Raw genomic sequence first — 55,521 nt, forward strand, 5'->3', positions numbered from 1 at the left:
GCCTTTCAGCGAGGCCACTTTGCCGCGCCATTTCGGATGGCGTAGTTGATTGGCGTGACAAATGTCGAGTACGTCGTCGCATACTTGCTGCAGCCGCAGTCTGCGCCTGAATTTGATTATATTCGCTTTGATGCTGCGCACGTAGGAGAGCGACGCCAGCGAAACGGCTAAGCCGATGATCGATGCCTAGCCGGAAAAGTAGGCCAGCTGATCTGGTGACATGGGTGCCTCCGGCCAGAGGTAAATCGCAAGTTTACGCCGGCTGGGGCGGGAGCGCGTTGAGGCGCGTCAGGTGTTGAGCGTGAACTCGGTGAAGGAGGTTTCAGCCACCGGCGCCTTCTGCTCCGGCTCCTCGTGCTTGCTGTCCGGGCCGTTGTTCAGCAGCCAGAGCAGGTTGGTGGCCGAGTCGGCGTTGGCCAGGGCTTCTTCCTGGCTGATCAGGCCCTGCTGCACCAGCTGGAACAGCGCCATCTCGAACGACTGCGAGCCGGCTGACAGGCTTTTCTCCAGCGCTTCCTTGATCTGGCTGATTTCGCCTTTTTCGATCAGGTCCGAGATGTGGCGGGTGTTGAGCATCACTTCCACCGCCGCCGTGCGCGTGCCGCCGTTGATCGAACGGATCAGGCGCTGCGAGACGATGGCTTTCACGGTGGACGACAAGTCCTGCAGCAGCGCTGCGCGGTTCTCGATCGGGTAGAAGCTGATGATGCGGTTCAGCGCGTTGTAGCTGTTATTGGCGTGCAGCGTGGCCAGCACCAGGTGGCCCGACTGCGCATAGGCCAGCGCGGCGGCCATGGTTTCGCGGTCGCGAATCTCGCCGATCAGGATGCAGTCCGGCGCCTGGCGCATGGAGTTGCGCAGCGCGGTGTGGAAATCCTTGGCGTCGCTGCCGATCTCGCGCTGGTTGACGATGGATTTCTTGTTCTTGAACAGGTACTCGATGGGATCTTCGAGCGTGAGGATGTGGCCCGAGCGCAGCTCGTTGCGGTGGTCCAGCATCGAGGCGATGGTGGTGGACTTGCCGGAACCGGTGGCGCCCACCAGCAGCAGCAGGCCGCGCTTTTCCATGATCAGCTCCGCCAGGATGGGCGGCAGCGCCAGATCGGCCAGCACCGGGATGTTGGCCGGCACGAAGCGGAACACGGCCGAGATGCTGCCGCGCTGGCGGAAGGCCGACAGGCGGAAGCGTCCCAGGTTGGGCACCGAGACGCCCATGTTCAGCTCATTTTCGCGCTCCAGTTCCGCCATCTGCCCGGGCGAGCAGATTTCGGCCAGCAGCGTGTGGATGTTTTCCGGTTCCAGCTTCTGCTGGTTGATCGGGATCAGGTTGCCGTTGATCTTGATGTGCACTGGCGAATTGACCGCGAAGAACATGTCCGACGCGTTCTTTTCCTTCATCAGCTGGAACAGGCGGTCCATTGCCATCGTGCTCTCCTCAAGATCCCCGGGATGGAAAACCGTCTTAGATACCGCGCAGCAGTTCGTTGATGCCGGTCTTCGAGCGGGTCTGTGCATCGACGCGCTTGACGATCACCGCGCAGTACAGGCTGTACTTGCCGTCGTCCGACGGCAGCGAGCCCGATACCACCACCGAACCTGATGGGATGCGGCCGTAGCTCACTTCGCCGGTGGCGCGGTCGTAGATCTTGGTCGACTGGCCGATGTACACGCCCATCGAGATCACCGAGTTCTCCTCCACGATCACGCCTTCCACGATCTCCGAACGCGCGCCGATGAAGCAGTTGTCTTCGATGATGGTCGGATTGGCCTGCATCGGCTCCAGCACGCCGCCGATGCCCACGCCGCCCGACAGGTGCACGTTCTTGCCGATCTGCGCGCAGGAACCCACGGTGGCCCAGGTGTCGACCATGGCGCCTTCATCGACGTAGGCGCCGATGTTGACGTAGGAAGGCATCAGTACCACGTTCTTGGCGATGAAGGAGCCGCGGCGCGCAACGGCCGGCGGCACCACGCGGAAGCCGCCAGCCTGGAAGTCGGCTTCGGTGTAATTGGCGAACTTGGTCGGTACCTTGTCGTAGAACTGCATGGTGCCGTCGGACGGCAGCACCACGTTGTTCTCCAGGCGGAACGACAGCAGCACGGCTTTCTTGATCCACTGGTTCACCACCCAGGTGCCGGTGTCCTTCTGCGCCACGCGCAGGGAGCCATTGTCCAGGCCGGCCAGCACGTGCGATACCGCGTCGCGCAGTTCGGCGCTGCCGTTGGCAGGGTTGATCTCGGCGCGGTTGTCCCAGGCTTGTTCGATGATGTTTTGCAGTTGTTGGGTCATGATGCTTCTCTTTTATTTAGACAGGTTTTTGCAGAATTGGACGATGCGGTGCGCAGCTTCCAGGCCTTCCTCGGCCTCGGCCACCAGCGCCATGCGGATGCGGTTGCGGCCCGGGTTCACGCCGTGCGCTTCGCGCGCCAGGTAGCTGCCGGGCAGTACGGTCACATTATATTCGGCGTACAGGCGCTGGGCGAACTCGGTGTCCGACAGGCCAGTGCGGCTGACGTCGGCCCACAGGTAGAAGCCGGCGTCCGGCAGCGCCACGTCCATCACCTGCTGCAGCAGCGGGGTGATGGCGGCGAACTTGGCGCGGTACTGGGCGCGGTTGGCTTCGACGTGGGTTTCGTCGTTCCAGGCCGCCACCGACGCAGCCTGCACGGAAGGGCTCATGGCCCCGCCGTGGTAGGTGCGGTACAACAGGAATTTTTTCAGCACGTCGGCGTCGCCGGCCACGAAGCCGGAGCGCATGCCCGGCACGTTGGAGCGCTTGGAGAGGCTGGAGAACACCACCAGGCGCGCGTACGGGCGCTCCACGGTGGACAGGCCCAGCATGTGGGCCGCCTGCAGCGCGCCCAAAGGCGGCTCGTCGCCGTGGTAGATCTCGGAGTAGCACTCGTCGGCGGCGATGATGAAGTTGTAGCGCTCGGACAGCGCGAACAGGTTTTCCCAGTCCGTCAGCGACAGCACGGCGCCGGTCGGATTGCCCGGGGAGCACAGGAACAGCAACTGCACGCGCTCCCACACCGAGGCGGGGATGCTGTCGTAGTCGCAGCCGAAGTTGCGGGCCGGGTCGGAGTTGACGAAGTATGGCTCGGCGCCGGCCAGGTAGGCCGCGCCTTCATAAATCTGGTAGAACGGATTGGGCGACACCACCAGCGCCTTGGCGGCCGGATCGACCACGGTCTGCGCCAGCGCGAACAGCGCCTCGCGCGAGCCATTCACCGGCAATACCTGGGTGGCCGGATTCAGCGCCGGAATGCCGTAGCGGCGTTCCAGCCAGCCGCAGATGGCGCCGCGCAGCGCTTCCGAGCCGATGGTGGTCGGGTAGCTGGCCAGGCCGTTGATATTGTCGATCAGCGCCTGCTGGATGAAGGGCGGCGTCGGATGCTTCGGCTCGCCCATGCCCAGGCTGATGGCGGAATAGTCGGCGTTCGGCGCCGCCTTGGCGAACAACTGGCGCAGTTTTTCGAACGGATATGGTTGCAGCTTATCGAGATGTGGATTCACAGGCGGACCAAAGGGCGGAAATCGGAACCAGCCATTATAGCGCCAGCGCGCCGTGGTTGTGCGCCGCAGCGGAGATGGCTGGTATTGCAAATCCGATGGCGCATGCAATAATGCCAACATTGACAAACTTACGCCAGTGAAAGACCGCATGCAGGCAGATTCCGCCCAGACCGTACTCGAAGCCACCACCACCCGCAGCAACGGCTATCTGCGCCTGGCCGCCGGCCTGCTGCAGGGCTGCCTGCTGTATCTGCTGCACCGGGCCAACAGCGGCAACGCCTGGCCGGCCACCGATCCCTTGCTGTTCGTGCCGCTGCTGATGGCAAGCGTGCTGCTGCCCATCCTGCTGATCTCCAGCCTGGGCCACATCGGCGGGCGCAAGCTGGCACTGTGGATGGCGGTCGCGGCCGCGGTAATCGTCACACTGGCCTGGCACGACGCCTGGCGCCGCAGCGGGGTGCAGCACCCGGCCGGAGCGGGCAGGGAGGACCGCTTGCCGTCCGCGCTGGTGACCGTGTTCAGCGCGGCCTTCTTTTTCATCGCGCATTCGCTGGTGATGGCGGGCGTGCAGGAGGGCCGGCGCCTGGCCGGCTACGCGACGTATTTCGAGACCGCGTGGAAGCTTTTCATCCAGGCCGCGTTCTCGGTGCTGTTCGTCGCGGCGCTGTGGGCCATGCTCAGCCTGGGCAGTGGGCTGTTCATGCTGGTCAAGCTGGACTTCCTCAAGCTGCTGCTGCGCGAGGCCTGGTTCAACGCGCCGGTGCTGTGCTTCGCCTTCGCTTGCGCCATGCACATCACCGACGTGCGGCCAGCGATCGTGCGCGGCATCCGCACGCTGCTGCTGGTGCTCATGTCCTGGCTGCTGCCCGTCACGGTGCTGCTGCTGGCGGGCTTCCTCGGCAGCCTGCCGTTCACGGGGCTGGAAACGCTGTGGAAGACCGGCCACGCCACCATTGTGCTGCTGGGCGCGGCCGGCACGCTGGTGGTGCTGATCAACGCCGCCTACCAGAACGGCGAAGTGGAGGCCACGGTGGCGCGCGCGGTGCGCTGGAGCGCGCGTATCGGCGCGCTGATGCTGTTGCCGCTGGTGGCAATTGCCATCCATGCGCTCAGCCTGCGCGTGGGCGACTACGGCTGGAGTGCGGACCGCCTGATCGCCGCCGCCTGCCTGCTGGTGGCCGTTTGCTATGCGCTGGGCTACGCCTGCACTGCGGTTCAGCGCGGCAGCTGGCTGCGCACGCTGTCGCTGACCAATGTGGGGGCGGCATGGCTGGTGCTGGCGGTGCTGCTGGCGCTGTTTACGCCCATCGCCGACCCGGCCCGCATCTCGGTCGACAGCCAGATGGCGCGGCTGGAACGCGGCGCGGTGAAAGCCGACAAGTTCGACTACGAATACCTGAAATTCGAAGGCGCCCGCTACGGGCGCGCCGCGCTGGAGCGCTTGAAGGCGGCCACTGGCCCGGACGCGGCAATCAGGCGCGCGGGCGCGGCCGCCGCGCTGCGCAAGCAATATCGCGGCCAGCAGGGGGAGAAGGCGGCACTGAGCAGCGCGGATATCGGCGCCAATCTCGCGGTGTGGCCGAAAGGCGCCAGCCTGCCGGAGAGCTTCCCTTCGGCTGCCTGGGCCGGGCAGCGCAGCAATGGCGTCGACGTGCCGCTCTGCCTGTATCAGCAGGGCGTGCATTGCGACGCCTTTGTGCTGGACCTGACTGGCGATGGCCAGGCCGACGTGCTGCTGGTGGGGGAAGCGCCGCATGTTGGCGCAGCGCTGCTGGCGCTGCGGGACGGCAAGTGGGAACTGGCCGGCCGCCTGCCGTACTTCTTGTCCGGTTGCGGGGAGCTGGTCGCCAAGCTCAAGGCAGGCCAGGTGAAAACCGTGCCCAAGCCCTTGCCTGACCTGGAAGTCGATGGCACGCGCATTCCAGTGGAAGCGCCGGAGCGCTTGCAGATGAAAGCCTGCAAATAAATGGCGCCCCCAGCCGCCTGCTAGCGCAACGGGCAGTCCGCCATCGGCTCGCCGAGCCGGCGCGCCAGTTCGCCGCGCAGGGCGGTGAGGCCGGCAATGCGCTGGTCGATCTCCGCCATCTTGGCTTGCAGCGCCTCGCGCAGCTGTTCGGCCGACGCGTCCGGGGCGGCCAGCAGCGGCAGGTCGGCCTCGATCTCCTTCAGGCTGAAGCCGAGCTGCTGCGCGGTGCGGATGTAGCACAGCCAGTCCACCGCCTCCGGCGGATAGTCGCGGTAGCCGTTGGCGCTGCGGCGTGCGCGCAGCAGGCCGCGCTTTTCGTAAAAGCGCAGCGTGTCGCGGCTGATGCCGGTGGCGCTGGAAATTTCCCCTATCTGCATATTTTCTCCTTGACCCTGGAGTGTACTCCAGGCTTTAGCATTGGACTCTCATCTTTCAGGAGTCTATATGCTCAATTTCATACCCAGTCTCGCCACTTTCCGCCGCATCGTCCGCGCCAGCGCCATCTACGACCTGGCGCTGGCCGCGCCGTTCGCCACCCCGTGGACCTTCGCGCTGGTGCTTGCCCAGCTATCCGCCGTCAACCAGCGCCTGGGCGGCGCGCCGCTGCCGGCATTTTCGACTTTCCATGTGCTGATCGCCTGCCTGATGGGAAGCATCGTCCTGGTGTGGTCGGTGCTGCGCATCGCCGATCCGCAGCCGCGCTTCGGCCGATACGACGCGGCCGGGCGTTTTTTGTTCTCCACCTGGATGGCCTGGGCGCTGGCCGTCACGGGCGAACCGCTGATCTGGCTGTTCCTGGTGCCGGAAGCGGCATGGTGCGTTGTCCAGTGCCTGCCCGTGCGCGCCCAGTCCGCGCAGCGGAGTAATATTGGCAGCCTTGCCACCTGAGACAATTAGGAGATCGTTCATGGCCAGCATCCAGCAAATCGTTCCTTGCCTGTGGTTCGAGTCCCAGGCCGAAGAAGCCGCCAACTATTATGTCGGTATCTTCGACAACGCGAAAATCAATCTGATCACGCACTATTCCGAAGCCGGCAAGGAGATCCACTGCCGCGAGCCCGGCTCCGTGCTGACGGTGGAGTTTGAACTGAACGGTACGGCGTTTACCGCCATGAACGGCGGGCCGCAGGTCAAGTTCAACCAGGCGGTTTCGTTCCAGGTGATGTGCGAAAGCCAGCAGGAAGTGGACCGCTACTGGCTGCGCCTGTCCGAAGGCGGCGACCCGGCTGAGCAGCAGTGCGGCTGGCTGAAGGACAAGTTCGGCGTGTCCTGGCAGGTGGTGCCGCGCGTGCTGATCGAGATGATCAAGGAGTCCGGTTCGGCCAAGGCGGAACGCGTCATGGCTGCGCTGATGCCGATGAAGAAACTCGATATCGCCGAACTACAGCGCGCCTACGCCGGCTAGCACCGCGCGCATGCGCTGCCAGTGCGAACCTTGCCAGAACACGCCGCCGCACACATCGCAGGTGACGAACAGTTCATGCCTGGCGCGCACGGCGGGCGGCAGCTTGCGCTGCACGTCCTGTTTGGCCACGGTGCGCAGCGGCGCGTTGCACTGCAGGCAGAGCGTGAAGGGGCGCACGCTGCCGGCCAGGTCCAGCCGGCCGACGATCTCGCGCAACTGCAGTTCAGGCTTGAGCGCGCGCACGTAGCAGCCGTGCGTAACGCCGCGCCGCTTCAGCAGGTCGCGGTCGCGCGTGAGCACGATGCGCTGCTGCTCGGCGGAGATGACTTCGATTTCGCGGTCGTCTATGGCGTTGTCGTATAGCGTGTCGAAGCCGGCCATGCGCAGCAGGCGTGCCAGGCCGCCCAGGTGGGCGTCGGCGATGAAGCGCAGGCCTTGGCCGAGCACCCGCAGAGGCTGTTCGCGCACCCGCAGCAGGGGGCTGACGTCGAAGGTTTCGAACTTGGGATAGACAGCCACCCGGTCGCCGTCCTCCAGCAGGCGTTCGAAGCCGCAGGACTCGCCGTTCACCAGCACCAGCTCCACTTCGGTGTGCGGCACGCCGAGCGCCTCGATCATGTGCTTGGCGGTGGCGGCGCGCGCGCAGGGCGCGTCGAACTCGCGCCGGCGCCGCGCCGGTGGCAGGAAATCGTTGAGTTCTTCGTAGAAGCGAAATGTCGCGGTCACCATGATGCGAGTATCATCTACCCATCCCTGAAAGGAGGCAAGCCATGCAAGCGCAACCCCTTATTGCAGTGAGCGACGTTGAAGCCAGCAGCCGCTGGTATCAAGTGGTGCTGGGGGCCCGCAGCGGCCACGGCGGCAAGGAGTACGAACAGCTGATGTTCGGCGAGCACATGATATTGCAGCTGCACCGCTGGGACGCCCACGGCCACGCGCACCTGGGCGATCCGGAGCAGCGCCCTTACGGCAACGGTGCGCTGCTGTGGTTCCATACCGAAGATTTCGACGAGGCGGTGGAGCGCGCCGCCTCCATCTCGGCCGTGGTGCTGGACGGCCCGCGCGAAAACACCAATGCATCGCATCGCGAGATCTGGCTGCGCGACCCGGACGGCTACGTGGTCGTTATCGCCGGGCCGTATGGCGACACGGGCATGTAGTCAGCGCGCGAACTGCGCCGCCAGGAAGTCGATGAAGGCGCGCAGCTTGGCCGGCTGGTGCTGGCGGCTGGGGTAGTAGGCGTACAGGTCGGCCGAGGGCAGGGCGTAGTCGGGCAGCACCTTCTGCAGCCGGCCGCTGTCGAGGTATCTGGCCAGGTCCCATTCCGAGCGCAGCAGGATGCCGTGGCCGTCCAGCGCCCAGCCCAGCACCACGTCGCCGTCGTTGCTGGACAGGCTGCCGCGTACCTTGACCGATTCCGATTTGCGGCCCTTGCTCAGGCGCCAGGTGGCGTAGGCGTCGTCGTTCTGGCGGTGCAGGATACAGCGGTGCCGCGCCAGGTCTTCCGGCGTGGCGGGCGTGCCGGCGCGTTTCAGGTAGGCCGGCGAGGCGCACAGGAAGCGCCGGTTGGACATGATCTTGCGCGCGCTTAGCCGCGTGTCCGGCAGCTCGCCGAAACGGATGCCCAGGTCGTAGGCTTCCTCCACCAGGTTGATGGCGCGGTCCGTCAGTTGCAGCTGCACGTCGACTTCCGGATATTGTTGGACGAATGCGGACACCAGCGGCGCGATGCCGGTGCGGCCGAAGCCCAGCGTGGCGTTGACCCGCAGCAGGCCTTTCGGCGCCGCGCGGCTGCTAGACACGGATTCCTCCATGGCGCGGATGTCGGCCAGGATCTGCGCCGCCTGCGCCAGGTAAGTCTCGCCCTCGCTGGTAAGGCTGACGCGGCGCGTGGTGCGGTTCACTAGCCGTACGCCGAGGCGCTGCTCCATCTGCATCAGGCGCTTGGTGGCGGCAGGCGGCGTGATGGCGAGTTCGCGCGCCGTGGCGGCCAGGCTGCCCAGCTTGGCCAGCAGCACGAAGAAACCCAGCTCGGAGGTGTCGTTTTTCATCTATTCTTCACTTCAAGTAAATAATAAAGTAAATACCGATGAATTATAGCGCTCTTGTTTAAGGCTATGCTGGTCCCATTCCAACCAAGGAGACCCAGCATGAAAATCGTCAGCATCCTCGAAAAGACCCTGCCCATCAGTTCGCCGATCCGCAACGCCTACATCGACTTCAGCAAGATGACGCTGAGCCTGGTGGCCGTGGTGACGGACGTGATCCGCGACGGCAAGCCGGTAATCGGCTACGGCTTCAACTCCAACGGCCGCTACGGCCAGGGCATGCTGATGCGCGAGCGCTTCATTCCGCGCATCCTGGAAGCCGATCCCGCCACGCTGGTGAGCGACGACGGCGCCAACCTCGATGCGCACAAGATCTGGAACTGCATGTACACCAACGAAAAGCCTGGCGGCCACGGCGAACGCTCGGTGGCCATCGGCACCATCGACATGGCGGTGTGGGACGCGGTGGCCAAGATCGCCAACAAGCCGCTGTACCAGCTGCTGGCCGAGCGCTATGGCAATGGGACAGCGGACAAGAAGGTGTTCGTGTACGCGGCCGGCGGCTATTACTACCCCGGCCAGAGCCACGACGCGCTGAAGGACGAAATGCGCAGCTATATCGACCGGGGCTACACGGTAGTGAAGAAAAAGATCGGCGGCGCGTCGTTGGATGAGGACCTGCGCCGCATCGACTCCATCCTCAGCGTGCTGGGCGACGGCCAGAAGCTGGCGGTGGACGCCAACGGCCGCTTCGACCTGGACACCGCCATCGCCTACGCCAAGGCGCTCAGGCAGTACGACCTGTTCTGGTACGAGGAGGCCGGCGACCCGCTGGACTTCGAGCTGCAAGCCACGCTGCGCAGCTACTACGACAAGCCCATGGCCACCGGCGAGAATCTGTTCTCCATGCAGGATGCGCGCAACCTGATCCGCTACGGCGGCATGCGGCCCGACCGCGACTGGCTGCAATTCGATTGCGCGCTAAGCTACGGCCTGGTGGAGTACCTGCGCACGCTGGACATGCTGCATGAACATGGCTGGTCGCGCACCCGCTGCATCCCGCACGGCGGGCACCAGATGTCGCTGAATATCGCGGCGGGCCTGGGCCTGGGCGGCAACGAGTCCTACCCGGACCTGTTCCAGCCCTTCGGCGGCTTCCCGGACGGCGTGCGCGTGGACCAGGGCTACATCGCCATGCCGGACCTGCCGGGCATCGGTTTTGAAGGCAAGTCCAACCTGTATGCCGAGATGCGCGCGCTCAGCGGGCAGTAAGGCATTACTGCGCCGCGTCCTGCGCCGGGCTGCTCCACACCTGCTGTGCCACGCGCATCATGTTGCGGCCCATGACCATTTCGATTTCGCTCACCGACATGCCCAGCTTGCGCAGTTCCGGCGCAATGGCGCGCCACATGCCCGGCGGCGTGAAGGTGGGCGGCGAGCCGGCGCGGTAGCCGGCGGAGGCTGGCCACCAGTGCGCCGGATCGAACTCGCCGGGCGGCGTGTCGTCGAGGTCCTTCTGCTGGAAGCAGATGTCGGTGCCGATGCCCACGTGCGCCACGCCCGCCAGTTCGGCGATGTAGGCCACGTGGCGCGCCACGTCGGCCGCGGCCGGGTTCTCGCTGCCGAGGAACCAGGACAGGCCGGACACGCACACCACGCCGCCGGTGCCGGCGCAAGCCAGGATCTGCTCGTCGGTCGCGTTGCGGCCGTGCTGGACCAGCCCGTAGGCGTTGGCGTGGCTGAAGATCACCGGCTGCGACGACGCTGCCATGATGTCGAGCGTGCTGCGCACGCTGGTGTGGGCGCAGTCCATCAGCACGCCAGCGTCGTTCACCGCCTGCACCATGCGGTGGCCCAGCGGCGTCAGGCCGTACGGCGTGTCATGGCAGCCGCCCGCCACGCTGTTGTTGCGGTTGTAGGCGAAATGGATCTGGCGCACGCCCAGCTGGGCGTACAGCGCCACCATGTCCGGCTGGTCCATCAGCGGCATCGAACCTTCCAGGTCGAAGGTGATGGCCATCTTGCCGTCGGCGGCGGCCTGGATGATGTCGTCCACGCTGGACACCAGCGCGTAGCGGTCCGATTCGGCCGCGATGGTGGCGCGGTAGCCGGCAATCACCGACATCACCTGCGAGACCGGGTTCATGTCGGCGCCCACGTTCAGGGAAACGTAGTTGACGCCTGCGGCGCGCAGCTGCTCCACCGGCGTGAAGTCGGCCTGCGGATGCTGCGGCAGGCAAATGTGGGCGTCCCAGTTGATCATCGGAGGTGCTTTAAAATGTTTTTAACTTGGTAATATTCCCACGAATATAAGCCGGGAGCAACATGCAATTCACATGCGGCATGCTGCGGTGGCGTATACTGTCGGGTTCTCCACGCGCTACATAACAAGGCATCCATGTCCTTTTCCTCGCTGGGCCTCGCGCCTTCGCTGATCAACGCCGTCACTGAAATCGGCTACACCGAACCGACTGCCATCCAGTCCGCCGCCATTCCCGCCGCCTTGCGCGGGGACGATGTGCTGGGCGCCGCGCAGACCGGCTCCGGCAAGACCGCCGCTTTCGCGCTGCCGATGCTCAACGCCCTGCTGGCCAAGCGCGGCGCGCGCGCGGCGGGCCAGGGCGTGCACGGCCTGGTGCTGGTGCCGACGCGCGAACTGGCGGCCCAGGTGGGCGAGGCGATCCGCGCGCTGGTGCAGCACCTGCCGGTGCCGGTGAAAGTGTCCATCGTGTTTGGCGGCGTGTCGATCAACCCGCAGATGATGGCCTTGCGCGGCGGCGCGGATATCGTGGTGGCCACGCCGGGCCGGCTGCTGGACCTGGTCGACCACAATGCGCTGGATATTTCGTCGGCCGCCACGCTGGTGCTGGATGAGGCGGACCGCCTGCTGGACATGGGCTTTACCGAGGAAATCGGACGCATCCTGGCGCTGCTGCCGGCGCGCCGCCAGAACCTGTTCTTCTCGGCGACCTTCCCGAGCGCGGTGCAGACGCTGGCGCACCATCTGCTGCGCAACCCGGTTCGGGTGGAGGCGGCGTCGGCGCCGGAGCATGAGCCGGACATCGCGCAGCGCGCCATCGCGGTGGACGCGGTGCGCCGCCAGGTGCTGCTGAAGCACCTGATCAAGGAGAACAAGTGGAGCAGGGTGCTGGTGTTCGTGGCCACCAAGTACGCGTCCGAGCACGTGGCGGAGAAACTGCGCCGCAACGGCATCCGCGCCGAGGCCTTCCACGGCGATTTCAGCCAGGGCGCGCGTACCGAGGTGCTGGCGGACTTCAAGAATTCGCGCCTGCAGGTGCTGGTGGCGACCGACGTGGCCGCGCGCGGGATCGATATCGTCCAGCTGCCGGTGGTGGTCAATTTCGACTTGCCGCGCGCGCCGGCGGAGTACACGCACCGCATCGGCCGCACCGGGCGCGCCGGCGCCAGCGGGATGGCGGTGAGTTTTGTCAGTGCGGAGACGGAGGCGCATTTCCGCCTGATCGAGAAGCGGCTGGGCATCCGCGTGCCGCGCGAGCAGGTGGCCGGGTTTGAGCCTGTCGAAACTGCGCCGGTGGCGCATCCGGCCACCGATATTGTCAATGGCGGCATCAAGGGCGCGCGCAAGAGCAAGAAGGACAAGTTGCGTGAAGCGGCCGCAGCCGCTGCCACGCGCGCAGCCGCCTCGGAATAGGCGGCGGGCGGAACACGGCGGGCCGCGCGCAGCTAACCCGTCTTACGGCAGCGGCGCCGGCGACGGGTAGGGCGGATCGGGCGTTCACGCCGTAAGCCGCCGGGCTCCGGCGCGGCTTATTCCGCAGCCAGCGCGATGCGCCGCCGCAGGCGCGCGGCTTCGGCCGTGTCGCCAGCGTTCTCGGCGCGCAGGGCCTGGACGTTGAGCCAGGCCAGCAGCGGCCGGCGCCAGCCTTGCTCGGACGCGGTTTCGACCGCCGCCGCGATCACCTGCGGCGTGGCGCGGTTGGCGCGGAACACGGCGCCAGCCGCCACCAGCCGCGACAGCGGGTCCTTGATCGCCGCCACTGCGGCACCGGCCGCTACGTCGTTGGCGGCGCCTGCCACCGCGCGATGCTGTTCGGGCAAGCGTCCCGCGTCGGACGGAGGCAGGGTGCCGGCCAGATAGGCCGCATACTCGATATCCGCGCCGGACGCGTCATGCGCATACTTGTGGAATCCGCGGCAATCGTCCAGCACCAGCGAGGCCACCTGCGTGGCGCAGCGCGCCAGCTCCACGCGGATGGCCAGCTCGATGTTGCCGGTGCTGCCGACCTGGCTGCGCGCCCGCGCGAATTCGCTGTCGGCCACGCTGTCCTTGCCGGCCAGGTAGGCCGACTGGGCGCGCTCCAGCGAACTGTGCGCATTCATTTTCCAGTCCGGCACGGGCGGGTTGTTGCCGCAGCCGGACAGCAGCAGCAGCGCGCCGAGCATGGCGGCCAGCGCGGCGCCGGCAGCCGGGTTCATCATCTTCTTCATGGCACCTTGATCTCCGTATCGCGTTTGAACGGCCATTTGCGGTTGATCTCGTTGATCAGCTGCTCGATCTTGCGCAGGTTGGCGTCCACGTCGCCGCGCAGCGCGCCCAGGTCCTGCGTGGCCACGCGGGCGTTCGCGCCGACGGCCTGCGCCTCGGCCAGCACCGCGTCCAGTTTCTTCAGGCTGGTGCGCGCGTCCGACAGCAGGCCATTCATCTGCACCACGGCCGCTTGCGTGTCGGTCATCACGCCATCCTTGCCGAACACGCGGCTGTCCGCATTGCCCACCAGCTTGTCGGCCTTGACGATCAGCGAATTGGCGTTGCGCAGCAGCTCCTGCGCCTTCTTGTCCTCGCCGGCGATAAAGCCCATGGCGCCCCCGGGGCCGTTCAGGCGTTCGGTCACGCCGCGCACGTTCTCCAGGCTGGCGCCCAGTGCGGAGTCGGCGGCGGTGAGGTTGGTCACGTTCTGCAGCAGTTCCTTGGCCGCGTTCAGCAGGCGCGGGATCTCGGCCGCCACGTCGCCCACCAGCATCTCGCGCACCGCGCCGTCGGGCAAGGGCGGATCGTTCGGGATGCCGCTGAAGGCGCGCAGCTTGGCGCCGCCCACCAGGCCGCGTTCCAGGGTGAAGATGCTGCTGGTGCGCAGCCAGTGCGCGTCCTTGGTCGGCACGTCGATCAGCACGCGCGCCTTGGCATCCTTGCCCAGTTCAATGCGCTGCACGCGGCCGATGGGGAAGCCGGCGAAGGTCACGTCCATGCCCACGCTCACGCCTTCCGAGTCGTCGGCCGTCAGCACCAGCCTTTGCGTGGCCTCGAACGCGCCGCGCGCATACAGCAGGTAGATGGCGGTGCCGGCCACCAGCACGAACATCAGCAGCAGCAGCAGGGCGGCTTTGAGTTCGGCATTGCGGACGGGGGAGGCTTCGGGAGCCAGGGTCGGTTCGGTCATATCGGTTCCGGGTTCAATAATAGTTGCCCACCAGGGAGGCGGCTTCGATCAGCAGCAGCACGGAGAACATGCGCACCATGTCGGACAGGCCATGCACATGGCGCAGCCGCCACGAGCCGGCATGGAAGGACGATGCCAGCGGGATCAGGCCCACGGCCAGGCTGAAGAAGAAAATCTTGAGCACCAGGATCAGTGCCACCGGCGGCGTGAAAATCTGCCCCACCACGCGCGTGTAGCCTTGCAGCGCGTACGGCGTAAAGCCGTAGATGGTGAGGTAGGCCAGGATCAGCGTGAGCACGCAGCTCACCGCGCCCAGCAGCCACACCGAGAACATGCCGGCCACGGCGCGCGGGAAGAACTCGTCGCGCAAGCCTATCATGCCCGTCACCGCGTTCTTGCCCTTGGATGCGGCGCGCATCTGCGCGAACTCCACGCCGGCCGGCAAGGTGCTGCGCAGGGCCACGAACAGCGCGGTGATGAGCGGGATCAGCTCCAGCACCAGCACCCGTACCACCATCTCCAGCGCATAGCGCGACAGGCCATAGCTCTGCGAAGTGACGACGACGATGCGGATGATGACGATGCTGATCAGCGCGGACACCAGCGTGAACCACGGCAGGTGCGGCGCGCTGCCCAGCACCAGCTGGCGCGCCAGCGCGGGACGGTGGCGGGCATTGTAGCTGGACGGGGCAAGGGCGAGCGTGGCAACCAGCACGCTGAAGTGCAGCAACTGCCACCAGCTGGCGATCCAGTCCATGGCCCAGCGCTGCAACTCGCGCAGCGGGGAGAAAAACGATGCCTGTGTACTCATCTTGGCATCTTAGCATTCTGTGCTATCGGGATGGGAACGATTCAATGATGGCGTCCGCCGCCGCGCGCACCCGGGCGGTGCGATTCAGGTCGCTGTGCATCACCAGGTACACCTCATAGCTCTGTTCGCGCTCGGGCCAGATGCGCACGAGCTCGGGCGTGGTGGCGGCAATATGGGTGGCCAGCTCGCCTATGCCCAGGCCGGCTTTCACGGCTTCGTGCAATATCAGGCCGGTGTTGACTTCCATCGCCACGCGCGCGTTGGCCACCGGCTCGCCACACAGCTTTTCCGCATGGCGCGGCGCCACGCTGTGCTGGTAGATCACGATGTCGTGCCCGGCCAGCGCGTTGCCCGGCGTGGGCATGCCGTGCTGCTTGAGGTAGGCCTTGGACGCGTACAGGCCCAGCGTGCGGCGGGTGAGGTGGCGCGAGATCAGGTCCGGGCTGTCCGGCCGCACGGTGCGGATGGCCAGGTCGGCTTCGCGCCGGGTGAGGCTGGAGAGCTGGGTCGAGGCGCTTAGCACGATGCGGATGTCCGGATGGCGCACGTGCAGGCGCTGCATGGCGTCGATGACGAAGTGGGCCGCCATGGTGTCGGAGGTGGCCACGCGGATGGTGCCGGACAGGCGGTGGTCGATGCCCTGCATTTCGCGCTGCAGCCGGTCGGCGGCGGTTTCCATCTGTTCGGCGGCGCTGGCGGCCAGGTCGCCGGCCGGCGTGGCCACGTAGCCGCCGGGCGTGCGCAGGAACAGCTTGGCGTTGAGCGACTGCTCCATGGCCGCCAGTCGCCGGCCCACCGTGGCCTGGTCGATGTCGAGTTGCGCCGCCGCGCCGCGCAGCGTGCCGGCGCGGTGGATGGCGAGGAAGATGCGGGCGTTGTCCCAGTCCATGGCGGCTCCGTGAAATGCATTTTTGCATCAGGGTGCCGATGTTATGCGTGTTTACTGCATTGCGCAAGCGGCCTACGATGCGGGCAATAGGTAGAGGAGCTTCTTATGGCAAATGATTCATGTGCTGGTATTGCCGCCCCGGCTGGCGGCGCGGCGGTACAAAGCGCCCCGCAGGCGGGCAACCTGACCCTGCTGACCCTGGCCATCGGTTTCGTGATGGCGATGGTGGACTTGACGGCCGTCAACACCGCGCTGTCGGACATCGCGCGCGACCTGTCGGTGCCGGTGTCGGGCCTGGTGTGGGTGGTGGACGGCTACACGCTGACCTTCGCGGCCCTGCTGCTGGCCGGCGGCGCGCTGGGCGACCGCATGGGCGCGCGCAGCGCCTACATTGCCGGCCTGGGCGTGTTCCTGGCCGGCTCGGTCCTGTGCGCCATCGCTCCCGGCGGCGGCGCGCTGACGGCGGCGCGCCTGCTGCAGGGCGCCGGCGCCGCGCTGTTTCTGCCCAACTCGCTCAGCCTGCTCAGCCACACCTTCGAGGACGACAAGGTACGCGCCCGCATGGTGGGCACCTGGTCGGCCATGGTGGGCGCCTCGTCGGCCATCGGCCCGCTGGCGGGCGGCATCCTGGTGCACGAATTCGGCTGGCGCAGCGTGTTCTGGGTGAATGTGCCGCTGGGCTTGCTTGGCATGGCGCTGGCGTACCGGCTGATCCCGGCGGTGCGGCCGCAGCCAAGGCCGCTGTCGCTGCTCAGCCATGGCCTGGGCGTGCTGGCGCTGGCCGGATTGAGTTTCGTGCTGATCGAAGGCCCGGTGCTGGGCTGGACGTCGGCGCCGCTGCTGGCGGGGCTGGCGGCCACCGTGGTGTTTGCGGCGGTACTGGTGCGGCGCGAGCGGCGTATCGCCCATCCCATCTTGCCGCGCGCCCTGCTGGGCAACGGCAGCTTCGCGGCCGCCAATGCCACCGGCTTGCTGATCAATTTCGCGGTGTTCGGGCAGCTGTTCCTGCTCAGCCTGTACATTCAGGCGCGCGGCGCCGATGCGCTGCACACCGGCTACACGCTGCTGCCGATGATGGCCGCCTTCACGATAGGCAATTTCTCGTCCGGCCGCCTCTCCGCGCGGACCGGCCTGCGCCTGCCGTTGCTAGGCGGGCTGGCCGTGGGCGCCGCCATGGCGGCGGTGCTGCTGGCGCTGGCGTGGCGCATGCCGTCCATGCCGCTGGCGCTGATGCTCACGGTGATCGTGCTGATGAATGTGGCGGTAGGGATTGCGATTCCGGCCATGACCGCCACGGTGATGCAGGTGGCCGGCAAGGCATATTCGAACAGCGCCGCCGCGGCGCTGAACGCCAACCGCCAGATCGGTGCACTGGTGGGCGTGGCGCTGATGGGCACCGTGATCCACGCGCTGCCCGAGTGGGGCGCGCGGCTGCCGGTAGCCTTCGGCGTGGCGGCCGTGGCGTTTGCGCTGGCAGGCACGCTGGTGCACCGCCACGTCCACTTGCCTCGTTGAAACTCCGCACAAGCGAACTGTGCCGCATTTTTGCACCTTCGGGGTCAGACCCCGAAGTTGGCGGAATGCGGCTCAGGCTGCTTCGGTTTTAGTGCGCCATTCGATCATCTCGGCGATGGTCAGGATGGGCATGCCGTGCAGTTCGGCGAACCGTTCGATGTCCTCGCCGCGCATCATGGTGCCGTCCGGGTTCATCAGCTCGCACAGCACGGCCGATGGCTTCAGGCCCGCCATGATGGCCAGGTCCACCGAGCCTTCGGTGTGGCCTTTGCGCGCCAGCACGCCGCCCGGCGTGGCGCGCAGCGGGAACACGTGGCCGGGCCGCACCACGTCTTCCGGCCTGGCGCCGGTGGCGGTGGCGGCGCGGATGGTGCTTACGCGGTCGGCCGCCGACACCCCGGTGGTGACGCCGTGCCGCGCTTCGATCGACACCGTAAACGGCGTGCCATAGCGGCTGCCGTTGTCCGGCGCCATGGGCGGCAATTCCAGTTCGCGCACCTTGTCGGCCGTCAGGCACAGGCAGACGATGCCGCTGCATTCGCGGATCATCAGCGCCATGGTTTCCACGGTGAGCCTGTCGGCGGCCACGATCAGGTCCGCTTCGTTCTCGCGGTCGAAATCGTCGAGCAGGATGACGGGCACGCCGGCGCGCATGGCCGCCAGCGCAGACTGGATGCGGCCTTCCAGATCGGGACTGAAGAGGGAGAACTGGTTTGCTTCTTGAGTTACTGACATGTGAAACGCTCCTCGCATAAGTTGGGCGAAAAACGCATCAGGGCAAGCGACGACGCGCGGCTGCCCGTCTCGATCGCTCGAGCGGGAAGCCGCGTTGCAGCGCACATCTTCTTTCATCCGGACTATGACCGTCGGCCCTGGAATTGCACCAGATCTGCTGACCTTGCGTGAGCAAGCGCTCGCGGGCTTGACCGTTGCCGGTTTTACCGCCGGTGGGGAATTTCACCCCGCCCCGAAGACGTATTGGTTGTTGCCTCTAAAATGAGGCCTGAGGATTGTAGCGGAAATTGTCAAACTTCGTGTATTGTGGCAACATATTCAATGGCATCCTGACAAGCATGAGACTTTTGAAACTGCGTACCGCGACGGTTGTTGTCCTGCTCAGCTGCTCGCTGCTGGCGCATGCCGCCCCCAATCTGAACGCGCCGTTGCCGGTGGCGGCCGACGTCAAGGTGGGCAGGCTGCCCAATGGCCTCACGTATTACATCAAGCAGAACGCCAGGCCGGCACAGCGGCTGGAACTGCGCCTGGTGGTCAAGGCCGGCTCCATGCTGGAGGATGACGACCAGCGCGGCCTGGCGCACTTCACCGAGCACATGGCCTTCAACGGTTCCACCAATTTCAAGCGCCACGCGCTGGTCTCCTACCTGCAGTCGATCGGCGTGAAGTTCGGCGCCGACCTCAACGCGTACACCAGCTTCGACGAGACGGTCTACACGCTGCCGCTGCCGATCGACAAGAAGGAAAACCTGGAGCAGGGCTTCCTGGTGCTGGAGGACTGGGCGCACGGGGTGGCGTTCAATGACGCCGACATCGAGCGCGAGCGCGACATCGTGCTGGAGGAACTGCGCCTGCGCGGCGGCACCGGCGCCATGCAGGCCTTGTACGCCAAGCAGTACAACGGCGCCCGCTACGCCGAGCGCATGCCCATCGGCACCGAAGAGTCGCTGAAAAAATTCACGCCGGACGCCGTCAGGCGCTTCTACCGGGACTGGTACCGGCCCGACCTGATGGCCGTGGTGGTGGTCGGCGACATCGAGCCGGCCGAGGCCGAGCAGCTGGTGCACAAGCACTTCGGCAAACTCAAGGGGCCGGCTGCTCCCCGCGCCCGCAACTACGTGGACCTGCCGCCGTACACGGCTTCCGAGGCGCTGGTGCAGCGTTTCAGGGAGATCGCGTCGGACACGGTGACGATTTTCTATCCGGCCGAGCAGCGCCGCCCGGACAGCACGGTGGCCGACTACCGGGCCCACCTCATTGAACGGCTGTATACCGCCATGCTGGCGCTGCGCCTGGCGGAGCTGTCGCAGGGCGCCAATCCGCCCTTCGTCCGGGCCGCCAGCGTCAAGGCCGCTTCGGCGCCCGGCTACCGGGCCTTCCAGTCGACGGCGGTGCTGGGCAAGGGCGGCGCCGAGCCGGCGGTGACCGCGCTGGTGCAGGAAAGCGAGCGCGCGCGCCGCCACGGCTTCACTGCGGCCGAACTGGATCGCGCCAAAAAGAGCGTCCTGAACGCCGCCGAGAGCCGCTACCAGGAGCGCGCCACGGGCGACTCGTCCACCCTGGTCGGCGCTCTGGTGCGCAACTTCCTGCTGGGCGAACCGATCCCGGGCCCGGTCTATGAGGTCGAGCTCCAGAGGGAGTTGCTGCCAGCCATTGCGCTGGACGAAGTGAACCAGGCCGTGCGCGAGGCGGTGCCGTCCGGCCAGCACAAGCTGCTGGTCTACCGTGGCGGCGCCCGCGCGGATGTGCGCGCGCCCTCGCGCTCCGCGCTGCTGGCCGCCGCCGCCGCGGCCGAAGCGGCGCCGCTGCAGCCGCTGGTGGAGAAAGTGTATGGCGCCAGCCTGATGGAGGCGCCGCCCAAGCCGGGCGCCATCGTCAAGGAACGCGTCGACGCGGCGCTGGGCACCACCGAGCTGACGCTGGAAAACGGCGTGCGGGTGGTGCTCAGGCCGACCGCCTTCAAGAACAACCAGGTCCTGCTGGGCGGCTTCCGGCAAGGCGGGCAATCGCTGTACGACGCAGCCGACCTGAACAGTGCGCGGCTGGCCAGCGGCCTCGTGTCGCAGATGGGCTTGCTGGATTACGCGCCGATCGAACTGGCCAAGGTGCTCGCCGGAAAAACCGTGCAGGCCAACGTCGAGATCAACGAGCTGTACGAGAACGTCAACGCCAGCGCCGCCACGGCGGAGGTGGAAACCATGCTGCAGCTGGTGCATCTGCGCTTCACGCGCCCGCGCAAGGATGACAAGCTGTTCGCTTCCTTGATCGCGAAACAGCGCGAAGGGGCGCGCGCCCGGGCCGCCAGTTCCGATGCCGTGTTCGGCGACAGGGTGGCCGGCGCCATCTACAACGACCATCCGCTGCTGCCGCGCCTGATGCTGCCGGCCGACTACGACAAGCTCAAGCTGGAGCGGGTGGCGGAGATTTACCAGGAGCGGTTTTCCAGCGCCAAGGACTTCACTTTTGTGCTGGTGGGCAGCTTCGAGGTGGCCAAGCTCAAGCCGCTGCTGGCGGCCTACCTGGGCAGCCTGCCGGTGCCCGACATCGCCACCGCCATGCGCGACCGGGGCATGCGCCCGGCTGCAGGCGTGATCAAGACCGATATGTACCGCGGCGCCGAGCTGAAAAGCCGGGTCAGCCTGCGCTTTGCCAGCGAGGCGCCGTACTCGGAGGACGAAGCCCTGCGCGTGCGTGCGCTGGGGGAATTGCTCAACATTAAGCTGGTGGAAGTGCTGCGCGAGGACAAGGGCTTGCTCTATTCGGGCAGCTTCAGCGGCCGCATGAACAAGCTGCCTTACGGCCGCGTGCTGTTTAGCGCCAACCTGCCGTGCGCATCCGGCAGCGTGCCCCAGGTCATTGCGGCCACCATGGACGTGCTCAAGAAGATGCAGGCGCAGGGGCCGGACCCGGCCGACCTGGCCAAGGTGAAGGCCAACTGGAGCAACACCTACCGCCGGGCGCTGCAGGAAAACAGCTACTGGCTGGCGGGCTTGCAGGCTGCCTATGCCGACGGCGGCGACCCCGGGCTGCTGCTGCGCGAGGAGCAGCGCATTGCGGCGCTCACGCCGGCCGAGCTGCAGGAGGCGGCCCGGCGCTACATCAAGTTCGACAACTATGTGCAGGCAGTGCTGCACCCGGAACCGAAGTGAAGAAGAGGAACCAGACACCATGACAGCTGTAAAAATACGCATCCTGTGCGCCACCGTGTTGCTCGGCTACGCGCTGCTGGCGCAGGCCGAGATCCATCCGTCGGCCCAGCTGCCGATGGCGCCGGACGTGAAGGTGGGCAAACTGCCCAACGGCCTCACTTACTACATCAAGAAAAACGCCAAGCCGGAACAGAAGCTGGAACTGCGCCTGGTGGTCAAGGCCGGCTCCATCCTGGAAGACGACGACCAGCGCGGCCTGGCGCACTTCACCGAGCACATGGCCTTCAACGGTTCCACCAATTTCAAGCGCCACGAGCTGGTTTCCTACCTGCAGTCGATCGGCGTGAAATTCGGCGCCGACCTGAACGCCTACACCAGCTTCGACGAAACCGTCTACATGCTGCCCATCCCCACGGCGAAGAAGGAGAACATCCATACCGGCTTCAAGGTGCTGCAGGACTGGGCCGGCGGCCTGTCGCTGAACGACGCCGACATCGACAGCGAACGCGGCATCGTGCTGGAGGAAATGCGCATCGGCAAAGGCTTCGGCGACCGCATGAACAAGGTGCTGATGCCCAAGCTGTTCAACGGCTCGCGCTATGCCGACCGCCTGCCTATCGGCCAGGAAGAGACGCTGAAGAACTTCAAGCCGGAAGCCATCAAGCGCTTCTACAAGGACTGGTACCGCCCGGACCTGATGGCGGTGATCGTGGTGGGCGACATCGACCCGGCGGAGGCGGAGAAACTGGTGCACAGCCACTTCGGCGGCCTGAAAAACCCCGAGCAGCCGCGCCCGCGCAGCTATGCGCCGATTCCTTCGCGCGCCTATTCCGAGTCGCTGGTGTTCCTGGACAAGGAGTCGCCGGCCAATATGCTGTACATCCGCTACGCCATCGAGCCGTACCAGGAGGAAACCGACTTTGCCGGCTACCGCCGCAAGCTGGTCGAGGGCATGGTCATGGCCATGCTGGGCCAGCGCATGAACGAGCTCACGCAGCAGGCCGAGCCGCCCTTCATCCAGGGCGGCGGCACAGTGGGCAAGGTGGCGCACGGCTACAAGTCCTTCAGCGCGCTGGCCGTGCTGGGCAAGGGCGGCCCGCAGCCGGCCATCAGCGCGCTGGTGCAGGAGAGCGAGCGCGCGCGCCAGTTCGGCTTTACCGCGTCGGAGCTGGAGCGCATCAAGAAGGGCATGCTGCGCCAGGTCGAGCGCCTGTACAACGAACGCGACAAGTCCGAATCGGCGGCTTTCGCGGCCGAGTTCATGCGCAACTTCCTGGTCAACGAATCGATGCCGGGCATCGTCAACGAGTACGCCTACACCAACGAGCTGGTGCCGGGCGTGACCTTGGAGGAGGTCAACGCCGCCGCGCGCAAGCTGCTGCCCGCCGACCAGCACAAGCTGGTGGTCTACTTGGGCAACGACAAGGCCGAGCAGCCGGCGCCGAAAGGCGAGCAGTTGCTGGCGGCGGTGAACGCGGCCGAGATGGTGGCGGTGAAGGCGCAGGACGAGAAGGTGTACGCCACCAGCCTGATGGACAAGCCGCCCAGGGCAGGCAGCATCGTCAAGGAGACCGTCAACAAGGCGCTGGGCCTGACCGAACTGACGCTGAGCAACGGCGTGAAGGTGGTGCTGAAACCGACCGACTTCAAGAACGACCAGGTGCTGATGAGCGCGCACCGCTTCGGCGGCCAGTCGCTGTATGACGCCAAGGACATGTTCAACGCGCGCTACGCCAGCACCATCGTCGGCCAGATGGGCTTGCTGAATTACTCGCCCACCGACATGCAGAAGATCCTGGCCGGCAAGACCGCCTCGTCGGGCGCGTCGATCAGCACGCTGACCGAAGGCTTGCGCGGCGGCTCCGGCAGCAACGACGTGGAAACCATGTTGCAGCTGGCGCACCTGGAATTCACCCAGCCGCGCAAGGACGAGGCGCTGTTCGCGTCCTTCATCGGCAAGCAGCGCGAAATGGCGCGCAATGCCTTGCTGATGCCCGAAGCGGTGTTCGGCGATACGCTCACGGCGACCCTGTACAACAACCATCCGCTGGCGCCGCGCGCGCCGCGCGTGGAGGACTTCGACCAGATCCGGCTGGACCGCGTGATGGAAATCTACAAGGAGCGCTTCGCCAGTGCCAGGGGCTTCACCTTCTACCTGGTGGGCAGCTTCGAGGTGGCGAAGATCAAGCCGCTGCTGGCCACCTACCTGGCCAGCCTGCCCACGCCGTCCATTCCGGTCGATTACCGGGACCAGGGCATCCGCCCGGTGAAGGGCGTGGTGAAGAAGGAGGTGTACAAGGGGTCCGAGCCGAAGAGCCGGGTGGCGCTGGTGTTTACCGGCGAGGCGAAGTACTCGGAAGAGGCGCAGATGCACATGCAGGCCATGCTGGAAGTGCTGAACATCAAGCTGATCGAAACACTGCGCGAGAAGATGGCGGTGATCTACGGCGGCCAGATCAGCGGCGGCCTGAGCAAGCGTCCCTACGGCGCCTACCAGATCCAGACCGCGCTGCCGTGCGCGCCGGAGAACGTGGACAAGGTGATCGCCGCCACCATGGAACTGATCCGCAAGATGCAGGACGAAGGACCGGATGCGGCGGACCTGGACAAGGTCAAGCAGAACTGGAACACCAGCCACCGCAAGGCGTTGCGCGAGAATGGCTACTGGCTGAGCCGCCTGCAGGGTGCCGCGCTGAACGGCACCGACCCGGCCGCCGCTTTCCTGAAGTACGAGCAGCGCGTGGCGGGCATCAAGCCGGCCGACCTGCAGGCAGCGGCCAGGCGCTACTTCGACAAGGAGAACTACCTGCAGCTGGTGCTGTACCCGGAGCCGAAGGAGCAAGTGGCGGCGAAGCAAGCGCAGTAGGGCAGGTCCGTGCTGCTACACTGTACACTGTGGGCTGGACGATTAATGACACAGTGAAGGCGTAGCAAGCATGGCAAAGAAAAAAGAAGAGCTGGACGAAGAAACCCTGGCGCTGATCCACTGGTGCATCGAAGTGGAAGGTTTCCTGGTGCAGGGCGGCGCCACCGTGGAGCAGGCCCAGGAGCACATCGAGGAGCAGATCGAGTGGTTCACCGACCAGTTCTATGACGGCCTGACGCCGGAGGAAGCGGCCAAGGAAGCGCTGGCCTGATTTACTCCTCGTGGTGGCAGCAAACGCCCAGTTTGTTGCCGTCCAGGTCGCGGAAGTAGGCGCCGTAGTAATTCGGATGGTAGTGCGGCCGCAAGCCGGGCTGCCCGGCGCAGCTGCCGCCATGCGCCAGCGCACTGGCGTAGGCGCGGTCCACCGCCGCGCGCGACGGCGCCAGCAGCGCCACCATCTGGCCGTTGCCGCAACTGGCCTCGCCCTCGTAGGGTTTGCCGATCACGAACAGCGGCCGCGGCGCATCCGCCGCCATCCAGCCCGCCCAGGGCCGGCTGTCATCCCTGAATTTGCGCACCAGTCCCAGCTCATCCATCAGCGCGGCATAGAACGCGTGGGCGCGCTCGAACTCCGTCACCCCGATAAACACATGCGACAACATAGGCGTTCCTTTTTTTAAAATGTGGCGTAAAATATAACAGATTAACCGCCAATCGGGACGAGACATGGCCGACAAGAGCAGCATGGCGCTGGACCAAGCGGGACGCGGCGACGCGCCGCGCAGCATAGCGGAACTGCCCGGACCGCAAGGCGCGCCGCTGCTGGGCAATCTGCGCCAGATCCAGCCCGGCCGCTTCCATCGCAACATGGAAGACTGGGCGCGCGAGTTCGGCCCCATCTTTCGTTTCACCATGATGAAACGCAGCTTCGTTGTGGTGTCGGACCGCGACGCCATCGCCGCCATCCTGCGCGACCGTCCTGACACCTACCGCCGCTCCTCGCGCACCGCGCGCATGCTGGAAGACGCCGGCACGCGCGGCTTGTTTACCGCCGAGGGCGAGGAATGGCGCCGCCAGCGCAAGCTGGCCATGCGCGCGCTGACGCCGGAAGTGGTGCACCGCTTCTTCCCCACGCTGGCCATGATGACCGAGCGCCTGTGCCTGCGCTGGAGGGCCGCGCTGGCCGCCGGGCGCGAAGTGGACGTGCTGCGCGACCTGAAGGCTTACACGCTGGACGTGACCGTCGGCCTGGCCATGGGACAGGACATCAATACGCTGGAGCACGAGGACAACCCGCTGCAGCGCGATATCGAATTCTGCTTCAAGCGCGTGGCGCGCCGCCTCACCACGCCGGTTGAATACTGGAAGGTGTTCAAGCTGCCGGTGGACCGGGAGGCCGACGCCGCCGCGGCGCGTATCCACGCGGCCATCGGAGGGTTCATCGCCCAGGCCCGCGCCCGCATGGCAGCCGATCCGTGCTTGCGCAGCAAGCCGTCCAATATGCTCGAAGCGCTGGTGGCTGCGCGCGACGAGGCCGATTCCGGCTTCAGCGACAGCGTGGTGATCGGCAACGCCATCACCATGGTGTTCGCGGGCGAGGACACCACCTCGAACACGGTGGCCTGGCTGCTCAACCTGCTGCCGCAGTCGCCCGCCGCCGTGGCGCTGGCGGCCGAAGAGGCGGACCGCCTGCTGGGAGGGGAGGCGGTGGCGCGCGACCCGCAACTGCTGGAGCGGATGGACTACCTGGATGCGGCCACGCGCGAAGCCATGCGCCTGAAGCCGGTGGCGCCGTTTATGGCGGCCGAGGCCAACGTGCCGACGCAGGTGGGCGGCGTCCAGATCCCTGCCGGCACGGTGATCTTCCTGATGCTGCGGCAGGCGGCCCAGCGCGCCGGCGGCTTTGCGCAGCCGGAGGCCTTCTTGCCCGGGCGCTGGCTGGCAGGCGCGGAGCACGGGGCGGACGCCGCTTCCGACCCGGCGCGCAAGCTGATGCCCTTCGGCGGCGGGCCGCGTTTCTGTCCGGGCCGCTACCTGGCCATGGCCGAGATCAAGATGGCGATGTCGATGATCCTGCATAACTTCGATTTCACGCTGCGGCCGGGCGCACCGCCGGTGGAAGAGTGCTTCACGTTCACGATGACGCCGAGCGCCTTGCCACTGTTGTTGCGCGTACGCGGCGCTTGACGGGACGCTTGGGGAGCGGATCATGTTTTTTGGCAACGTAGCCAAAAAATCATGCTAGGCTTGCGTCTTCGGCAACAGCCGGACCTAAAAAAACCATTGCAGCAGGAGACCCCATGCTTAAAAAAATCGCTATCGGCATCACTGCCATCATCGTCATCATTCTAGGCCTGGCGCTGGCCCAGCCCAACACCTTCACCGTCACGCGCAGCACCACCATCAAGGCGGCGCCGGAGAAGATCTATCCCTTGATCAGCGACTTCCACAACTGGAGCGCCTGGTCGCCGTGGGAGCACCTGGACCCGAAAATGGTGCGTACCTTCAGCGGACCGCAAAGCGGCGTGGGCGCCGTCTACGGCTGGGAAGGCAACGACCAGGTGGGCGCGGGCCGCATGGAGATTACCGGCGCCACACCGCCCGGCAAGATCGACATCAAGCTCGACTTCCTGAAACCGTTCGAGTCGCACAACACCACCGTGTTCACGCTGGCGCCGCAGGGCGACAGCACCACGGTGACGTGGAGCATGTCCGGCCCGAGCGCCTTCATCACCAAGCTGATGGGCGTGTTCGTCAGCATGGACAAGATGGTGGGCCCGGACTTCGAGAAGGGCCTGGCCAGCATGAAGGCGGCGGCGGAGAAGTAAAACGCGGTTCGCCCGGCCGGGATATACTGGACGCATCCAACGCCCAATGCGGAGGTTCGCCATGCGGAAGTTCCCGATGTGTATCCCGAGCCGGGTGTTGCAGCTGATGTTCGCCGCCTGCATCCTGTGCTGCGCGGCAGCCGGCAAGGCCGCTCCGGTGCGGGCCGACCATCCCATCGTGGGCGTCTGGCGCTTCGTGCTGCCGGACGGCTCCTGCCAGGAAATGTACCGCATGCGCGCCGACGGCACGGCGCTGATCACCAGCGCGGCCGAAGTGGCCGAGACCGAATTCGTCATCGACGACCAGCCCGACAAGAACGGCTTCTACAAGACCTCCGACAAGATCGTCAAAGACAACGGCAAGCTCGATTGTTCCGGCCAGGTCACGGAAGTGGGGCGCACGGTGGCCAGCTTCATCCTGTTCCACCATACCGGCAATATGTTCCTGATGTGCCTGGAGGCCAGCATGGACGCCTGCCTCGGCCCGTTCGTGCGCGTGCGCGGCGAAGAAACCTAGCGCTGCCCGCGCCAGGCGCCCGGATTCACGCCGGCCCACTCCCGGAACGCGTGGTTGAACGCGCTCTGCTCCTGATAGCCGAGCAGGAAGGCGATATCGACCAGGCTCAAGCCCGGCTGCCGCAAATAGTCCCTGGCCAGCGCGAAGCGCGTCTGGTCCAGCACCTGCTGGAAATTCACGCCGGCCTCGCTCAGCTTGCGCTGCAAGGTGCGCGGCGACAGCCCCAGTTCTTCCGCAATCGACGCCAGCCGCACCTGCCCCCGCGACAGCCCGCGCACAATGGCCGCCCGCACCTGCGCAGCGATGCCGGCGTCCGCCTGCGCGCGCTGCTTGAGCAGCTGCTCCGCGTGCTGCTGCAGCACCGGATACATGCTCACGTCCGCGTTCGGCACCGGCCACACCAGCAGCTGCGCGTCGAACGTGGCGCGGTTGGCGTCCGCGCCGAATTGCGGCATGTCGCCGAACACGCGCAGGTACTCTGCCTGCAGCGCAGGCTCGCAACCATGCACCAGCTCGAGCCGGGCCGGCGGCAGCGGCGCGCCCGCCAGCCAGTTGCCGAACACGCGGATGCCGGCGAACACGCTGTCGGCCAGGTGCCGCGTGGCGCCGGGAAAGCGGCTGTGCCAGGTGTAGCGCGCCAGTCCGTCTTCAACCTGCAGGCTGGAACGTCCCAGGTCGTGCGCCAGCTGCTCGTAGCGTATGGTCTGCTCGAAGGCGTGGCCGAAATCGCGGCAGCTGAGCAGGATCAGGCCATACACGCTGTAGGTGCCCAGCTTCACCCGCTCGCCCACGTGCAGGCCGAAGTGCGGATCGTGCGCCAGCGCGGCGGCCAGGTCCAGCAGGCGCACGTAGTCCGCCGCCTGCAGGGATTCCGGCAGCGGCGCCAGCGCGCCGGGCGCCAGGCCGGCGGCCTGCTCGAGCGCCTGCGGCGTCACGCCGCGCGCTGCCGCAGCCTCCAGCAAGGGCTGCAGGTAGGAGCCGGCCACGCGGCCGTGGTTGGCATGATCGAACAAGGCGTTTGTCATGAAAGCGCAATACCGGGGTCTGGTTTGGTCTTATTCTCTAGTCATCATTTTGGCCAGGTGCGCCAGTATAGCAAGCGGAGAAAAGAAACGATGAGACGTTGGAACGGCTGGGGCGACGATGCGGTCAACTTCGCGTTGGAGGCCGATGCGCTGGCCTTCCTGGCGCAGCGCATCGGCGCCGGCAAGGGCCGGCAGGACGCCACTTTCGAGCAGGCCTGCGCCACGCTGGCGCCTTCGCGCCTGCCTTGTCACCAGCTGATCGACACCAGCGCGCCGGTCCGGCTGCGCAACGCGCTGGGCCAGAGCCTGCCGGACTGGCTCAAGTTGCGCTACGGCCGCATCGGCACGGCGCCGGACGGCGTGGCGTATCCGGAAAGCCCGGAGCAGGTGCGCGAACTGCTGCGGTACGCGCAGCGCTACAACGTGGCGGTGGTGCCGCACGGCGGCGGCACCAGCGTGGCCGGCCACTTGACGGCGGGCGAGGGCGCGCAGCCCACGCTGGCCGTGAACCTCACCCGGCTGTGCCGCATGGCGCACCTGGACCGCGCTTCGCAACTGGCCACCTTCGGCGCAGGCGTGTACGGCCCCGACCTGGAAGCGCAGCTGCGCGCGCATGGCTACACGCTGGGCCACTTCCCGCAGTCGTTCGAGTATTCGACGCTGGGCGGCTGGGTCGTCACGCGCTCGTCCGGCCAGCAATCGCTGCGTTACGGGCGCATCGAGCAGATGTTCGCCGGCGGCTCCGTGGAAACGCCGGTGGGGCGGCTGGAGATTCCCACGTTCCCGGCGTCGGCCGCCGGCACCGACCTGCGCGAAATCGTGCTCGGCTCCGAGGGCCGCATCGGCATCCTGACCGAGGCGGTGGTGCGGGTGTCGCCGCTGCCCGAATATGAGGCCTTCCATGCGGTGTTTTTTGCCGACTGGACGCACGCCGAGACGGCGGTGCGCGAGCTGGCGCAGGCCAGGCTGGGCTTGTCCATGCTGCGGCTGTCGAACGCGCTGGAAACCACCACCATGCTGGCGCTGGCCGGCCACAAGAGGTTGATCGGACTGCTGGAAGGCTGGCTGTCGCTGCGCGGCTGCAAGGAAGGCAAGTGCATGCTGATGCTGGGCGCCAGCGGCGCCAAGCCCCAGGCGCGCGCCGCCATCTCTGCGGCGCTGCGCATGGCGCGCCGGCACGGCGGGGTGCACGTTGGCCGCAAGATGGGCGACAAGTGGAAGCAGAACCGCTTCCGCAATGTCTACCTGCGCAATGCGGCGTGGGAGCACGGCTATGTGATCGATACGGTGGAAACGGCGGTGGACTGGCCGCTGGTGGAACCCACCATGCGCGCGGTGGAAGCTGCCGCTGCCGAGGCGCTTGCCGGGCACGGCGAGCAGGTGCACGCGTATACGCACCTGTCGCACCTGTACGCACAGGGCGCCAGCGTGTACAGCACCTTCGTGTACCGGCTGGCGGGCGACTATGACGAGGACCTGGCGCGCTGGCGCTCGCTCAAGCAGGCCGTCAGCCACGCCATCGTCGACTGCGGCGGCACCATCAGCCACCAGCACGGCGTCGGCAGCGACCATGCGCCGTATCTCGCTGAGGAGAAGGGCGCGGCGGGAATCGCGGCCATGCAAGCCATCTTCCGCCATTTCGACCCGCAGGGCATCATGAACCCCGGCAAGCTGCTGCCGAAGGCGCAGACATGACTGGCGCCGCCCCTCGCGGCGGGGCCGATGGCGTCGTGGACGACGCTGGCGGCGCCGGGGAAGCCGGCCATTGGCGGCCAGGTGGCCGCGCCGCGCTGGCCGGATTGCTGGCGCGCGACTGGGACTTGCTGATCGTCGGCGGTGGCATCACCGGCGCGGGCATCCTGCTGGAAGCATCGCGTCGCGGCCTGAAAGCGCTGCTGGTGGAGCAGCGCGACTTCGCCTGGGGCACGTCCAGCCGCTCGTCCAAGCTGGTGCACGGCGGCTTGCGCTACCTGAAAGAAGGCAAGTTCGCGTTGACGCGCGAATCCGTGCACGAGCGCGAAAGCCTGCTGCGGGAAGCGGCCGGCCTGGTGGAGCCGCAAAGCTTTGCATTCGGCGATTACGCCGGCCGCAAGCCCGGCCGCCGCACTTTTCTGGCCGGCCTGGCCATCTACGACCACATGGCGGGCCAGCGCGCCCGCCACTACTATCCGCGCGACGAATTCCTGGCGCTGGCGCCCAACATCAGCAGCGAAGGCCTGCAAGGCGGTATGTGCTATACCGACGCCAAGACCGACGACGCCCGCCTGGTGATGCGCGTGCTGCAGGAAGCACAGGCGCTGGGCGGCACGGCGTTCAACTACCTGTCCGTGCAAACGCTGCTGCGCGGCGACGCCATCCATTGTGGCGATGGCAGCCCGCGTGGAGCCGGCGCCGGGGCAGCGGCCGGCCGCGTGCGCGGTGCCAGGTTGCGCGACGAGATCGGCGGCGCCGAGCACGAGGTCAGGGCGCGCGTCGTCATCAGCGCAACCGGCGCATGGGCCGACGCGCTGCGGACGCCATGCGGCGCGCAACCCGGAGCCCAGGGCGGCGCAGGTCGGCGCTTGCGTCCGCTGCGCGGCAGCCACCTGGTCCTCCCCGCATGGCGCTTGCCGCTGGCGCAGGCCGTGAGCCTGATGCATCCGGCCGACGGACGTCCCGTGTTCGCTTTCCCTTGGGAGGGCGTCACGCTGGTCGGCACTACCGATGTCGACCACCGCGGCGACATGAAGTTCGAAGCCGCCATCACGCGCAGCGAAGTCGACTACCTGATGGCCGCCTTGCGCAGCCAGTTCTCCCAGCTCGATCTGCAGGAAGCCGACATCCTCGCCACCTACGCCGGTGTGCGCCCCGTGATCGACAGCGGCCAGGCCGACCCGTCGAAAGAAACCCGCGAGCACGCGTTGTGGCTGGAAGACGGCCTGCTGACCGTCACCGGCGGCAAGCTCACCACCTTCCGCGTGATCGCGCTGGACGCCTTGCGTGAGGCGGCAGCCATGCTGCCTGCCTGGCAAGCGGACTTCTCGCCGCAGCCCATCTTCGCACCACCCCCGGCGCTCAGCCACGGTTATGGCTTCGGCCATGGCCACAGCCTCCCCGCAGGCCAGGCCCAGCGCCTGCAAGGCCGCTACGGCGCCCAGGCCGCTGCGCTGCTGGCATGCGCGCGCCGGGGCGAGCCGGACGACTCTCCGGATGCGCAGCCCGGTGAACTCGCCCTCATACCCGGCACCGCCAGCATCTGGGCGCAGCTGCGCTGGGCCGCGCGGCACGAAGCCGTGCAGCACCTGGAAGACCTGCTGCTGCGCCGCCTGCGGATCGGCCTGCAGCTGCGCGGCGGCGGCGTGGAGATCCTGCCGCGCGTACGCGCCATCTGCCAGCAGGAACTGGGCTGGAGCGACCACCGCTGGGATGCCGAGCAGGTCGCCTATCTGGCATTATGGAAAACTCACTACAGCTTGCCCGCATAAACATGTCCGGTCCCTACACCCTCTCCATCGACAACGGCACACAAAGCGTGCGCGCCCTGCTGTTCGACCTGGACGGCAACCTCGCCGCCAAAGCGCAAGTCCATCTCCAGCCCTACTACTCGGACCACCCCGGCTGGGCCGAGCACAAGGCCGACGGCTACTGGAACGCCGTCAGCATCGCCTGCCAGCGCCTGTGGCAAGAATCCGGCATCGACCGCGCCGACGTGAAAGGCGTAGCCGTCACCACCCAGCGCGGCACGGTCATCAACGTGGACAGGGATGGCAAGCCGCTGCGGCCCGCCATCACCTGGCTGGACCAGCGCCGTACCGATACCGTGCCGCCCATCGGCCCGCTGTGGAAGGCCGCCTTCAAGCTGGCGCGCGTGGAAGGCACCATCAACTACTTCCGGCGCGAAGCGGAAGTGAACTGGATCGCCGCCCACCAGCCGGACATCTGGGCGCAGACCAGCAAGGTGCTGCTGCTGTCCGGCTACCTGAATTTCCGCCTGTGCGGCCGCTTTGTCGACTCCATCGGCTCGCAGGTGGCCTACCTGCCGTTCGACTACAAAGGCCACAAGTGGGCCGGCGCGCGCGACTGGAAATGGCAGGCACTGGCGGTGCGGCGCGAAATGCTGCCGGAGCTGGTGCGGCCGGGCACGGTGATCGGCGCCATCACGGCCGAAGCCGCGCTGGCCACCGGTATCCCGGAAGGCACGCCCTTGGTGGCCGCCGCTGCCGACAAGGCCTGCGAAGTGATCGGCGCCGGCTGCCTGGAACCGCACATCGGCTGCCTCAGCTTCGGTACCACCGCCACCATCAACACCACCAACACCAAGTACATCGAAGTGACGCCCTTCATCCCGCCGTACCCGTCGGCGGTGCCGGGCGCCTACAGCACCGAAGTGCAGATCTTCCGTGGCTACTGGATGGTGAACTGGTTCAAGGAGCAGTTCGGCCACCTGGAACAAGCCACCGCCACCGAGAAGGGCACGCCGCCCGAAGCGCTGTTCGATAAGCTGGTGAACGCCGTGCCGCCCGGCTCCATGGGCCTGATGCTGCAGCCATACTGGAGCCCCGGCATCAAGGTGCCGGGGCCGGAAGCGAAGGGTGCCATGATCGGTTTCGGCGACGTCCACACGCGCGCCCATATGTACCGGGCGATACTGGAAGGCCTGGCCTATGCGCTGCGCGAAGGCATGGAGCGCATCCAGAAGCGCAGCGGCGTGCCGGTGACGGAATTGCGCGTCGCCGGCGGCGGCTCGCAAAGCGACGCGGCCATGCAGCTCTCGGCCGACATCTTCGGCCTGCCCGCCGCGCGCGCCCACCTGTACGAAACCTCCGGGCTGGGCGCCGCCATCTGCGCCGCCGCCGGCCTAGGCCTGCACGCCGACTTCGCCGCCGCCATCAAGGCCATGACGCGCCCTGGCCGCGTATTCCACCCGGTCGAGGCCAACCGCAAGACCTACGAGCAGCTGTATCAGCGCGTTTATCTGAAAATGTACAAGCGCCTGCAGCCGATGTACCAGGAGATCGCCGACATCACGGGCTACCCTGAAGCACTGTAGCGCGCGCACGCGTCAAATGTGCGGCAAGAAATTGTTGAATATAGTAAATTGCCAAATATTCAATAATTTCTCAATGAAACATGCAAGCTGCAATTGCGCAAATCTCCGCCGCGCTGGCGCAATACTCAAGTGAAACCCGTCTTTACGCCCTGGTGCTGGAGGATGGACCGGATCTGCTGGTCGAGGCCTTTGCCGCCGACGACGAACTGCAAGGCACCGGCCCGCGCGACGTGATCGTGCTGTCCACCGACGCCCATCTGCAGGCTGCATCCCTGCTGGGCCGGTCCGCGACCCTGGAACTGAGCCTGGCCGACGGCACCCGCACCCGCTTCAGCGGCGACGTGACGCAAATGGCCGCGCTAGGCAGCAACGGCGGCTTCGCCCGCTACCGGCTGCGGCTCACGCACTGGGTGTGGCGCCTGGGGCAGGTGCGCAACAGCCGCGTGTGGCAGGACAGGAGTGTGCTCGAGATCGTCGACGAGGTGTTCAGCGCCTACCAGCCTCTGGCGCGCTGGCGCTGGAGCGACGAAGCCGCGCCCTTTATGGCCGACGCCGTCCCGCGCAGCTACTGCTGCCAGTACCGCGAAAGCGACCTGGCCTTCATCGAACGCCTGCTGGCGGAGGAAGGCCTGGCTTGGCGCTTCGAACAGGATGACGATGGCGCGCAGATGGTGCTGTTTGCCGACAGTAGCCAGCGCTGCGCCGTGCCGGAAGACGCCAGCAGCGAAGCCTGCGGCGGCATCCGCTTCCACGGCGCCCGCGTGGGCGAGCAGCAGGACACGATCCAGTCGCTCCAGGCCAGCCGCGCGGCCTGCGTCTCCCTCACCACCTTGCTCAGCTACGACTACAAGGCCAAGCGCGCCGTAGGCGCCAGCGCCATGTCGCGCCTGAAAACGGCAGGGCTGCTGGCGCTGGAAAACTACGACGCGCCCGGCCAGTACCACTACGCCAGCGGCGCCCAGGCGCAGCGCTACGCCGACTTGCAGATGCAGGCCCGCGAAGCGCGCAGCCAGCCCTGGCGCGGCCGCTCCACCGTGCGCACGCTGCGCGCGGGCAGTTGCGTCGCCGTGACGCAAGGCCCGCTGCGAAGCGGTGCGCCAACTGGGGACGCCGTTCCCGTCTACACCGTGCTGCGCGTGCGCAGCGTGGGCGTGAACAACCTGCCGCTGCCCGCCGTGCAGGCGCTGGCCGAACTGTTTGGCCCCATTCCCGAACTGCTGCTCGAAGCGGTGCCGCCGGAAGATGCTGGCGACTACGCGCAGACGATCGCGCAAGCGATCGGCAGCGGCTACGCCAACAGCTTTGACGCCATCGCCAACGAGCTGCCATGGCGCCCGCTGCTGTCGGGCAGCGGCGGGTGCAGCCACCCGCGTCCCACCGCCGGCGGCGCGCAAAGCGCCATCGTGGTCGGGCCCGACGGCAGCGACAGCCCCAACGGCGTGGACGAGATCCACTGCGACCGCCTGGGCCGCGTGCGCATCCGCTTCCACTGGCAGGACAGCGGCGACGCCACCTGCTGGGTGCGCGTGGCGCAGCGCTCGGCCGGCGGCGGCATGGGCAGCCAGTTCCTGCCGCGCATCGGCCAGGAAGTACTGGTACAGTTTCTGGAAAACGACATCGACCGTCCCATCATCGTCGGCGCGCTGTACAACGGCCAGGGCGAAGGCGGCGTGGCGCGCACGCCGGCCGGCCAGCCGGAGCAGGGCAATGCAGCGCAGCCCTTCGGCAAGGCGCATGACCATGCGGTGTCCGGCCAGGGCAACCTGGCCGGCGGCAACAGCCCGCTGTGGCACGGCGCCTCGGCCGACACGGCTGGCCATCGCAGCAACGCCGCGCAGTGGGGCGTGCGCAGCAAGGAGTTCGGCGGCAGCGGCTACAACCAGCTGCTATTCGATGACACCGACGCGCAAGGCCGCGTCCAGCTCAAAAGCAGCCACGCGGCCACCGAACTGACGCTGGGCCACCTGCTGCACAACGCGGACAACTACCGTGGCAGCCTGCGCGGCCAGGGCGCCGAACTGCGCACCGACGCCTACGGCGCCGTGCGCGCCGGCGCGGGCCTGCTGGTGAGCAGCTACGGCCTGTCCCACGCGGCCGGCGCGCGTGAGCCGGTGGGCGACAACGCCGCCGGCATCGCGCTGATGAAGCAGGCGGCCAAGCTGGGCGAAACCTTCAGCGAAGCGGCCAAAAAGCACGAGACCGTGGCGTTGGCCAGCCACATTGGCGCCGCCAAGGCGGCATCCAGCACGCTGGACGACAAGGCGGCGCCGCTGCCCGCCATGCTCACCGCCGTCTCCGGCATGGTGGCGAACGACGCGCTCGGCGCCGCCAAGGCCGACGCTGCCGACAAATCCATCGCCCCCGCCGACAGCAAACTGCCCCACAGCACGGACGCGGTGATCGCCATCTCCGCCAAGGCCGGGCTGGGCGTGACGGCGGGCCAAGACCTGCAACTCGCCAACGGCGAGACCGCCACCGTGATGAGCGGCGCCGACACGCAGTTCACCACCGGCGGCCAACTGCGCGTGCACAGCCAGCAAGCCATCGGCGTGCTGGGGGGCGCGGTGGCGGCGGGCGAGGGCGGCCTCGGCATGCAGCTGATCGCAGCCAAGGACGCGATCGACGTGCAGGCGCAGGCGGACATTTTGAAGGTGCAGGCGCGCGATGGCATCCAGCTCACCAGCGTCGGCGCGCATGTGGATTGGGCTGCGGCCAAGCGCATCACGCTGTCTACTGCCGGCGGCGCCAACATCACCATCGATGGCGGCAACATCACGGTTCAGGCGCCCGGGAAGATCGTCATACACGCGGGAAAAAAGAGCTTCAACGGTCCGGGAAGGGGAGACTACCCTCTGCCCAAATTGCCGAGCAGCGAGCCTGTGTGTATCGAATGCCTGCTGAAGGCTCTGAAATCTGGCACTGCATTAGCGATGGTATGAAATGAAAAAAAACGATTTCTATGCCCAAGACCCGATCATGGTGTCAGCCGCAATCGACACGCTGGGAGTGCTGACCGCCGCGCAGCCCGATCTGCATTGGGCCGCTCTGATCGATTCGGCCTTCGACTATCCAGCCGGTGCAACTTTGCCGTATGCCGCAGGGAGCATCAACTGCTATACGGCAGATGAATTCCAAGGACTGCAGAAAGCTGCTCCCTGGCTGGTGCCGATACACGGCGACTACCGATCCGAGGCGCATTTTCGCAGCATATTGCGCCACTGTGCTGCGCGGCCCATGATCAGTTTCCTGGCAAGCCGCGTTCCGCTGGCCGAATTAAGTGAACATTGGCGTTCCCTGCATCGGGTAAGCGTAGTGGATCAGCAAAAAATGCTGTTGCGGTTTGCCGATACCCGCGTGCTGTCGGCACTGCCAGATATTCTCGCCCCAAGCCAATGGCTCAGCTATTCCTCTCCGCTTGTCCATTGGCTTGTGCTGGAAAGAACCGGAACCTTCACTCAGATACCGTTGGCCCCCGCTGGCGCTCTGCCTGACCAGTCCATCAAGTTGAGTGAGCCGCAGGTCGATGCATTGCTTATAGCGTCTCAGCCGGATGCGATTATCGAGCTGTTAAAAAACGCGATGTCGGATGTTGTTCCGGACTCCCTCAGAAATTCTGAGTTCTATGAATTGATAAGTGGCAGCTGCCAGCTTGCCGCCTCACATGGCATTGAATTGTTTGCGGATGTGTTTTCCTTGGCGGTCGCCGCCTGCCTTACCATGGGGGAAACCAATCGGAGTTCCGAGGTCGATGCGCTGTTGCGCGCCAGGTGCTGGCCGGCGGGAGACCTGGGCGACATGTTGGTAGCGGAGGGACTTGTGTAATGCGATTGAAAGAAATGTGCGACATGATCATACGATATTTTTGTTTTTTAGCGGTGTGTCTGGCTTTTTCAGGATGCCAGCCGAGGACGACGGGCGTCAGTGTGACGGGGTATAACCATATGGAAGGAGTACCCATCTACTCCTTTTCTGTTAATGGTGGAGCTGGCGGGGGAAATCTCGAGGGCGGGGCTGGCGGAGCGGAAAGCTGCTGCATTGCCCTTCCCAATCAATGGCGCCCCGGGCTAAGGGCGAAAATTGCTTGGGAATATGACACCTATCAGGACGACCCCGCACCGCCTTTGGCTTCCCAGTCCGTGGAGGTTGATGTGCCTAAATACACCAAGCCGGGTACGTTTCAAGTGCATTTCTACCCAGGTCATAAGGTCCGGGTAGTGGTGTCGTCTTGTCGGCCCGGTCATTCCTTTTATCCCATGAGCAAAGAAGAGCTGCTTCCATGGACTCCACGGGAGACTCAGGAAGAAACCAAGGCCGCTGCTAAAGGAGGTTGGAAAAATGAGTGCTAGCAGTCCGCAGCCGGCGCACAATCCGGAGATTGCAAACACGCGGGCGTCTCTGCGGCCGTTGACCAGCCGCGAGACCATGCAGCGCGCCAAGGCAGTAGCAGCCGCACAGCCGCAGACCGGCGCGCTAAAGTGCTCTGGGCAAATATTCTGCGGCATTTTCTTCGATGGGACTGGCAATAACGAAGGCGTTGATTACAAAAAAGTGCAGGACAATCCTTCGGAGCAGCAGCACAGCAACGTGGTGCGCTTGTATCACTCTTATCCCCAGGACGTGCAGCGCGCAACGGATCGTTATTTCTCGCACTATGTTCCCGGCGTCGGGACGGCCTTTCCTTCGATAGGTGACGCTGGAGGAACGCTGGGTACCGGCATGTCCTGGAATGGCGAACCTCGCCTGATCTGGGGGCTGACGCGGCTTTTTAATACAGTCAGCCTGTATGTCTCGGATCAGGAGTTAATCGACGAAACTAAGAGTGGCAACATCGCGAACGCAGTCGGTGGCATTGGGTCTATGGAATTTCATCGGCAGCATGTCTTCAAAAGTTACTGGATGGCGAAGCTGAAAGAGAAACTCGCCAATCGCTCGCGCAACTTTCCTGCGCCTGAGCAGATCAATCTTTCCGTCTTTGGATTTTCCAGAGGCGCCGCTGAAGCGCGTGCCTTCGTCAACTGGATGTACGCCCTTTGCGATGAGGTTGACGGCGGCTATCAATTCGCAGGCATTCCGCTGCGCGTCGAGTTCCTGGGAATCTTTGATACGGTGGCGTCGGTGGGGATCGCAGGCGGGTTCACCAGCGGTTTGCTGGGAGTGGAGGGCCGCCAGTCGTGGGCGAAGAACAATATGCAAGTGCATAGGGGCGTCGAGAGCTGCCTGCACATCGTCGCCGCGCACGAAGTGCGCGCGACGTTCCCGGTCGACTCGGTTCGCATCGACGATCGATACCCGCCCAACGTGAAGGAGTACGTGTATCCCGGCGCCCATTCCGATGTTGGCGGAGGCTATCATCCCAAAGCGCAAGGCAAAACGGACGCGCTTGCACGCATCCCCGGCTTTGAAATGTACTGCGCTGCAATGGCAGCAGGCGTACCGTTCAAAGCGCTAAAGGATATGCCTGGGAAGACAGCGCGCGCGTTGGTTCCGTCACGTGCCGCCATCGATGCGTTCAGCGCGTATTGCAAGCATGCCAGAGTGAGCGCCGGGCCCGTGGAGCAGATGATGCGCGACCATATGGCGCAATACTTCAACTATCGCTATCACGGACGGCGTGTAAGCGGTAGCGCGTCCGCGGCAGCACATTACTACGACCGGAGGTTCTTCAAGCGCGCTACTGCAGACCAGGAGTTTTTGCGGGACACCCAACAGTACTTTATCGCCATTCTTGCGGCGGTGTCCATGACGCTGGAACACTACATCAAGAGGCGCACCTCTTTTGACCAGTACTTTGGCCAGCCGTTTCAGAACGACGGTTCGTCGTTGCCAACGGTGCTGCAGAACTTTGGCAAGATCATGCTTAACAGGCTGGGCGCGCTGGACGATCGCCTGGACACCGGAGATACCGATAAGCTGGCGCATCATGTGCATGAGAAAGTCGCACAGTGGCGCACGTGGCTTGAAGATCGCCAATCGCCGTTTCTGTTGGACGAAGATGCCCCGGAGCGTGACATTCTCAGCGTAGTCACGACGCTCGTTGAGACGCCACAGCATGCGGACGTTGTGAGCTTTTTTGACGAGTGGGTACATGACTCGATCGCCGGCCTGGCCAAGGATAAAGTCAATGAGTTCCTGCTGAACGGAATCGGTATCGCGAAGTTCCGCAGGGTATATTTTGGCGATCGTGGCGACGCCCTTTTGCGACAAGCGGTAGAAAAACAGAACGCTGAGCGCAAAAAAATTGCGGACGCCAAAAGGGCGCAGCGCAGGCAATGGGACCTGGAGTCGCGGGAGTTTCAGCGTACGCGCTGGTGACCTCGGACTCGCACTGGAGACAAAAATGAGCAAGCTTGAACCAGCCATCAAACTGGCGGTGGACGCCCACTAGGGACAGTACGACAAGGCGGGCAAGCCCTACATCCTGCATCCGCTACGGCTGATGATGCAGTGCGAAACCGAGGCTCCTCGCATCGTCGCCGTGCTGCACGAGGTGATCGAAGACTCCGACACCACACCGGCCACCTTGCGAGAGCTGGGTTTTTCGGACGAGATCATCGGGGCACTGGCTTGCCTGACCAAGCAAAAAGGCGAGGACTACTTCGCCTTCATCACACGCGCGATGTCCAATCCGCTCGCGCGCAGGGTCAAGGAACTGGACTTGATCGACAATATGGATGCCTCCCGCCTGACCGAACTCACCGATGCGGACGCAGTGCGCATGCGCAAGTACATCGCGGCGCTGTCAAAATTGAGGGGCTGTGCATAACTCCAGCTGCGAGAAAATTGAGCAGGATAACTTTTCCGTTTGAAAACATGGGCTTAGCCATCGCGCGGAAGGCTTGTTAACAAGCTTGTCCACAGTTTCTGTTAACAAATAATAGCGACCTCGGCTGTTAAGTTTGCGCCATGCCTGTGCATAACCCAACATTGCGCGATTTTTAAGCAGGGCAAGTTTTTCCTTTAAAATCAGACGCTTGCTGCATGGTGGCCGGGCTTCTTAACATGCTTATCCACAGAATCTGTTAACAAAGTCGAGCCCGCTTAGCCAGCGCTGCGCAGGCGCTCTTCGGACACCAGTTCGATGCTGCGGTAGCCGATATGGATCGCCCCCAGTTCCACCAGCAGCTTCAGCTCTTTCGACAAGGTCTGACGCGAAATCCCCAGCATCATGGCCAGCGCTTCCTGCGACACCGGCACCCGCGGGCGCACCGAGTTGGCCATGGCCGCGTCGCCGCGCGCCAGCAGCAGCAGGCGGCGCACCACACGCGCGCGGGTGCTGCGCAAGGTCACGTCCTCCATCATGCTGTACATCATGCGCAGCCGCGTGGCCAGCAGGGACGCCACCGCGCGCGCGAACGCCGGCCGCTCCATCAGCGCCTGGAAGGCCTCATGCGGCAGCACCAGCAGCTCGGACGCGCCGATCGAGGTGGCGTCGTGCGTGCGCGGCAGGCTGTCGATCAGCGAGATCTCGCCGAACCACGTGCCCGGCTCGATCACGCCGAGGATGGCTTCGCGCCCGTCCTCGCGCAGGGTGGACACTTTCAGCGAGCCGCGCAGCACCGCGTACAGGCCGCCGGGCGGATCGCCCTGGCGGAACAGCATCTCGCTGCGCCGCAGCCGCACCGGCTCGGCGCCGCGCAGCATGGCCTCGCGCAGGTCGGCGGGGAGGGTGGCGAACCAGGGATTCGCGTCGAGGATGGCGGAAGGCATGCACTGATTGTAAAGAAATTGACAGTCTCCAGTCCAGCGCGTCGCGATACTAGCGCAAACAACACAGGAGACACCCATGAACATCCCATCCGTACAACACCTCGTCAGCCCGGAAGAATGGCAACTGCGCGTGGACCTCGCCGCCTGCTACCGGCTGGTCGCCATGCATGGCTGGAGCGACCTGATCTTCACCCATATCAGCGCCCGCATCCCCGGCCCCGAGCACCACTTCCTCATCAACCCCTACGGTTTGATGTTCGACGAGATCACCGCTTCCTCGCTGGTGAAGGTCGACCAGAACTGCAACAAGCTGATCGAGTCGCCCTTCCCGGTGAACCCGGCCGGTTTCGTCATCCACAGCGCGGTGCACGCCGCGCGCGAGGACGCGCAGTGCGTGATCCACACCCACACCCGCGCCGGCGTGGCCGTCAGCGCGCAGAAGTGCGGCGTGCTGCCGATCTCGCAGCAATCGACCTTTGTGCTGGCATCGCTGGCCTATCACGACTACGAAGGCGTGGCCTTCCGCGACGAGGAAAAGCCGCGCCTGCAGGACGACCTGGGCCGCGCCAACTTCCTCATGCTGCGCAACCACGGCCTGCTCACCTGCGGCGCCACCATCGCGGATACCTTCCTGGCCATGTACATCTTCGAGTCGGCTTGCCAGATCCAGCTGGCCGCGCAGGCGGGCGGCGAGCTGGTCCAGGTGCATCCGCAGATCGTGCAAGGCGTGGCCGAAGCCATGCGCGTGCAGACCAGCGGCATGGGCGGCGCCTTCGCCTGGCCGGCGCTGATACGCAAGCTCGACAAGCTCGACGCGGGCTACCGCACCTGATACGCTGCGCATTCCAATAATAAAGACAGCGCGCCGCGAAAAGCAGCCGCAGGAGACCAGGCCATGCAAGGCGAAATCGTATCCACAGTACTGCTGCCGGCGTCGCTGGCGTTCATCATGTTCTCGCTCGGACTCGGGCTCACGCCGGGCGATTTTTCGCGCATCGTCAAGCAGCCGCGCGCGCTGCTGGTGGGCGTGCTGTGCCACTTTGTGCTGCTGCCGCTGGTGTGCTTCGGCATGATCAAGCTGGCGGGGCTGACCGGCGCGTTCGCCATCGGCTTCATGATCCTGGCCGCCTGCCCGACCGGCAGCACGTCCAACCTGTTGACCTACATCGCGCGCGGCGACGTGGCGCTGGCGCTCAGCTTCACGGCCGTGGCCAGCGTGCTCACCATCTTCACCTTGCCGCTGGTGGTCAGTTTCGCGCTGGACCATTTCACCGGCAGCGGGCAGGCCGTGTCGGCGCCGGTGGGGCAGATGATGGGGCAGATCTTCCTCATGCTCGGCCTGCCGGTATCGGTCGGCATGTTCGTGCGCCACAAGCACACGGCCTGGGCCATCGGCTTCGAGCCCAAGGCGGCCAAGGCGGCGACGCTGCTGTTCGTGATCATCGTGCTGGCGGCGGTGGCCAAGAACTGGGTGCTCCTGCGCGACAACTTCGCCACGCTGGCGCCGTTCGCGGTGTGCCTGAACCTGCTGATGCTGGGCTGCGGTTTCGGGGCCGCCTGGCTGGCGCGCCTGTCGCGCCGGCAGTCGGTCACGCTTGGCATCGAGACGGCGGTGCAGAACGCCACGCTGGCGCTGGTCATCGCCAGCACCATGCTCAAGCAGGACGCCATGGCCATCCCGGGCGCCGTGTACGGCGTGCTGATGTACGCCGGCGGCCTGCTGTTCGCGTTCGCAATGCGGCGCTTCACGGCCGAGGAGCCGGCGGCTGTGCACGTACCGGCGTCGTCCGCCGCCCGGTAAGCTACTGTTCGCTGCGGGGCTAGCTGGCGGCGAGGTTCTTGAGGGCGTCGCTGGCGGAGGGGCTGGCTGTGCTGGACTGGACCTGGTTGCGGCCGCCTTCCTTGGCCGCGTACATGGCGCGGTCGGCGGCGACGAACAGGGCTTCGGTGTTTTCCATCTGGTGCGGGTGGATGGTGGCCACGCCCACGCTCAGCGTAATCCACGGCGAGGTGATCGAGCGCGGGTGCGGCAGTTGCAGCGCTTCCACGTGGCAGCGGATCGATTCGGCCAGCGCCAGCGCGGAGTTGGCGTCGGTCTCGGCGAACAGCAGCACGAATTCCTCGCCGCCGTAGCGCGCCGCCAGGTCGGTGGCGCGCAGGGCGTGCGCGTTGATGGCTTGCGCCACCTGCTGCAGGCAGACGTCGCCGGCCGCGTGGCCCAGGCTGTCGTTGTAGAGCTTGAAGTGGTCCACGTCCAGCACCACCAGCGACAGCGGCGAGCCGCTGCGCATGGCGCGCTGCCATTCCTTTTCCAGGAAGGTGTCGAAGTGGCGCCGGTTGGCGATCTTGGTCAGCGGGTCCACCATGGCGGCGCGCTGCAGCGCGTCTTCGGACATCTTGTGGTGCGTGATGTCGTGCAGCAGGCCGATGAACAGCGGCTGGCGCATGAACATCGGCGTCAAGGTCAGATCCATGCACACCGAGGTGCCGAATTTGTGGCGGATGATCACTTCGCGCGTGCCGTGGCTGTGCGCCGTTTCCGGGTTGGCGGCGTAGCGCCCGAAGTAGTCCAGGTATTCTTGCGCCACCAGCGGGTTGAGCAGGTCGAACACGGTCTTGGTGGCCAGTTCGCCCGGCGCATAGCCCAGGTATTTGTCGCAGGCCGGGTTGGTGAACTGGATGCGGCCGTCCGGCTCGATGATGAGCAGCCCTTCGGCCATCGAGTTGACGATGGTGCGCAGCCGCTCAGCCTGCTCTTGCTGGGTCTCGCTGTTCATGCGGATTTTCAGCTGGGTGCGCACGCGGGCGCACACTTCGGCCATGCGCAGCGGCTTGCCGATGTAGTCCACGCCGCCAGTGTCGAAGCCGGCCACCACGTCTTCCGCCTCGTTCTTGGCGCTCATGAAGATGATGGGGATGCGCGCCGTGAGCGGATTGGCTTTCAGCTGGCGGCAGGTTTCCAGTCCGTCGATGCCGGGCATGACCACGTCCAGCAGGATCAGGTCGGGGTGCACGCGCTTGGCGATCTGCACCGCGCGCTCTCCCGAAGTGGCGACAAACGTCTGGTAACCCTGCTCGACCATCATCTTGCGCAATACGCTCAGGTTGGCCGGTGCGTCGTCGACAATCAGGATCGCTGGGTCGTGTCGCGGGGAATAACTGGAACCGCCTGTGGTCATTACTCGTCGCCTGGGTAAGGGGTAACTATCTGTCTAAATCATACCGCTTTGCCAATTCAAATTGTAAAAAAATAAGAGTCGTTGCGGGCGAAAAAGGGACGAACGTCCGCTATTTTCCGTAATGTTGCTATTGCTGCCACGAAACACAGTAACTTCCGGTAACTTCGGCGATGCGCAAGGCAGTCCATGTTGTTGTTGGGCAACAGGATGGTGAAGGGCGGCTGGGGAGGGAGCGTGGGCGGCGAATGCGCCCACGCGGTGCTGCGGACAGAGGGGACAGCTTACAGGCGGTCGGCGATCAGTTTGCCCAGGATGGCCACGCCGGCGCGGATGCGTTCCGGCGGCACGGTTACGAAGGACAGGCGCAGCGTGTTGGTTTCCGGTTCATTGGCGTAGAACGGCGAACCCGGCACGAAGGCGACCTTTTGCTTGATGGCTTCGTCCAGCAGTTCCATCGCGTTGATGTGCTTCGGCAGGTTGACCCAGATAAACATGCCGCCTTCGGGCTTGGTCCAGGTGGCGCTGGCCGGGAAGTGTTCGGCCATGGCGTCCAGCATGCACTGGCATTGGTCGCCGTACAGGGTGCGGATGGTCGGGATGTGCTGGTCCAGGAAGCCGTCCTTGATCACTTCGTGCACCACCATCTGGGTCAGCTGCGAGGTGTGCAGGTCGGCGGCTTGCTTGGCCAGTTCCAGTCGGCGCACCAGCGCCAGCGGAGCGACCACGTAACCCAGGCGGATGCCGGGAGTGAGCACCTTGGAGAAGGAGCCCATGTAGATCACGCCGTCCGGGTTCATGGCCACCATCTTCGGCGCCGGGTCGCCCTTGTAGCTCAGGGCGCCGTACGGGTCGTCTTCCACCAGTGGCACGCCGAGGCGGGCGCAGGTTTCCACCAGTTCCAGACGGCGCTCGACGGACAGGCTGCGGCCGGTCGGGTTCTGGAAGTTTGGCAGCGCGTACAGCAGGCGCGCGCCGGCGGCCACGTTGTTCAGCGAGGACGGCACCAGGCCGTGCTCGTCGGTGTCGACCGACACGAAGTTCGGGCGGTATACCGAGAACGCTTGCAGGGCGCCCAGGTAGGAAGGCGTCTCCACCAGCACTTTGCTGCCTTCGTCGATCAGCACTTTGCCCAGCAGGTCCAGCGCTTGCTGGGAACCGGAGGTCATCAGCACTTGTTCCGGCACGATCTTGGCGCCGTTCTTGGACAGCGAATCGGCAATCCATTGGCGCAGCGGCAGGTAACCGTCGGTCGGGCCGTATTGCAGGGCCACTTTCCCTTGTTCGCGCAGCACCTTGTCGAAGGCCGCCTGCATGCGTTCCACCGGGAAGGTGGCAGGCGACGGCAGGCCGCCGGCAAACGAGATGATCTCAGGCTGCTGGGTTACCTTCAGGATCTCGCGGATGAAGGAACTTTGCATCTGGCTGGCGCGTTCGGAGAACTGCCACTGGAATGGATTGGGGTTTTCGATTTTCATACGGTTGCTCTCAGAGGAAGTCGGCGGACAGCGTCCGGCCGATGAACAAGCGCGCTTGTGGCGGCCTTGAAAGAGCGGCGCCGGGTGGGCGCCGCCTGTATCTTGTAAATTAGGCGATCTCGGCGATCAGTTCAATTTCAACGCACGAGCCGCGCGGAATCTGCGCCACGCCGAAGGCGGAGCGCGCATGCTTGCCGGCGTCGCCGAACACTTCGCCCAGCAGCTCGGAGGCGCCGTTGGTGACCAGGTGCTGTTCGGTATAGTCGGGCGTGGAGTTCACCAGGCTCATCAGCTTGACGATGCGCTTGACGCGGGTCAGGTCGCCGCCGCAGGCTGCCTGCAGCGTGCCGATCAGGTCGATGGCGATGGCGCGCGCCGCCTGCTGGCCTTCTTCGGTGGAGATGTCCTTGCCCAGCTGGCCTACCCAGGGGTTGCCGTCGGCTTTTTTGGCGATGTGGCCGGAGATGAATACCAGGTTGCCGGTTTGCACGTACATGACATAGGCCGCGACAGGAGCTGCCGGTGGAGCCAGGGTGATATCGAGCGATTTGAGTTTTTCGTAGACGGACATTTTGGTATTCCAGAAAAGTGGCAAAAGTGGTGGCGGCTTGCTGTTATCGGGCCGCGAGACCGATATTGTACGTCTTTCTAGCTGCGGATCTGCATTTTGCGGCCCATAGCAACTACGGAAATAACGGCCAAAGCGAACAGAATATTGCTGAATTCAATAGTTTCGCCCAAAACCAGCGCCGCGCCGAGGATGGACAGGAAGGGCTGCACCAGCTGCACCTGGCCCACGCGCGCCACCCCGCCCAGCGCCATGCCGCGGTACCAGAAGAAAAATCCGATGAACATGGAGAACACGGACACATAGGCGAAACCGGTCCAGGCGCGTATGCCTGCGTGCAGCATGGCGTCCCATTCGCCCCAGGACTGCCATAGCACCACCGGCAGCACCACCGGCACCGAGAGCAGCAGCGCCCAGCTGATGACTTGCTGGCCGCCCAGTGTCTTGGACAGCTGGCCGCCTTCGGCGTAGCCCAGCGCGGCCAGCAGCACCGCGCCGAACACGGCCAGGTCGGCCAGGTGCAGGCTGCCCCCGCTCTGGAACAGCGCGAAGCCAGCCACCAGGGAGGAGCCGAGCAGGGCCATCAGCCAGAAGCCGAGCGACGGTTTTTCATGGCCGCGCAGGGCGGAGAACATGGCGGTGGCCAGCGGCAGCACGCCCACCAGCACGGCGCCGTGCGAGGCTGGCAGGGTGCGCATGGCGATCGATGTCAGCCACGGGAAACCGATCACGCAGCCGAGCGACACCATGGCCAGCTGCGGCAGCGCGGCGCGGGACGGCAGCGGGGCGCGCTTCCACAGCAGCCACAGGCCGGCCAGCAGCGCCGCCACCAGCGCGCGGCCCAGCGCCACGAAGGTGGGTTCGAAGGCGCCCACCGCCATGCGGGTAAAGGGCAGCGTGAGGCTGAAGATGGCCACGCCCGCCAGGCCGAGCAGCATGCCGCGGGTCTCGGCGGACAAGGCGCCTGCCAGGCCGGGCCGCATGGCCCCGGCTGCGGGCGGCGGCGCGGCAACGCTGTGCGTGGTATCGGCCATCTTAATCCCCCACCAGCACGCGGCGGAACAGGTCGGCGTCCACGTTGGCGCCGCTCAGCTGCAGGCCGATCTTGCGGCCGCGCACGCGCGCATCGTCCTTCAGGCGCATGGCCGCCGCCAGCCCGGCCGCGCCCGCGCCCTCGGCCAGGTTGTGCGTGGCGCGGTAAAACAGGCGCATGGCGCTGGCGACGTCGTCGTCGGTCACGCTGACCACGTCGTCCACGAATTCGAATATCATGTCCAGCGACCGCGCGTCCGGCACGCGGCAGGCAATGCCGTCGGCCAGGACGGTGCTCACGTCGGCCGACACGCTGGCCTTGGCGCGGAACGAGAGCTGGTAGGCCGGCGCGTGCTTGGACACCACGCCGATGATGCGCAAGCTGCGCGCCAGGCCCAGCGCCTGGCGCGCGGCGATGGCGCCGCAGATGCCCGAGCCCTGGCCGATCGGCACCAGCAGCGTCTCCAGATCCGGCTGCGCGCGCAGCAGCTCCACCCAGGCCGTCGCCACGCCGCTCACCAGGTCCGGGTGGAAGGAGGGCACCATGTGCAGGCAGTCGCGCGCCGCCAGCATTTGCGCATGTTCGCGCGCGGCCTGGAAGTCCTCGCCATGCTCGATCAGCTGCGCGCCCAGCCCCCGCATGGCGGCGTTCTTTTCCACGCTGTTCCCGTGCGGTACCACGATGGTGGCGCTCAGGCCGTGCCGCGCTGCCGCGTAGGCCAGCGACTGCCCATGGTTGCCGCGCGTGGCCAGGATCACGCCATCCAGGGCCGGTTCGCGCTCGGTCAGCGCTTGCATGTAGACCAGGCCGCCGCGCACCTTGAAGGCGCCGGTGGGCGTGTGGTTCTCGTGCTTGATCCATGCCTGCGTGCCCAGCGCGGCGTTCAGCAGGGGCCAGGAAAACTGCGGCGTGGCGGGCATGGCCTCGTACACGGTGGCAGCGGCCGCATCGAGTTCGGCGAGGCTGGGCAAGGACATGGTTCGCTTTCATTTCATGGGGTGATGGGTGTATCCTATGTGATAACACCAGTACAGTGCCGATACACTTTTACATATAATTTCACATACTGTGATGGCGATATGACCAATACAAAGCTGCGCGAAGAACCTGCACAGGAGGCTGCACAGAAAGCTGCGCGGCCGGCGCGTGTAAAACCCATCCCCCTCATGGCGCTGCTGTCGCGGGAATCGGGCGAATCGCTGATCGACCAGATCGTGCGCTCGGTGGCGGCGCGTATCGACGACAAGCTGCTGCGCAGCGGCGCGCGCATGCCGTCCATCCGCGCGTTTGCCACGGCGCACGGGGTGTCGCCGTTTACCGTGGTGGCCGGCTATGACAAGCTGGTGGCGCGCGGCTACCTGGAGTCGCGGCGCGGCGCGGGCTTCTTCGTGCGCGAGCGCTCGCCAATGAACGCAGGGGAACGCTCATCGCCGGCGGGCGTGTCGCTGGCCACCCTGTCTTCGCCCGCGGACGGCGACGGCGGCCAGCTGGACGTGGTCTGGCTGGTGCGCAATATGTTCCGCCAGGTGCCGCACCAGCAGATGCCGGGCGCCGGCGTGCTGCCGTCCGAATGGCTGGACGGCGCCAGCATTGCCAATGCGCTGCGCGCGATCAGCCGCCAGAATCCCACGCAGCTGGTCAACTACGGCGTGCCGCAAGGCTTTCTGCCGCTGCGCCAGCAGCTCCAGCACAAGCTGGGCGAGCTGGAAATTTCCGCGGCCGCGGAGCAGATCGTCACCACGGCCGGCGTGACCCAGGCGCTGGACCTGGTGGCGCGCGAGTTCACGCTGCCCGGCGACACCATCTTCGTCGATGATCCGGCCTGGTTCCTGATGTTCGGCTCCTTCGCCGCGCTGGGCGCCAAGGTGGTGGGCATTCCGCGCCTGGCCGACGGCCCCGACATCGCCCAGCTGGCGCAGTTGGCCGCGCTGCACAAGCCGCGCCTGTATGTGATCAACTCGGTGCTGCACAACCCCAGTTCCACCTCGCTGTCGGCAGCCAAGGCCTTCCAGGTGCTGCGCCTGGCCGAGGAGCACGGCTTCACCGTGGTGGAGGACGACATCTATTGCGACCTGCATCCCGGCAGCGCGGTGCAGCCGGCCACCCGCCTGGCCGCGCTGGACCAGCTGAACCGCGTGATCTACCTGGGCGGCTTTTCCAAGACCATGGCCGCCAACCTGCGCGTGGGCTTTATCGCCACCAAGCCGGAGTGGGCGCAGCGCCTGTCGGACCGCAAGATGCTGTCCACCCTCACCACCGGCGAGATCGGCGAGCGGGTGGTGTACAAAATCCTGTCCGAAGGGCTGTACCGCAAGCATGTCGACCGTATCCGCGCGCGCCTGGATGCGCTGCGCGGGCGCACCTTGCGGCAGATGGAGCGCGTGGGCCTGAAAGTGGACGTGGTGGCGCCGGCCGGCATGTTCGTATGGGCCGACGCGGGCCGCGACACCAACGTGCTGACCGCGCACGCCATGGCGGAAAACCTGCTGCTGGCGCCGGGCAGCCTGTTCTCGCCCAGCCAGTTGCCGTCCACCCGCATGCGCCTGAACCTGGCCGCCATGCAGGACCCTGCTGTGTGGCGCTTCCTGGAGCGGGAGCTGCAGGCGTAGGGACGTGGCGCCGCGCTGCCAGCATACGTTAATTGCCATGCAGTCTATATGCGCTAAATCACATTTTTGTGAAATTAAAAATATAGAGTAAAAATTAACAAAATTCGGCCATCCCGTCCTTAAAATGGTTTTTAAATCAACCTTTCGGAGATCGGGATCATGCGAATTATCCACATTCTGGCGCCCGCCCTGCTGGCGCTATCGGGCGCGCTGGCGCAGGCGGCGCCGCTGTATGCCCTGCGCACCATCGCGCCGGTCGGCTACCCCAACGGGCTGGTGCTAACGGGCATCAACAACCAAGGGGTGGTCCTCGGCAATGAATGGCGGGAGGAGACGCATGCTTCCACCGGTTTCATCGACAAGGGCGGCAGCCGCACCTGGCTCGATACGCTGATGTTCGCCTCGTCCATCAACGACGCCGGCGCCATCGGCGGGACCGCCGGCGATATCATCACCGCCGGCTATGTGGTGGGCGGCGCCGGCGCCGTCATGCTGCCGCCGATGCAGCCGCAGGGCTCGGTCAGCGTGGCGGCGCTGAACGGGAAGGGGCACGCGGTGGGCTCGGCGGACGCCATTTACCGCCCCGATGGCAGCGGGCCTTACGGCGAGGGCAGCTTCGACAGCCACGCCTACGTCTACCGCGACGGCGCGATGGCCGACCTGGGCACGCTGGCCGGTCACCGCTACAGCAGCGCCGCCGCCATCAACGCGGACGGCGCAGTGGCCGGGCACTCGCGCGAACGCGCCGGCGACGGTATCCGGCGCGCTTTCCTGCACGACGGCGCCGGGATGATCGACCTGGGCACGCTGGGCGGCGCCGAGAGCTGGGCCACCGGCGTCAACGACAGCGGCGCCGTGGTGGGCGTGAGCCGCCTGGCGGGCGAGGGCGTGCACGCCTTCCTCTACGCCGATGGCGTCATGGTCGATCTGGATCCCGGTGGCGCCGACAGCGAGGCTTTCGATATCAACAACGCCGGCCAGGTGGTGGGGCGCGGCAAAAGTGGCGGCTTCCTGTATGCCAACGGCGTGATGACTGATCTCGACACGCTGATCGCGCCCGGCGCATGGCATATCGCCAGCGCGGTCGGCATCAACGACCTGGGGCAGATCGTCGGGCAAGCCTGCAACGGCTACGGCGAGTGCGTCGGCGCGCTGCTGTCGCCGGTGCCCGAGCCGGCCAGTTATGGCATGCTGCTGGGCGGCCTGGCGGTGCTGGGTGCAGCCGCCCGATGGCGCCGTCGGGCGCGCCGGGCTGCGGCGCCCGCCCCGGCAGCGTAAAAGTTGCTGCAAAGCCCTTGAAATCAGTGTCTGCATCCTCATCTGGCGGGGAGTAAAGCAACACCCCCATAACATGTAGACTATTGAGGTAAAAATGGCTGACCACGAAAAGCAAACACTGGGTTTTCAAGCTGAAGTCAAGCAACTGCTGCAGTTGATGATTCATTCCCTGTATTCGAACAAGGAAATCTTCCTGCGCGAACTGATCTCGAACGCGTCCGACGCGTCCGACAAGCTGCGCTTCGAGGCGATCAACAACGACGCCCTGTACGGCAACGATCATGAACTGAAAATCAAGGTCAGCTTCGATAAAGCGGCGCGCACCATCACCATTTCGGACAACGGCATCGGCATGAGCCGCGAGGACGCGATTTCGCACCTGGGCACCATCGCCAAGTCCGGCACCAAGGAATTTTTCGGCAAACTGTCCGGCGACCAGCAGGCCGACGCGGCGCTGATCGGCCAGTTCGGCGTGGGCTTCTACTCCGGCTTCATCGTGGCCGACAAGATCACCGTGGAAACCCGCCGCGCGGGCCTGGACGCGTCCGAAGGCGTGCGCTGGGAATCGGCAGGCGAGGGTGACTACTCGGTCGAGCAGATCGACAAGCCGGCGCGCGGCACCGACATCATCCTGCACCTGCGCGAAGGCGAGGACGAGCTGCTGTCGTCGTGGAAGATCAAGTCCATCATCCGCAAGTACTCCGACCACATCTCCCTGCCCATCGTGATGGCCAAGGAAGAATGGGACGACGAGAAGAAGGAAACCGTGCTCAAGGACGAACTGGAAACCGTGAACCAGGCCAGCGCGCTGTGGGCCCGTTCCAAGTCCGACATCACCCCGGAACAGTACGACGAGTTCTACAAGCACGTGTCGCACGACTTCGCCGCGCCGCTGACCCACACCCACAACCGGGTGGAAGGCCGCAGCGAATACACGCAGCTGCTGTACATCCCGGCCAAGGCCCCGTTCGACCTGTGGGACCGCAACAAGCGCGGCGGCATCAAGCTGTACGTCAAGCGCGTGTTCATCATGGACGACGCCGAGCAGCTGATGCCGACCTACCTGCGCTTCGTCAAGGGCGTGATCGACTCGGCCGACCTGCCGTTGAACGTGTCGCGTGAAATCCTGCAGGAATCGCGCGACGTGAAAGTCATCCGCGACGGTTCCACCAAGCGCGTGATCGGCATGCTGGAGGAATTGGCCAACGCCGACGAGCAGGAAAAGAAAGACAAGTACGCCACCTTCTGGACCGAATTCGGCCAGGTGCTGAAAGAAGGTGTGGGCGAAGACGCCGCCAACAAGGACCGGCTGGCCAAGCTGCTGCGCTTTGCCACCACCAACGCCGACAGCGAACAGCAGACCGTGTCGCTGGCCGACTACGTGGCGCGCATGAAGGAAGGCCAGGACAAGATCTACTACGTCACGGCCGATAACTACAAGGCCGCGAAAAACAGTCCGCACCTGGAGATCTTCCGCAAGAAGGGCGTGGAAGTGATCCTGATGACTGACCGCGTGGACGAGTGGATGCTGTCCTTCCTGACCGAGTTTGAAGGCAAGGAACTGGTGTCGGTGGCCAAGGGCGGCCTGGACCTGGGCTCGCTGGAAGACGAAGCCGAGAAGAAGGAGCACGAGGAAACGGAAACCTCGTACAAGGAGCTGACCGAGAAGATGAAGACCGCGCTGGCCGACAAAGCCAAGGAAGTGCGCGTGACTTTCCGCCTGACCGACTCGCCGGCCTGCCTGGTGGCGGACGAGCACGAGCTGTCCGGCAACCTGCTGCGCATGCTGAAAGCGGCGGGCCAGGCCGCGCCTGAATCGAAGCCCATCCTCGAGATCAACCCGAACCACCCGCTGGTGACGCGCCTGAAGTATGAAAACGCGGACAGCGCGCAGTTCGCGGACTGGGCGCACATCCTGTTCGACCAGGCGCTACTGGCCGAAGGCGGCTCGCTGGCCGACCCGGCCAGCTTCGTCAAGCGCCTGAACGAAATGCTGCTGAGCGGCGCGGCCAAGTAAGCCGCGCAGCCCCGGCTGACGCCAAGGCCGGCGACCCGCAAGGGCGCCGGCCTTTTTTATTGCTGCCGGCGGCGCAGCCCCAGCACGGCCGGAATTCCCAGCAGCAGCATGGCCCACGTTCCCGGTTCCGGTATCGGCGCCAGGTTGGCGCGGATTTCACCCGCCGAGTACAAATTGGTGTGGATATTGAGATAGGCCGAGCCGCTGGCCAGTCCCGCGCCCAGGGCCGCCTCGGCGCCGGCCGTGGTGCCGCCGTTATTGGCCAGGAAGGTCGGGCTCCAGCTCGACGCCAGCGTGGTGTCGTAGCTCATCGAATACGAGCCGCTGCTTACGCCCAGCGGGAAGCCGTTGAAGGTCGGCGTCTCGCTTGCCACGCCGGCATTGCCGGTGTTCGGCACGGCGGTGCAGCAGTGGATGTGGGCGGCGGTGGTGGTACCGAGCAGGCCGCTGAAGGTCATGTTCACGGTCAGCATGTGGGCGTCCATGTCGAACACGACGATGGTGGAGCCGGTGGCAGGCGAAGGCACCGGCGGGGATTCGGACGCGCCGCTCAGCGTGCCCGTATATGTGACTGGCGCGGCGCTGGCGGCCGTTGCCGCCAGCATCAGGGCGCAAAATGCCAAACCGATCTTTATTGGTGTCCTTATTGGTGTCTTCATGGCGCAACCTTTCGTCGAGAGTAGGGCAGGAAACCCAACTTCTTCACTATAGGCCGCAATCGAAATAATGCAAAGATTGCAATATTCCAATGCTTTGCGTCACTGCTCAGCGTGCGGACTATGGTTGCGCCCGGGCGCACAGTTCCAGCACCAGGGCTTCGCCTTCCGGCCATGGGCCGTAGCCGGCGTCGCCATTGATATGGCCGGCCGGGCCGATGGAGACGAAGCGGCTGCCCCAGGCCTCGGCGAACTGGCGCGCGCGCGCGTCGCTGACATACACGTCGTCGCTGCTGGAGACGACGACGCTGGGGAAAGGCAGGCGCGCCAGCTGCATGGGCTGGAAGCCGGTGGTGCAGCCGGGGTAGGAGGGCGCGTCGGTATCGCTGGGCGCGACCAGCAATGCCCCCGCGATCTTGTGCGGCGAGCCGGAAGCGGCCCAGCGCGTGACCAGCGAGCAGGACAGGCTGTGCGCGGCCAGCACCGGCGGCCGCTCGCACAGCGCGATGGCCGCGTCCAGTTCCGCCACCCACTCATCCCGGTCCGGCGTCGCATAGTCGCGGTGCGGCACGCGCTGCCAGCCGTGCCTGGCTTCCCAGTGCGTCTGCCAGTGTTGCGGCCCCGAGTTCCAGAGGCCGGCCAGGGTGAGGACTGCGGAATCCATGTGTGCTCCGATAGGCGGTTGGTCAAACTGCCAATCTTACAGGAGATTCGCCGGCCGTTCCGGGGCCGGGCTCACAGCGCGGTGCGCAGCGAGAACAGTTCCGGGAACAGCACCACGTCCAGCATCTTGCGCAGGTAGCTGACGCCGGCGGTGCCGCCGGTGCCGGTCTTGAAGCCGATGATGCGCTCGACCGTGGTGACGTGGCGGAAGCGCCAGAAGCGGAACGCGGTCTCCAGGTCCACCAGCTTTTCCGCCAGTTCGTACAGCGCCCAGTATTTGGCCGGGTCGCGGTAGACCGCCAGCCAGGCTTCCTTGACCGATTCGTCGGCTTCGGTGGGCAGGCTGGGGTCGCGCGCCAGGCGCTCGGGGGCGATGTGCAGGCCGCTGCGCGCCAGCAGCTGGATGGCGTGGTCGTACACCGACGGCGAGCGCAGCGCCTGGTCCAGGATGGCGTGGTTCTCTGGCGTGGTCGTGTGCACGCTGAGCAGGGCGGCGTTCTTGTTGCCCAGGATGAACTCGATTTCGCGGTACTGGAAGGACTGGAAGCCGGAGGAGGCGCCCAGGTACGGCCGGATGGCTGTGTATTCGGGCGGCGTCATGGTGGCCAGCACGTCC

49 protein-coding genes and 1 riboswitch (1 of these 50 cut by a window edge) are annotated in these 55,521 nt (G+C 65.7%); of the genes, 26 read left to right on the plus strand and 23 right to left on the minus strand.

The features are described 5' to 3' along the window. Nucleotides 1-288: 288 nt before the first annotated feature. The 3 genes from AC6H42_RS15660 to dapC are packed head-to-tail and all read right to left on the minus strand — an operon-like array spanning nucleotide 289 to nucleotide 3,517. Nucleotides 289-1,425, minus strand: coding sequence for a PilT/PilU family type 4a pilus ATPase (locus tag AC6H42_RS15660; RefSeq protein WP_057157901.1), 1,137 nt, complete (start codon nucleotides 1,423-1,425; stop codon nucleotides 289-291). Between the two features lie 37 nt (nucleotides 1,426-1,462). Beyond that, entirely contained in the window at nucleotides 1,463-2,290 is an 828-nt protein-coding gene (gene dapD, locus AC6H42_RS15665) for a 2,3,4,5-tetrahydropyridine-2,6-dicarboxylate N-succinyltransferase (RefSeq protein ID WP_057157902.1), read from the minus strand. Between the two features lie 12 nt (nucleotides 2,291-2,302). Beyond that, nucleotides 2,303-3,517 carry a succinyldiaminopimelate transaminase gene (gene dapC, locus AC6H42_RS15670; RefSeq protein WP_057157903.1) on the minus strand — a complete coding sequence of 405 codons (1,215 nt, stop codon included), beginning with the start codon at nucleotides 3,515-3,517 and terminating at the stop codon, nucleotides 2,303-2,305. Between the two features lie 148 nt (nucleotides 3,518-3,665). Here dapC and AC6H42_RS15675 point away from each other — a divergent pair, with 148 nt between their 5' ends. Then, on the plus strand, nucleotides 3,666-5,483 hold the full coding sequence (locus AC6H42_RS15675; RefSeq protein ID WP_497548448.1) for a DUF4153 domain-containing protein: 1,818 nt from the start codon (nucleotides 3,666-3,668) through the stop codon (nucleotides 5,481-5,483). A 20-nt stretch (nucleotides 5,484-5,503) separates the two neighbouring features. On the opposite strand, the gene AC6H42_RS15680 is transcribed toward AC6H42_RS15675, so the two are convergent. After that, nucleotides 5,504-5,860 carry a MerR family transcriptional regulator gene (locus tag AC6H42_RS15680; protein ID WP_057157904.1) on the minus strand — a complete coding sequence of 119 codons (357 nt, stop codon included), beginning with the start codon at nucleotides 5,858-5,860 and terminating at the stop codon, nucleotides 5,504-5,506. Between the two features lie 67 nt (nucleotides 5,861-5,927). Between AC6H42_RS15680 and AC6H42_RS15685 the strand changes: the two genes are divergently transcribed. Both AC6H42_RS15685 and AC6H42_RS15690 read left to right on the plus strand, forming a co-directional pair. Further along, complete coding sequence (locus tag AC6H42_RS15685) at nucleotides 5,928-6,371, plus strand: hypothetical protein (RefSeq protein ID WP_497548449.1); 444 nt, start codon at nucleotides 5,928-5,930, stop codon at nucleotides 6,369-6,371. Between the two features lie 19 nt (nucleotides 6,372-6,390). After that, entirely contained in the window at nucleotides 6,391-6,888 is a 498-nt protein-coding gene (locus AC6H42_RS15690; protein ID WP_057157906.1) for a VOC family protein, read from the plus strand. Here AC6H42_RS15690 and AC6H42_RS15695 read toward each other — a convergent pair. Then, nucleotides 6,865-7,617, minus strand: a complete 753-nt coding sequence (locus tag AC6H42_RS15695) for a Mut7-C RNAse domain-containing protein (protein WP_057157907.1) — start codon at nucleotides 7,615-7,617, stop codon at nucleotides 6,865-6,867. The two genes, AC6H42_RS15690 and AC6H42_RS15695, sit on opposite strands and share 24 nt — an antisense overlap. Before the next feature lie 41 nt (nucleotides 7,618-7,658). Between AC6H42_RS15695 and AC6H42_RS15700 the strand changes: the two genes are divergently transcribed. Further along, nucleotides 7,659-8,048 (plus strand): VOC family protein, encoded by a 390-nt coding sequence (locus AC6H42_RS15700; RefSeq protein WP_057157908.1) that lies wholly within the window; start codon nucleotides 7,659-7,661, stop codon nucleotides 8,046-8,048. On the opposite strand, the gene AC6H42_RS15705 is transcribed toward AC6H42_RS15700, so the two are convergent. Continuing rightward, nucleotides 8,049-8,939: a LysR family transcriptional regulator gene (locus AC6H42_RS15705; protein WP_057157909.1), complete on the minus strand. Its 891-nt coding sequence runs from the start codon at nucleotides 8,937-8,939 to the stop codon at nucleotides 8,049-8,051. A 99-nt stretch (nucleotides 8,940-9,038) separates the two neighbouring features. Here AC6H42_RS15705 and AC6H42_RS15710 point away from each other — a divergent pair, with 99 nt between their 5' ends. After that, nucleotides 9,039-10,208, plus strand: coding sequence for a mandelate racemase/muconate lactonizing enzyme family protein (locus AC6H42_RS15710; protein ID WP_057157910.1), 1,170 nt, complete (start codon nucleotides 9,039-9,041; stop codon nucleotides 10,206-10,208). Nucleotides 10,209-10,212: 4 nt separating this feature from the next. On the opposite strand, the gene AC6H42_RS15715 is transcribed toward AC6H42_RS15710, so the two are convergent. Further along, nucleotides 10,213-11,199, minus strand: coding sequence for a dipeptidase (locus AC6H42_RS15715; protein ID WP_057157911.1), 987 nt, complete (start codon nucleotides 11,197-11,199; stop codon nucleotides 10,213-10,215). Between the two features lie 135 nt (nucleotides 11,200-11,334). Between AC6H42_RS15715 and AC6H42_RS15720 the strand changes: the two genes are divergently transcribed. Further along, nucleotides 11,335-12,609, plus strand: a complete 1,275-nt coding sequence (locus tag AC6H42_RS15720) for a DEAD/DEAH box helicase (protein WP_057157912.1) — start codon at nucleotides 11,335-11,337, stop codon at nucleotides 12,607-12,609. 116 nt (nucleotides 12,610-12,725) lie between these two features. Here AC6H42_RS15720 and AC6H42_RS15725 read toward each other — a convergent pair whose 3' ends face one another. Genes AC6H42_RS15725 through AC6H42_RS15740 form a run of 4 tightly spaced genes read right to left on the minus strand, consistent with a single transcriptional unit; the run spans nucleotide 12,726 to nucleotide 16,056 of the window. Continuing rightward, a complete protein-coding gene (locus AC6H42_RS15725) occupies nucleotides 12,726-13,406 on the minus strand; it encodes a hypothetical protein (RefSeq protein WP_307188308.1) in 681 nt (226 codons plus the stop codon). Continuing rightward, a complete protein-coding gene (locus AC6H42_RS15730) occupies nucleotides 13,403-14,356 on the minus strand; it encodes an MlaD family protein (protein ID WP_057157913.1) in 954 nt (317 codons plus the stop codon). The genes AC6H42_RS15725 and AC6H42_RS15730 overlap by 4 nt, the downstream gene beginning before the upstream one ends. A gap of 13 nt (nucleotides 14,357-14,369) precedes the next feature. Continuing rightward, on the minus strand, nucleotides 14,370-15,167 hold the full coding sequence (locus AC6H42_RS15735) for an MlaE family ABC transporter permease (RefSeq protein ID WP_057157914.1): 798 nt from the start codon (nucleotides 15,165-15,167) through the stop codon (nucleotides 14,370-14,372). 22 nt (nucleotides 15,168-15,189) lie between these two features. Next, complete coding sequence (locus tag AC6H42_RS15740; protein ID WP_057157915.1) at nucleotides 15,190-16,056, minus strand: LysR family transcriptional regulator; 867 nt, start codon at nucleotides 16,054-16,056, stop codon at nucleotides 15,190-15,192. Between the two features lie 105 nt (nucleotides 16,057-16,161). On the opposite strand from AC6H42_RS15740, the gene AC6H42_RS15745 reads away from it, so the two are divergent. Continuing rightward, nucleotides 16,162-17,571, plus strand: coding sequence for an MFS transporter (locus AC6H42_RS15745; RefSeq protein WP_082552153.1), 1,410 nt, complete (start codon nucleotides 16,162-16,164; stop codon nucleotides 17,569-17,571). Nucleotides 17,572-17,643: 72 nt separating this feature from the next. Here AC6H42_RS15745 and ribB read toward each other — a convergent pair whose 3' ends face one another. Beyond that, entirely contained in the window at nucleotides 17,644-18,306 is a 663-nt protein-coding gene (gene ribB / locus AC6H42_RS15750) for a 3,4-dihydroxy-2-butanone-4-phosphate synthase (RefSeq protein WP_057157916.1), read from the minus strand. Nucleotides 18,307-18,407: 101 nt separating this feature from the next. Next, nucleotides 18,408-18,550: riboswitch (FMN riboswitch) on the minus strand. A 94-nt stretch (nucleotides 18,551-18,644) separates the two neighbouring features. Between ribB and AC6H42_RS15755 the strand changes: the two genes are divergently transcribed. The 3 genes from AC6H42_RS15755 to AC6H42_RS15765 all read left to right on the plus strand — a co-directional run bounded on the left by AC6H42_RS15755 (nucleotide 18,645) and on the right by AC6H42_RS15765 (nucleotide 24,592). Further along, nucleotides 18,645-21,455: a M16 family metallopeptidase gene (locus AC6H42_RS15755; RefSeq protein WP_497548450.1), complete on the plus strand. Its 2,811-nt coding sequence runs from the start codon at nucleotides 18,645-18,647 to the stop codon at nucleotides 21,453-21,455. 19 nt (nucleotides 21,456-21,474) lie between these two features. After that, nucleotides 21,475-24,321: a M16 family metallopeptidase gene (locus tag AC6H42_RS15760; protein WP_057157918.1), complete on the plus strand. Its 2,847-nt coding sequence runs from the start codon at nucleotides 21,475-21,477 to the stop codon at nucleotides 24,319-24,321. A 70-nt stretch (nucleotides 24,322-24,391) separates the two neighbouring features. Continuing rightward, nucleotides 24,392-24,592, plus strand: coding sequence for a hypothetical protein (locus AC6H42_RS15765; RefSeq protein WP_057157919.1), 201 nt, complete (start codon nucleotides 24,392-24,394; stop codon nucleotides 24,590-24,592). A 1-nt stretch (nucleotide 24,593) separates the two neighbouring features. Here AC6H42_RS15765 and AC6H42_RS15770 read toward each other — a convergent pair whose 3' ends face one another. Further along, nucleotides 24,594-24,983 carry a VOC family protein gene (locus tag AC6H42_RS15770; protein WP_057157920.1) on the minus strand — a complete coding sequence of 130 codons (390 nt, stop codon included), beginning with the start codon at nucleotides 24,981-24,983 and terminating at the stop codon, nucleotides 24,594-24,596. Nucleotides 24,984-25,047: 64 nt separating this feature from the next. Here AC6H42_RS15770 and AC6H42_RS15775 point away from each other — a divergent pair, with 64 nt between their 5' ends. From AC6H42_RS15775 to AC6H42_RS15785, 3 genes are all read left to right on the plus strand, one after another. After that, a complete protein-coding gene (locus AC6H42_RS15775; protein ID WP_497548451.1) occupies nucleotides 25,048-26,508 on the plus strand; it encodes a cytochrome P450 in 1,461 nt (486 codons plus the stop codon). A gap of 113 nt (nucleotides 26,509-26,621) precedes the next feature. Then, nucleotides 26,622-27,149, plus strand: coding sequence for an SRPBCC family protein (locus tag AC6H42_RS15780; RefSeq protein WP_057157921.1), 528 nt, complete (start codon nucleotides 26,622-26,624; stop codon nucleotides 27,147-27,149). A 61-nt stretch (nucleotides 27,150-27,210) separates the two neighbouring features. After that, complete coding sequence (locus AC6H42_RS15785; protein ID WP_229418338.1) at nucleotides 27,211-27,666, plus strand: hypothetical protein; 456 nt, start codon at nucleotides 27,211-27,213, stop codon at nucleotides 27,664-27,666. On the opposite strand, the gene AC6H42_RS15790 is transcribed toward AC6H42_RS15785, so the two are convergent. Next, complete coding sequence (locus tag AC6H42_RS15790; RefSeq protein ID WP_057157923.1) at nucleotides 27,663-28,691, minus strand: AraC family transcriptional regulator; 1,029 nt, start codon at nucleotides 28,689-28,691, stop codon at nucleotides 27,663-27,665. The genes AC6H42_RS15785 and AC6H42_RS15790 overlap by 4 nt on opposite strands. Before the next feature lie 90 nt (nucleotides 28,692-28,781). Between AC6H42_RS15790 and AC6H42_RS15795 the strand changes: the two genes are divergently transcribed. The 8 genes from AC6H42_RS15795 (at nucleotide 28,782) to AC6H42_RS15830 (ending at nucleotide 40,483) form a co-directional block, all read left to right on the plus strand. Next, nucleotides 28,782-30,386 (plus strand): FAD-binding oxidoreductase, encoded by a 1,605-nt coding sequence (locus AC6H42_RS15795; RefSeq protein ID WP_497548452.1) that lies wholly within the window; start codon nucleotides 28,782-28,784, stop codon nucleotides 30,384-30,386. Then, a complete protein-coding gene (locus tag AC6H42_RS15800) occupies nucleotides 30,383-32,155 on the plus strand; it encodes a glycerol-3-phosphate dehydrogenase/oxidase (RefSeq protein WP_082552154.1) in 1,773 nt (590 codons plus the stop codon). Before AC6H42_RS15795 ends, AC6H42_RS15800 begins: the two co-directional genes overlap by 4 nt. Nucleotides 32,156-32,157: 2 nt before the next feature. Next, nucleotides 32,158-33,720, plus strand: a complete 1,563-nt coding sequence (locus AC6H42_RS15805; RefSeq protein WP_057157925.1) for an FGGY-family carbohydrate kinase — start codon at nucleotides 32,158-32,160, stop codon at nucleotides 33,718-33,720. Between the two features lie 80 nt (nucleotides 33,721-33,800). Beyond that, entirely contained in the window at nucleotides 33,801-36,659 is a 2,859-nt protein-coding gene (locus tag AC6H42_RS15810; RefSeq protein WP_497548453.1) for a type VI secretion system Vgr family protein, read from the plus strand. A gap of 1 nt (nucleotide 36,660) precedes the next feature. Then, nucleotides 36,661-37,542 (plus strand): DUF4123 domain-containing protein, encoded by an 882-nt coding sequence (locus AC6H42_RS15815; RefSeq protein ID WP_057157927.1) that lies wholly within the window; start codon nucleotides 36,661-36,663, stop codon nucleotides 37,540-37,542. Further along, nucleotides 37,542-38,066 carry a DUF3304 domain-containing protein gene (locus tag AC6H42_RS15820; RefSeq protein ID WP_497548454.1) on the plus strand — a complete coding sequence of 175 codons (525 nt, stop codon included), beginning with the start codon at nucleotides 37,542-37,544 and terminating at the stop codon, nucleotides 38,064-38,066. The genes AC6H42_RS15815 and AC6H42_RS15820 overlap by 1 nt, the downstream gene beginning before the upstream one ends. Further along, nucleotides 38,056-40,032: a T6SS phospholipase effector Tle1-like catalytic domain-containing protein gene (locus AC6H42_RS15825; RefSeq protein ID WP_082552156.1), complete on the plus strand. Its 1,977-nt coding sequence runs from the start codon at nucleotides 38,056-38,058 to the stop codon at nucleotides 40,030-40,032. The genes AC6H42_RS15820 and AC6H42_RS15825 overlap by 11 nt, the downstream gene beginning before the upstream one ends. A gap of 124 nt (nucleotides 40,033-40,156) precedes the next feature. Next, on the plus strand, nucleotides 40,157-40,483 hold the full coding sequence (locus AC6H42_RS15830; protein ID WP_200954083.1) for a guanosine-3',5'-bis(diphosphate) 3'-pyrophosphohydrolase: 327 nt from the start codon (nucleotides 40,157-40,159) through the stop codon (nucleotides 40,481-40,483). A 275-nt stretch (nucleotides 40,484-40,758) separates the two neighbouring features. On the opposite strand, the gene AC6H42_RS15835 is transcribed toward AC6H42_RS15830, so the two are convergent. Further along, nucleotides 40,759-41,427 carry a Crp/Fnr family transcriptional regulator gene (locus AC6H42_RS15835; RefSeq protein WP_497548455.1) on the minus strand — a complete coding sequence of 223 codons (669 nt, stop codon included), beginning with the start codon at nucleotides 41,425-41,427 and terminating at the stop codon, nucleotides 40,759-40,761. 76 nt (nucleotides 41,428-41,503) lie between these two features. On the opposite strand from AC6H42_RS15835, the gene AC6H42_RS15840 reads away from it, so the two are divergent. Both AC6H42_RS15840 and AC6H42_RS15845 read left to right on the plus strand, forming a co-directional pair. Next, entirely contained in the window at nucleotides 41,504-42,259 is a 756-nt protein-coding gene (locus tag AC6H42_RS15840; protein WP_497548456.1) for a class II aldolase/adducin family protein, read from the plus strand. Nucleotides 42,260-42,322: 63 nt separating this feature from the next. Then, on the plus strand, nucleotides 42,323-43,228 hold the full coding sequence (locus AC6H42_RS15845) for a bile acid:sodium symporter family protein (protein ID WP_497548457.1): 906 nt from the start codon (nucleotides 42,323-42,325) through the stop codon (nucleotides 43,226-43,228). Between the two features lie 19 nt (nucleotides 43,229-43,247). Here AC6H42_RS15845 and AC6H42_RS15850 read toward each other — a convergent pair whose 3' ends face one another. From AC6H42_RS15850 to AC6H42_RS15870, 5 genes are all read right to left on the minus strand, one after another. Then, nucleotides 43,248-44,606 carry a diguanylate cyclase gene (locus AC6H42_RS15850; RefSeq protein WP_497548458.1) on the minus strand — a complete coding sequence of 453 codons (1,359 nt, stop codon included), beginning with the start codon at nucleotides 44,604-44,606 and terminating at the stop codon, nucleotides 43,248-43,250. A 281-nt stretch (nucleotides 44,607-44,887) separates the two neighbouring features. Further along, nucleotides 44,888-46,081 (minus strand): aminotransferase-like domain-containing protein, encoded by a 1,194-nt coding sequence (locus AC6H42_RS15855; protein WP_057157933.1) that lies wholly within the window; start codon nucleotides 46,079-46,081, stop codon nucleotides 44,888-44,890. A 109-nt stretch (nucleotides 46,082-46,190) separates the two neighbouring features. After that, nucleotides 46,191-46,652 (minus strand): RidA family protein, encoded by a 462-nt coding sequence (locus tag AC6H42_RS15860; protein ID WP_057157934.1) that lies wholly within the window; start codon nucleotides 46,650-46,652, stop codon nucleotides 46,191-46,193. Nucleotides 46,653-46,729: 77 nt separating this feature from the next. Then, nucleotides 46,730-47,632, minus strand: coding sequence for a DMT family transporter (locus tag AC6H42_RS15865; RefSeq protein WP_497548474.1), 903 nt, complete (start codon nucleotides 47,630-47,632; stop codon nucleotides 46,730-46,732). Between the two features lie 52 nt (nucleotides 47,633-47,684). Continuing rightward, the gene (locus AC6H42_RS15870; protein WP_497548459.1) at nucleotides 47,685-48,659 is read right to left on the minus strand and encodes a threonine dehydratase; all 975 of its coding nucleotides are present in this window, start codon (nucleotides 48,657-48,659) and stop codon (nucleotides 47,685-47,687) included. A gap of 102 nt (nucleotides 48,660-48,761) precedes the next feature. On the opposite strand from AC6H42_RS15870, the gene AC6H42_RS15875 reads away from it, so the two are divergent. From AC6H42_RS15875 to htpG, 3 genes are all read left to right on the plus strand, one after another. Next, entirely contained in the window at nucleotides 48,762-50,291 is a 1,530-nt protein-coding gene (locus AC6H42_RS15875; RefSeq protein ID WP_057157936.1) for an aminotransferase-like domain-containing protein, read from the plus strand. A gap of 159 nt (nucleotides 50,292-50,450) precedes the next feature. Then, the gene (locus AC6H42_RS15880) at nucleotides 50,451-51,569 is read left to right on the plus strand and encodes a PEP-CTERM sorting domain-containing protein (protein ID WP_497548460.1); all 1,119 of its coding nucleotides are present in this window, start codon (nucleotides 50,451-50,453) and stop codon (nucleotides 51,567-51,569) included. 94 nt (nucleotides 51,570-51,663) lie between these two features. Then, entirely contained in the window at nucleotides 51,664-53,586 is a 1,923-nt protein-coding gene (gene htpG, locus AC6H42_RS15885; protein ID WP_057157938.1) for a molecular chaperone HtpG, read from the plus strand. A 56-nt stretch (nucleotides 53,587-53,642) separates the two neighbouring features. Here htpG and AC6H42_RS15890 read toward each other — a convergent pair whose 3' ends face one another. The 3 genes from AC6H42_RS15890 to kynA all read right to left on the minus strand — a co-directional run. Then, nucleotides 53,643-54,209, minus strand: a complete 567-nt coding sequence (locus AC6H42_RS15890; RefSeq protein WP_229418339.1) for a CHRD domain-containing protein — start codon at nucleotides 54,207-54,209, stop codon at nucleotides 53,643-53,645. 154 nt (nucleotides 54,210-54,363) lie between these two features. Beyond that, nucleotides 54,364-54,906 carry an RBBP9/YdeN family alpha/beta hydrolase gene (locus tag AC6H42_RS15895; RefSeq protein ID WP_057157940.1) on the minus strand — a complete coding sequence of 181 codons (543 nt, stop codon included), beginning with the start codon at nucleotides 54,904-54,906 and terminating at the stop codon, nucleotides 54,364-54,366. 71 nt (nucleotides 54,907-54,977) lie between these two features. Further along, a protein-coding gene (gene kynA / locus AC6H42_RS15900; RefSeq protein ID WP_057157941.1) for a tryptophan 2,3-dioxygenase crosses the window boundary here: on the minus strand, nucleotides 54,978-55,521 show its 3' portion. 353 nt of this gene lie beyond the right edge of the window; 544 of the gene's 897 nt are visible here — the last part of the coding sequence; its start codon lies beyond the right edge, outside the window — the gene reads right to left on this strand; its stop codon occupies nucleotides 54,978-54,980.

This window comes from Massilia sp. NBRC 108631 (assembly GCF_059704565.1).

Excerpts from the sequence above, each read along its gene's own strand:
- AC6H42_RS15660 (WP_057157901.1), bottom strand. The coding sequence starts at position 1,425 with ATGGCAATGGACCGCCTGTTCCAGCTGATGAAGGAAAAGAACGCGTCG.
- dapD (WP_057157902.1), bottom strand. The coding sequence starts at position 2,290 with ATGACCCAACAACTGCAAAACATCATCGAACAAGCCTGGGACAACCGC.
- AC6H42_RS15675 (WP_497548448.1), top strand. The coding sequence starts at position 3,666 with ATGCAGGCAGATTCCGCCCAGACCGTACTCGAAGCCACCACCACCCGC.
- AC6H42_RS15680 (WP_057157904.1), bottom strand. The coding sequence starts at position 5,860 with ATGCAGATAGGGGAAATTTCCAGCGCCACCGGCATCAGCCGCGACACG.
- AC6H42_RS15685 (WP_497548449.1), top strand. The coding sequence starts at position 5,928 with ATGCTCAATTTCATACCCAGTCTCGCCACTTTCCGCCGCATCGTCCGC.
- AC6H42_RS15690 (WP_057157906.1), top strand. The coding sequence starts at position 6,391 with ATGGCCAGCATCCAGCAAATCGTTCCTTGCCTGTGGTTCGAGTCCCAG.
- AC6H42_RS15695 (WP_057157907.1), bottom strand. The coding sequence starts at position 7,617 with ATGGTGACCGCGACATTTCGCTTCTACGAAGAACTCAACGATTTCCTG.
- AC6H42_RS15700 (WP_057157908.1), top strand. The coding sequence starts at position 7,659 with ATGCAAGCGCAACCCCTTATTGCAGTGAGCGACGTTGAAGCCAGCAGC.
- AC6H42_RS15705 (WP_057157909.1), bottom strand. The coding sequence starts at position 8,939 with ATGAAAAACGACACCTCCGAGCTGGGTTTCTTCGTGCTGCTGGCCAAG.
- AC6H42_RS15710 (WP_057157910.1), top strand. The coding sequence starts at position 9,039 with ATGAAAATCGTCAGCATCCTCGAAAAGACCCTGCCCATCAGTTCGCCG.
- AC6H42_RS15715 (WP_057157911.1), bottom strand. The coding sequence starts at position 11,199 with ATGATCAACTGGGACGCCCACATTTGCCTGCCGCAGCATCCGCAGGCC.
- AC6H42_RS15720 (WP_057157912.1), top strand. The coding sequence starts at position 11,335 with ATGTCCTTTTCCTCGCTGGGCCTCGCGCCTTCGCTGATCAACGCCGTC.
- AC6H42_RS15725 (WP_307188308.1), bottom strand. The coding sequence starts at position 13,406 with ATGAAGAAGATGATGAACCCGGCTGCCGGCGCCGCGCTGGCCGCCATG.
- AC6H42_RS15730 (WP_057157913.1), bottom strand. The coding sequence starts at position 14,356 with ATGACCGAACCGACCCTGGCTCCCGAAGCCTCCCCCGTCCGCAATGCC.
- AC6H42_RS15735 (WP_057157914.1), bottom strand. The coding sequence starts at position 15,167 with ATGAGTACACAGGCATCGTTTTTCTCCCCGCTGCGCGAGTTGCAGCGC.
- AC6H42_RS15740 (WP_057157915.1), bottom strand. The coding sequence starts at position 16,056 with ATGGACTGGGACAACGCCCGCATCTTCCTCGCCATCCACCGCGCCGGC.
- AC6H42_RS15745 (WP_082552153.1), top strand. The coding sequence starts at position 16,162 with ATGGCAAATGATTCATGTGCTGGTATTGCCGCCCCGGCTGGCGGCGCG.
- ribB (WP_057157916.1), bottom strand. The coding sequence starts at position 18,306 with ATGTCAGTAACTCAAGAAGCAAACCAGTTCTCCCTCTTCAGTCCCGAT.
- AC6H42_RS15755 (WP_497548450.1), top strand. The coding sequence starts at position 18,645 with ATGAGACTTTTGAAACTGCGTACCGCGACGGTTGTTGTCCTGCTCAGC.
- AC6H42_RS15760 (WP_057157918.1), top strand. The coding sequence starts at position 21,475 with ATGACAGCTGTAAAAATACGCATCCTGTGCGCCACCGTGTTGCTCGGC.
- AC6H42_RS15765 (WP_057157919.1), top strand. The coding sequence starts at position 24,392 with ATGGCAAAGAAAAAAGAAGAGCTGGACGAAGAAACCCTGGCGCTGATC.
- AC6H42_RS15770 (WP_057157920.1), bottom strand. The coding sequence starts at position 24,983 with ATGTTGTCGCATGTGTTTATCGGGGTGACGGAGTTCGAGCGCGCCCAC.
- AC6H42_RS15775 (WP_497548451.1), top strand. The coding sequence starts at position 25,048 with ATGGCCGACAAGAGCAGCATGGCGCTGGACCAAGCGGGACGCGGCGAC.
- AC6H42_RS15780 (WP_057157921.1), top strand. The coding sequence starts at position 26,622 with ATGCTTAAAAAAATCGCTATCGGCATCACTGCCATCATCGTCATCATT.
- AC6H42_RS15785 (WP_229418338.1), top strand. The coding sequence starts at position 27,211 with ATGCGGAAGTTCCCGATGTGTATCCCGAGCCGGGTGTTGCAGCTGATG.
- AC6H42_RS15790 (WP_057157923.1), bottom strand. The coding sequence starts at position 28,691 with ATGACAAACGCCTTGTTCGATCATGCCAACCACGGCCGCGTGGCCGGC.
- AC6H42_RS15795 (WP_497548452.1), top strand. The coding sequence starts at position 28,782 with ATGAGACGTTGGAACGGCTGGGGCGACGATGCGGTCAACTTCGCGTTG.
- AC6H42_RS15800 (WP_082552154.1), top strand. The coding sequence starts at position 30,383 with ATGACTGGCGCCGCCCCTCGCGGCGGGGCCGATGGCGTCGTGGACGAC.
- AC6H42_RS15805 (WP_057157925.1), top strand. The coding sequence starts at position 32,158 with ATGTCCGGTCCCTACACCCTCTCCATCGACAACGGCACACAAAGCGTG.
- AC6H42_RS15810 (WP_497548453.1), top strand. The coding sequence starts at position 33,801 with ATGCAAGCTGCAATTGCGCAAATCTCCGCCGCGCTGGCGCAATACTCA.
- AC6H42_RS15815 (WP_057157927.1), top strand. The coding sequence starts at position 36,661 with ATGAAAAAAAACGATTTCTATGCCCAAGACCCGATCATGGTGTCAGCC.
- AC6H42_RS15820 (WP_497548454.1), top strand. The coding sequence starts at position 37,542 with ATGCGATTGAAAGAAATGTGCGACATGATCATACGATATTTTTGTTTT.
- AC6H42_RS15825 (WP_082552156.1), top strand. The coding sequence starts at position 38,056 with ATGAGTGCTAGCAGTCCGCAGCCGGCGCACAATCCGGAGATTGCAAAC.
- AC6H42_RS15830 (WP_200954083.1), top strand. The coding sequence starts at position 40,157 with ATGATGCAGTGCGAAACCGAGGCTCCTCGCATCGTCGCCGTGCTGCAC.
- AC6H42_RS15835 (WP_497548455.1), bottom strand. The coding sequence starts at position 41,427 with ATGCCTTCCGCCATCCTCGACGCGAATCCCTGGTTCGCCACCCTCCCC.
- AC6H42_RS15840 (WP_497548456.1), top strand. The coding sequence starts at position 41,504 with ATGAACATCCCATCCGTACAACACCTCGTCAGCCCGGAAGAATGGCAA.
- AC6H42_RS15845 (WP_497548457.1), top strand. The coding sequence starts at position 42,323 with ATGCAAGGCGAAATCGTATCCACAGTACTGCTGCCGGCGTCGCTGGCG.
- AC6H42_RS15850 (WP_497548458.1), bottom strand. The coding sequence starts at position 44,606 with ATGACCACAGGCGGTTCCAGTTATTCCCCGCGACACGACCCAGCGATC.
- AC6H42_RS15855 (WP_057157933.1), bottom strand. The coding sequence starts at position 46,081 with ATGAAAATCGAAAACCCCAATCCATTCCAGTGGCAGTTCTCCGAACGC.
- AC6H42_RS15860 (WP_057157934.1), bottom strand. The coding sequence starts at position 46,652 with ATGTCCGTCTACGAAAAACTCAAATCGCTCGATATCACCCTGGCTCCA.
- AC6H42_RS15865 (WP_497548474.1), bottom strand. The coding sequence starts at position 47,632 with ATGCGGCCCGGCCTGGCAGGCGCCTTGTCCGCCGAGACCCGCGGCATG.
- AC6H42_RS15870 (WP_497548459.1), bottom strand. The coding sequence starts at position 48,659 with ATGTCCTTGCCCAGCCTCGCCGAACTCGATGCGGCCGCTGCCACCGTG.
- AC6H42_RS15875 (WP_057157936.1), top strand. The coding sequence starts at position 48,762 with ATGACCAATACAAAGCTGCGCGAAGAACCTGCACAGGAGGCTGCACAG.
- AC6H42_RS15880 (WP_497548460.1), top strand. The coding sequence starts at position 50,451 with ATGCGAATTATCCACATTCTGGCGCCCGCCCTGCTGGCGCTATCGGGC.
- htpG (WP_057157938.1), top strand. The coding sequence starts at position 51,664 with ATGGCTGACCACGAAAAGCAAACACTGGGTTTTCAAGCTGAAGTCAAG.
- AC6H42_RS15895 (WP_057157940.1), bottom strand. The coding sequence starts at position 54,906 with ATGGATTCCGCAGTCCTCACCCTGGCCGGCCTCTGGAACTCGGGGCCG.